General features: G+C 39.3%; 36 protein-coding genes and 5 pseudogenes. 39 read left to right on the top strand and 2 right to left on the bottom strand.

Going from position 1 to position 45398, the window contains the following annotated elements; genetic code table 11:
- Positions 1 to 35: 35 nt before the first annotated feature.
- From HT688_RS02590 to pheT, 24 genes and pseudogenes are all read left to right on the top strand, one after another.
- A complete protein-coding gene (locus HT688_RS02590) occupies positions 36 to 269 on the top strand; it encodes a DUF1858 domain-containing protein (protein ID WP_000368739.1) in 234 nt (77 codons plus the stop codon).
- Entirely contained in the window at positions 269 to 1603 is a 1335-nt protein-coding gene (locus HT688_RS02595; RefSeq protein WP_050971556.1) for a DUF438 domain-containing protein, read from the top strand. The genes HT688_RS02590 and HT688_RS02595 overlap by 1 nt, the downstream gene beginning before the upstream one ends.
- A gap of 9 nt (positions 1604 to 1612) precedes the next feature.
- Positions 1613 to 1867, top strand: a complete 255-nt coding sequence (locus HT688_RS02600) for a DUF1912 family protein (RefSeq protein WP_023933271.1) — start codon at positions 1613 to 1615, stop codon at positions 1865 to 1867.
- 95 nt (positions 1868 to 1962) lie between these two features.
- Complete coding sequence (locus HT688_RS02605) at positions 1963 to 2358, top strand: helix-hairpin-helix domain-containing protein (RefSeq protein ID WP_138703250.1); 396 nt, start codon at positions 1963 to 1965, stop codon at positions 2356 to 2358.
- Positions 2359 to 2640: 282 nt separating this feature from the next.
- Positions 2641 to 3218 (top strand): annotated as a pseudogene (locus tag HT688_RS02610) (flavin reductase family protein).
- On the top strand, positions 3205 to 3765 hold the full coding sequence (locus tag HT688_RS02615) for a GNAT family N-acetyltransferase (RefSeq protein ID WP_023933266.1): 561 nt from the start codon (positions 3205 to 3207) through the stop codon (positions 3763 to 3765). The pseudogene HT688_RS02610 and the gene HT688_RS02615 overlap by 14 nt, the downstream one beginning before the upstream one ends.
- Positions 3765 to 4343, top strand: coding sequence for an ATP-binding protein (locus HT688_RS02620; protein WP_031222973.1), 579 nt, complete (start codon positions 3765 to 3767; stop codon positions 4341 to 4343). The genes HT688_RS02615 and HT688_RS02620 overlap by 1 nt, the downstream gene beginning before the upstream one ends.
- A 296-nt stretch (positions 4344 to 4639) precedes the next feature.
- On the top strand, positions 4640 to 4837 hold the full coding sequence (locus HT688_RS02625; RefSeq protein WP_007284866.1) for a hypothetical protein: 198 nt from the start codon (positions 4640 to 4642) through the stop codon (positions 4835 to 4837).
- A gap of 30 nt (positions 4838 to 4867) precedes the next feature.
- Entirely contained in the window at positions 4868 to 5023 is a 156-nt protein-coding gene (locus tag HT688_RS02630) for a hypothetical protein (RefSeq protein ID WP_004237269.1), read from the top strand.
- A 5-nt stretch (positions 5024 to 5028) separates the two neighbouring features.
- The gene (locus HT688_RS02635; protein ID WP_119947207.1) at positions 5029 to 6261 is read left to right on the top strand and encodes a beta-carotene 15,15'-monooxygenase; all 1233 of its coding nucleotides are present in this window, start codon (positions 5029 to 5031) and stop codon (positions 6259 to 6261) included.
- A pseudogene (locus HT688_RS02640) lies at positions 6254 to 6443 on the top strand (hypothetical protein); the annotation flags it as partial. The gene HT688_RS02635 and the pseudogene HT688_RS02640, both read left to right, overlap by 8 nt.
- Positions 6444 to 6558: 115 nt before the next feature.
- Positions 6559 to 7800: a helix-hairpin-helix domain-containing protein gene (locus HT688_RS02645; RefSeq protein WP_172922321.1), complete on the top strand. Its 1242-nt coding sequence runs from the start codon at positions 6559 to 6561 to the stop codon at positions 7798 to 7800.
- A 31-nt stretch (positions 7801 to 7831) separates the two neighbouring features.
- A complete protein-coding gene (locus HT688_RS02650) occupies positions 7832 to 8833 on the top strand; it encodes a virulence RhuM family protein (RefSeq protein WP_001002884.1) in 1002 nt (333 codons plus the stop codon).
- 126 nt (positions 8834 to 8959) lie between these two features.
- A complete protein-coding gene (locus HT688_RS02655) occupies positions 8960 to 11611 on the top strand; it encodes a valine--tRNA ligase (RefSeq protein ID WP_166731068.1) in 2652 nt (883 codons plus the stop codon).
- A 106-nt stretch (positions 11612 to 11717) separates the two neighbouring features.
- Entirely contained in the window at positions 11718 to 13061 is a 1344-nt protein-coding gene (locus tag HT688_RS02660) for an AAA family ATPase (RefSeq protein WP_000778677.1), read from the top strand.
- Positions 13051 to 13617, top strand: a complete 567-nt coding sequence (locus HT688_RS02665; RefSeq protein ID WP_000253751.1) for a hypothetical protein — start codon at positions 13051 to 13053, stop codon at positions 13615 to 13617. The genes HT688_RS02660 and HT688_RS02665 overlap by 11 nt, the downstream gene beginning before the upstream one ends.
- A gap of 356 nt (positions 13618 to 13973) precedes the next feature.
- On the top strand, positions 13974 to 14777 hold the full coding sequence (locus tag HT688_RS02670) for a Fic/DOC family protein (protein ID WP_023936623.1): 804 nt from the start codon (positions 13974 to 13976) through the stop codon (positions 14775 to 14777).
- Between the two features lie 271 nt (positions 14778 to 15048).
- The gene (locus HT688_RS11645; RefSeq protein WP_054392953.1) at positions 15049 to 17832 is read left to right on the top strand and encodes a TOTE conflict system archaeo-eukaryotic primase domain-containing protein; all 2784 of its coding nucleotides are present in this window, start codon (positions 15049 to 15051) and stop codon (positions 17830 to 17832) included.
- A gap of 299 nt (positions 17833 to 18131) precedes the next feature.
- A complete protein-coding gene (gene licT / locus HT688_RS02685) occupies positions 18132 to 18971 on the top strand; it encodes a BglG family transcription antiterminator LicT (RefSeq protein WP_000584530.1) in 840 nt (279 codons plus the stop codon).
- Positions 18972 to 18988: 17 nt separating this feature from the next.
- Positions 18989 to 20827, top strand: a complete 1839-nt coding sequence (locus tag HT688_RS02690) for a beta-glucoside-specific PTS transporter subunit IIABC (RefSeq protein ID WP_172923542.1) — start codon at positions 18989 to 18991, stop codon at positions 20825 to 20827.
- 12 nt (positions 20828 to 20839) lie between these two features.
- A complete protein-coding gene (locus HT688_RS02695; protein ID WP_000151847.1) occupies positions 20840 to 22255 on the top strand; it encodes a glycoside hydrolase family 1 protein in 1416 nt (471 codons plus the stop codon).
- Between the two features lie 591 nt (positions 22256 to 22846).
- On the top strand, positions 22847 to 23893 hold the full coding sequence (gene pheS / locus HT688_RS02700; protein WP_050265989.1) for a phenylalanine--tRNA ligase subunit alpha: 1047 nt from the start codon (positions 22847 to 22849) through the stop codon (positions 23891 to 23893).
- The gene (locus tag HT688_RS02705) at positions 23893 to 24402 is read left to right on the top strand and encodes a GNAT family N-acetyltransferase (RefSeq protein WP_000619957.1); all 510 of its coding nucleotides are present in this window, start codon (positions 23893 to 23895) and stop codon (positions 24400 to 24402) included. The genes pheS and HT688_RS02705 overlap by 1 nt, the downstream gene beginning before the upstream one ends.
- Before the next feature lie 76 nt (positions 24403 to 24478).
- Complete coding sequence (gene pheT / locus HT688_RS02710; protein WP_050265977.1) at positions 24479 to 26884, top strand: phenylalanine--tRNA ligase subunit beta; 2406 nt, start codon at positions 24479 to 24481, stop codon at positions 26882 to 26884.
- A gap of 201 nt (positions 26885 to 27085) precedes the next feature.
- Here pheT and HT688_RS02715 read toward each other — a convergent pair whose 3' ends face one another.
- Entirely contained in the window at positions 27086 to 28087 is a 1002-nt protein-coding gene (locus HT688_RS02715) for an endonuclease/exonuclease/phosphatase family protein (protein ID WP_050207961.1), read from the bottom strand.
- Positions 28088 to 28430: 343 nt separating this feature from the next.
- On the opposite strand from HT688_RS02715, the gene HT688_RS02725 reads away from it, so the two are divergent.
- The 11 genes and pseudogenes from HT688_RS02725 to HT688_RS02775 all read left to right on the top strand — a co-directional run bounded on the left by HT688_RS02725 (position 28431) and on the right by HT688_RS02775 (position 41115).
- A complete protein-coding gene (locus HT688_RS02725) occupies positions 28431 to 29597 on the top strand; it encodes an IS30 family transposase (protein ID WP_166727949.1) in 1167 nt (388 codons plus the stop codon).
- A 252-nt stretch (positions 29598 to 29849) separates the two neighbouring features.
- Positions 29850 to 30274 (top strand): annotated as a pseudogene (locus HT688_RS02730) (helix-turn-helix domain-containing protein); the annotation flags it as partial.
- 58 nt (positions 30275 to 30332) lie between these two features.
- On the top strand, positions 30333 to 30626 hold the full coding sequence (gene relB, locus HT688_RS02735) for a type II toxin-antitoxin system RelB family anti-toxin (protein ID WP_172922116.1): 294 nt from the start codon (positions 30333 to 30335) through the stop codon (positions 30624 to 30626).
- 366 nt (positions 30627 to 30992) lie between these two features.
- The gene (gene metE / locus HT688_RS02740) at positions 30993 to 33242 is read left to right on the top strand and encodes a 5-methyltetrahydropteroyltriglutamate--homocysteine S-methyltransferase (RefSeq protein WP_172923543.1); all 2250 of its coding nucleotides are present in this window, start codon (positions 30993 to 30995) and stop codon (positions 33240 to 33242) included.
- Between the two features lie 63 nt (positions 33243 to 33305).
- A complete protein-coding gene (metF, locus tag HT688_RS02745; RefSeq protein ID WP_050265982.1) occupies positions 33306 to 34172 on the top strand; it encodes a methylenetetrahydrofolate reductase [NAD(P)H] in 867 nt (288 codons plus the stop codon).
- Between the two features lie 498 nt (positions 34173 to 34670).
- Positions 34671 to 36884 carry a polyribonucleotide nucleotidyltransferase gene (gene pnp / locus HT688_RS02750; protein ID WP_054393154.1) on the top strand — a complete coding sequence of 738 codons (2214 nt, stop codon included), beginning with the start codon at positions 34671 to 34673 and terminating at the stop codon, positions 36882 to 36884.
- A 15-nt stretch (positions 36885 to 36899) separates the two neighbouring features.
- Entirely contained in the window at positions 36900 to 37517 is a 618-nt protein-coding gene (gene cysE, locus HT688_RS02755; RefSeq protein WP_000539991.1) for a serine O-acetyltransferase, read from the top strand.
- A gap of 11 nt (positions 37518 to 37528) precedes the next feature.
- Positions 37529 to 38422, top strand: a complete 894-nt coding sequence (locus HT688_RS02760) for a GNAT family N-acetyltransferase (protein WP_050267722.1) — start codon at positions 37529 to 37531, stop codon at positions 38420 to 38422.
- A gap of 82 nt (positions 38423 to 38504) precedes the next feature.
- Positions 38505 to 39848 (top strand): cysteine--tRNA ligase, encoded by a 1344-nt coding sequence (cysS, locus tag HT688_RS02765; RefSeq protein WP_050259796.1) that lies wholly within the window; start codon positions 38505 to 38507, stop codon positions 39846 to 39848.
- Positions 39841 to 40227: a Mini-ribonuclease 3 gene (locus HT688_RS02770; RefSeq protein ID WP_000567930.1), complete on the top strand. Its 387-nt coding sequence runs from the start codon at positions 39841 to 39843 to the stop codon at positions 40225 to 40227. The genes cysS and HT688_RS02770 overlap by 8 nt, the downstream gene beginning before the upstream one ends.
- A gap of 3 nt (positions 40228 to 40230) precedes the next feature.
- Complete coding sequence (locus HT688_RS02775) at positions 40231 to 41115, top strand: helix-turn-helix domain-containing protein (protein WP_000988346.1); 885 nt, start codon at positions 40231 to 40233, stop codon at positions 41113 to 41115.
- Between the two features lie 125 nt (positions 41116 to 41240).
- Here the strand turns inward: HT688_RS02775 and HT688_RS02780 are convergent.
- A pseudogene (locus tag HT688_RS02780) lies at positions 41241 to 41441 on the bottom strand (helix-turn-helix domain-containing protein); the annotation flags it as partial.
- A 254-nt stretch (positions 41442 to 41695) separates the two neighbouring features.
- On the opposite strand from HT688_RS02780, the gene HT688_RS02785 reads away from it, so the two are divergent.
- From HT688_RS02785 to HT688_RS02800, 4 genes and pseudogenes are all read left to right on the top strand, one after another.
- Positions 41696 to 42498, top strand: a protein-coding gene (locus tag HT688_RS02785) for an IS5 family transposase (RefSeq protein WP_172923544.1) whose coding sequence is annotated in 2 segments (ribosomal slippage) — positions 41696 to 41789 and positions 41789 to 42498 — 804 coding nt in all. Because the reading frame shifts where the segments join, the coding sequence is not laid out codon by codon here.
- A gap of 128 nt (positions 42499 to 42626) precedes the next feature.
- Positions 42627 to 43104, top strand: a pseudogene (locus HT688_RS02790) (DUF4231 domain-containing protein).
- Positions 43105 to 43378: 274 nt separating this feature from the next.
- Entirely contained in the window at positions 43379 to 43621 is a 243-nt protein-coding gene (locus HT688_RS02795; protein WP_000851052.1) for a hypothetical protein, read from the top strand.
- A 107-nt stretch (positions 43622 to 43728) separates the two neighbouring features.
- Positions 43729 to 45398, top strand: a 1670-nt coding sequence (locus HT688_RS02800) for a YSIRK-type signal peptide-containing protein (RefSeq protein ID WP_188112442.1), incomplete at its 3' end; no start/stop codon positions are given.

Raw genomic sequence — 45398 nt, forward strand, 5'->3', positions numbered from 1 at the left:
TTCATTGAGTATTAGAACATACAAAGGAGGTCGTCATGGACAATATCATCGATGTGTCAATTCCCGTTGCAGAAGTGGTGGACAAGCATCCAGAAGTCTTGGAAATTCTAGTGGAGTTGGGTTTTAAACCCCTTGCCAATCCCTTAATGCGCAACACAGTTGGTCGTAAAGTATCGCTCAAACAAGGTTCTAAGCTTGAAGGAACTCCTATGGACAAGATTGTCCGCACGCTGGAAGCAAACGGTTACGAAGTGATTGGGTTAGACTAATGGCAGATGAACGAATTCATGTCCTGCGGGATATTTTGTTAGAATTGCATAATGGCTCCTCTCCTGAGTCGGTTCAGGAGCGCTTTGATGCGACCTTTACAGGTGTTTCAGCCATCGAGATTTCCCTTATGGAGCACGAGCTGATGAACTCAGACTCAGGTGTCACCTTTGAAGATGTCATGGAACTCTGTGATGTTCATGCCAATCTTTTTAAAAATGCTGTTAAGGATGTCGAAGTTGCAGATACCGAGCACCCAGGTCACCCAGTTCGGATTTTCAAAGAAGAAAATCTAGCCCTCCGTGCGGCCTTGATTCGTATTCGGAGATTGTTGGATACCTATGAGTCTATGGAAGATGAAGAAATGCTGGCGGAGATGCGCAAGGGCTTGGTGCGTCAGATGGGTCTTTTGGGGCAATTTGACATCCATTACCAACGTAAGGAAGAGCTCTTCTTCCCCATCATGGAGCGCTATGGACACGATTCACCTCCAAAAGTTATGTGGGGAGTGGATGATCAGATCAGGGAACTCTTTCAAACAGCTTTAGCGACAGCCAAGTCACTACCAGAAGTGTCAATTAGCAGCGTAAAAGAAGCTTTTGAAGCTTTTGCGACAGAGTTTGAAAGTATGATTTTCAAGGAAGAATCTATCCTTCTCATGATTCTCCTTGAGTCCTTTACTCAGGATGACTGGCTTCAGATTGCGGAGGAGAGCGATGCCTATGGCTATGCTATTATCCGTCCGTCTGAGAAATGGGTGCCAGAACGCCAGAGTTTTGTTGAGGAAAAGAGTGAAGAGGAGCCTGTACAGCTAGATACGGCAGAGGGTCAAGTTCAGCAGGTTATTGATACGCCAGAAGGACAGTTTACCATTACCTTTACCCCTAAGGAAAAGGAAGCAGTGCTGGACCGCCATAGTCAGCAGTCTTTTGGTAATGGCTATCTTTCAGTCGAGCAGGCTAATCTCATCCTCAATCACCTCCCCATGGAAATTACCTTTGTCAATAAAGACGATATTTTCCAGTATTACAATGACAATACGCCAGCTGATGAGATGATTTTCAAACGAACGCCGTCCCAAGTCGGGCGCAATGTCGAACTCTGTCATCCGCCTAAGTATTTGGACAAGGTCAAGGCTATCATGAAGGGACTTCGTGAGGGGACCAAGGACAAGTATGAAATGTGGTTCAAGTCTGAGTCGCGAGGTAAGTTTGTCCACATCACCTATGCTGCAGTACACGATGAAAACGGAGAATTCCAAGGTGTACTGGAATACGTTCAGGATATCCATCCCTACCGTGAGATTGATACGGACTATTTCCGTGGATTAGAATAAGGAGAAAAAATGAGTTACGAACAAGAATTTATGAAGGAATTTGAAGCTTGGGTCAATACCCAAATCATGATTAACGACATGGCGCACAAGGAAAGCCAAAAAGTTTACGAAGAAGACCAGGACGAGCGTGCCAAAGATGCCATGATTCGCTACGAGAGTCGCTTGGATGCTTATCTGTTCTTGCTTGGTAAGTTTGAAAACTTCAAAGTAGGCAAGGGATTCCATGATTTGCCAGAAGGCTTGTTTGGTGAGCGAAATTATTAAACGAGAAAGATTCTTGATTTTTCACTAAAATCTTGATAGAATGTTTATGTTAAATCCTTGTCAGAGCAGGGATTTTTTATTGAAAGGATTTTATCATGTCAAAGAAACTCAATCGTAAAAAACAATTGCGAAATGGCCTCCGTCGCGCAGGTGCCTTTTCAAGTACTGTGACTAAGGTTGTAGATGAGACAAAAAAAGTCGTGAAGCGTGCAGAACAGTCAGCAAGCGCAGCTGGTAAGGCTGTTTCTAAAAAAGTTGAACAAGCAGTAGAAGCTACCAAAGAGCAAGCTCAAAAAGTAGTTAATTCTGTAGAAGATTTTGCAGCAAATTTGGGTGGACTTCCACTTGATCGTGCCAAGACTTTCTATGATGAAGGAATCAAGTCTGCTTCAGATTTCAAAAACTGGACTGAAAAAGAACTCCTTGCCTTGAAAGGAATCGGCCCAGCTACCATCAAGAAATTGAAAGAAAATAGCATCAAGTTCAAGTAATTTTTCTTTAGTCTTGCATTTCCGAGAAAAACTTGCTACAATAGAGCCATTAGAGGTGTTTTGAATCCCACATTTTACAGAAAGTGGCGGCGCTGAGAAGTCCACAAATGTGTCAAAACTGGTTGCTAATGACTGAAAAAATGAAATATTTCTGTCTTTTTATTTTAAAGACTAAAGATGCGGGCTTGGCCCGAAATTGGGTGGTACCGCGGATAAACACATTCGTCCCTGTCATGTAGATGGCAGGGATTTTCTTTTGCGTCTTAGTCAAAGGAGCTTGTTATGAAGCAATCTTTTAAAACAAGTAAACTCTATTATGGTTTTCCTATCTTCATTTTGGGGTATCAGGATCAGAATTTTGGACACAATATTACGACCTGTAGCTCCTCTTATAGCTTGGGAGATTGGCTAGCCATTGGTGTCGGAGCTGAGGAAAATGCGGCTGAGCAAATCAAGCATTACCAGAAGTTTACTGTGAATATTCCTGATGAAAATCTCATGCTCGAGATGGAGCAGGCTGGTTTTATCAGTCATAGAGAGAAATTGAAACACCTGGGGCTAGACTACGAGATTTCTGAACGGACTCAGGCACCGATTTTAGAGGTTTGTCCAGTCGTGTTAGAATGTCAGGTAGATAGGATTGATGAGGAAGAGGGAATTTGTCATATTTTCGCTAAGATTGTTGAGCGATTTGTTGACCCAGAACTTTTGGATGAAAAGGGACATTTTAGAAATGACCGTTTTGCACCTACTTACTTTATGGGGATGGCCACCAGCGCGTTTATCGCTATTTAGATGACCGAGTAGACCCTATGGGGAGCTTCATTAAGAAAGCGAGGATGAAGGATGTCAAGAGCTGAATTACCAGAACGATTAGAAACCGAACGACTCGTCCTACGAGTTCGTACAGTGGCAGATGCTGAGGATATCCATACCTACGCTAGTTTGCCAGAGGTCGCCTATCCAGCAGGTTTTCCTCCAGTCAAGACCTTGGAAGATGAGATTTATTATCTGGAGCACATTCTTCCGGAGCGTAATCAAAAGGAAAATCTCCCAGCAGGCTACGGGATTGTCGTCAAAGGAACGGATAAGATCGTTGGCTCTGTCGATTTCAACCATCGCCATGAAGATGATGTGCTGGAAATCGGTTATACCTTACACCCAGACTATTGGGGGCGAGGTTATGTGCCAGAAGCAGCGCTTGCCTTGATTGACTTAGCCTTTAAAGATTTGGGTCTTCACAAGATTGAACTAACTTGCTTTGGATATAACCTTCAAAGTAAACGAGTCGCGGAAAAGCTTGGCTTTACCCTCGAAGCTCGCATAAGAGACCGAAAGGATGTTCAAGGAAACCGCTGTGACAGTCTGATATATGGCTTGCTGAAGAGCGAGTGGGAGGTGATTTGATGCATCTTTTCATCATTGGTGCTCCAGCATCAGGAAAAATGACCATTGGTCAAGAATTATCTCGACTGACGGATGCTACCCTATTTTATAACCATCAAGCCATTGATTTTGCACTAGAAATCTATCAGGACTATACAGAGGAAATGTGGGAATTTGTTCGTGGAATCACTTTTTCATTCCTTGGAGCAAGTGCAAGAAATCAGCGATCAGTAATTTTAACAGATGTAATTGATTTTTCAAATCAGTATCAGCTGATGTATTTAAAGCAAATTCAGAATTTGTTGGATGATTATCATCAAGAGATTCTTTTTGTTGAGTTGGAAACAAGTCTTGAAGAGTGCATACGTCGAAATCGAACGGAGAATCGATTAAAGCACAAACCCTTAAAACGGCATATTGAGGTATCTGAAAGAGAAATTTTAGAGACCGCTGAAACACTTCAATTAAATTCCCAATATCAACCGAATGAGTTGCACCACTACTTTAAAATAAATAATACGAATTTGTCTGCAGAAGAAGCTGCTAAGCAAATTCAAAATAAAATGAATACAATAGAGAAAGGACACACACATATCTAAACAACTTCATGAAGACGTTCTCAAGACTCAAGAAGTTCAAAAGTCTCAATCTTTTTCGTTCGTGATTCCTACCACCAAATGTAACTGGAAAACTCTACCTTAATCGCGCTTGGAGTACACCCTTCAAAGTAAACGAATCACAAAGAAACTGGGATTTCCCATTTAAGCCTGTATCCGAGGTCGTAAGAATATCCAATACAGCAGAGGTAGAGTTTGATTTATTGAAGAATGAGTTAGAGGAGAAAATAGATGGCTAAAAAGAAAAATAGAAAAAAGAATTAAACCGCCAGCAAAAGTTGGATATCAAAGTCGTTTCTGAAGAAGAGGTTGTCTGGACAGAACTACTGGCTAAAAAACCAACTTTTGTAGAACGTCGGACCATTCAAAATTTCGATGAACTACATACAACAGTGATGCAATATGCTGATGAACATGGAGAGTATCCAGATGTTCAGCTAATCAATTACCAACTGAAAAATAGGATTTTTGATTAGAATCAGGATCATGCTTTATTTAGAGAAGCTATGCATACTCCAAATACACAGAAGCGAAATGAACTGTTAAAACAAGTTTTAAAGATCAATCCAGATTATTTTGCTGCTGATTTTCACCCATTCTTATCAGAGGTTGAAGATTTTGATTTACCAACCTTTAGATTAGATTTAGGAGGCAAAGATTGAAATTAATGTATTATTTTAATACTGACAATAGATTGAAGAATCTTTTTGCTCAAACTTGGAAAATACTTATGTATGCGCTAACGTATTTTCCAATAATATCTCTAATTGTATTCTGTCTTACCGATTTTAAATTAGTTATAATTTTACAATTTGCCTTGATACTAATATATGTGTTTAACTATAAAAATCGATTTAATAAGTTTAGAGTTTTTCTTACTAAAAGTACTAAATCTTTAGCTTTTATGAACGCATGGGATGGAATATTTTGCGGAATCTTGACTTACATTCTTTATAACCTAAATCTAGTTGAATCAACTTTAATCAACTTATCTCAATATTTTTTTATTAATTATGGCATAAGTAAAAATCACATAAATAACTGGATTATCATTGTAATACTTTTAATATTACCATTTGTATTATCTGTTATAAAAACTGTAGGATCAATCAAGATATTTCAAAAAGTTAATAAAATAGATATCGTAAAGGGAAAGACACTGTGGAATGTATATGCCACGATGCTTATTATTTCGTTTTTATGGTATTATATCTATATTTATTACTTTATTTCTAATGTTATTGATTTTCATTCTGATTTAATAACTGACATTCTTATGTTCAGTTCACTTATTGCACTTTATTTAATATGCTGGTGGATGATTTATAATCTAATTAGACATGGTGCAAAAGATACCAAAGAAGTAATAGCATCATGGTTAATTGGTTCAATCTGTATATTACTGTTAGCAGTATTTAATCAAGTTGAAAATGAATTAATAAATGCTTTAACATGGTTTTTGCCAATTTTAATTCCTAGTCTAATTGGAGAAATAAATTCTCAATTCGATACAAAAAAACATAAGAAAAAACCAATAAGAACTGAGAAAATGGATAGACACCTCTATCGAACTCAACTATATGGTTTTCTTACTCTATTAATGTTGAGTATTATTCCAAAGTTAACCGAAATTATTTGGGGTTTAAAGATTAAGAAGAAATTGGTCGAATTTATAACTCCCGAAGCTGATTGGATGTCTGAATTATTTGCCTCAACTATAATTATTTTCGTTTGTTTCATATTATCATTAGTTATTGGGAAGATTATAATTTGGTTATTACAATATTTCTATTTAAACACCTATAATGGATATTACGTGTATCGTGACAATATGCATAGTATATTAATAAATCGTAGATATAAAATAAATATTCATAAAAGGAGAAAAAATAATGTCTAAAGAACTTTCACCTAAATACAATCCAGCCGAGGTTGAGGCTGGTCGTTACCAAAAATGCCTTGATACGGATGGTTTCAAGCCGTTAGGAGATCAAAAGGCTAAGCCTTATTCAATTGTGATTACCACCACCAAACGTAACTAGAAAACTCTACCTTAATCACACCTGGGGTACAACCTTCAAAGTAAACGAATCACAAAGAAGCTTAGATTTCCCGTTCAAGCCTGTAGCTGAGTCCCGAAGGATATCTAAGTCAGTTGAGTCGAATCTATTGCAGGATGAATTAAAGGGGAAAATAGATGCCTAAAAAGAAAAATAGAAAAAAAGAATTAAAACGCCAGCAAAAGTTGGATATCAAAGTTATTTCTGAAGAAGAGGCTGCTTGGACAGAAATCATGGTCAAAAATCCAACTTTTGTAGAACGTCGTACCATTCAAAATTTCGATGAACTACATACAGCAGTGATGCAATATGCTGATGAACACGGAGAGTATCCAGATGTTCAGCTAATCAATTACCAACTGAAAAATAGGACTTTTGATTGGAATCAGGATCATGCTTTATTTAGAGAAGCTATGCATACTCCGAATACACAGAAGCGAAATAAATTGTTAAAGCAAGTTTTAAAAATAAATCCAGATTATTTTGCTGCTGATTTTCATTTATTCTTATCAGAAGTTGAAGATTTTGATTTGTCAACTTTTAAAAAAGTATTGGATTTTGAAATTCTAGTTTTAGAAAAATGGAAAGTGAATGGATACAATAGTTGGAATTATTTTGAAGCACGCTCTATCCTGTCTGCTCTGATGTTTCTGATTGAGTATTATATGATGGAGAACTTCAATTCTAAGGCTATAGAATTGATTGACCTATATTTGAGTAAGCGACCAGAACGGTTTCCTCCTAATTTTGTCTTCTGTATGCTTTCCTTGTATCATATCACCGGTCAGGAGCTAAAGGTTGAGCGTTTCTATCGTGAAGAATTGAATAAAGGGAAACGGGATGATACCATTCTTATTCATGCCATCATCTCTGCTTTTTCTCAAGGAAAAATTGAAGAAGCAAGTCAGCTATTTGCAAAATTAGTGGAAATAAATGATGAAGCTGTTGAATTCTTTATAGAGGAAGATTGGCAATTCAAAGTTATAGATATAGAAGACCAAGAATGCTATTGTTCAAATTCAGTTGAATCGCTACAAGCTAGTTTGTATCCTCTGTTTGATTATTTACTAGAAAATATTATTTTAACGAAATTTTTAACAAACGAATCCAAGAAGTTCCGTCGTAAACCAGTATTTTCGAATCATTCCAGTATGATAAGAAGTTTATCCAAGGTAAACGACTGGTACTCCTTTATGAGCGAGGAAAAAATGAAGGGAATTCGGATGGATTTTGTTCACATCTTTGTTGAAAATGGGATTCGTACGTCTTCAGATTTCAAAAAATGGACTGAAAAAGAAGTTCTCGCTTTGAAGGGAATTGGTCCCGTAACCGTTAAAAAGCTGAAAGAAAACGGCATAAAGTTTAAGAAAGAGAAGTAATTGTTTATGGAAGGGGGGAGGTGAAATTGTCTTGAATGAAATTTCTAATTTCATCCTGTATACTACACCAAATGGCGACGTTCAGCTAGATATCCTTTTACAAGATGAAAATCTTTGGTTGACTCAAAAAGGTCTTGCAGAGCTCTTTGGAGTTGAACGAAGTGTCATTACAAAGCACTTAAAAAACATTTATGATAGTGGTGAGTTGGATAAGGTGTCAACTTGTGCAAAATTTGCACAGGTTCAACAAGAGGGAAATAGAACTGTCCGACGTGAACTTGAATATTACAATCTGGATGCTATCATTTCAGTTGGCTATCGCGTAAATTCCAGCAAGGCTACTCAATTTAGAATTTGGGCAACCAAGACCTTGAAAGAATTTATCATCAAAGGTTTTGTTTTGAATGATGAACGCTTGAAACAAGGACAGACAGTTTTCGGACAAGATTATTTCCGTGAACTTTTAGAACGAATTCGCTCTATTCGTTCTAGCGAGCGCCGAATCTATCAACAAATTACGGATATCTTTGCCGAATGTGCCATAGATTATGATCGAAACTCGGATATTACTAAAAACTTCTATGCTATGGTGCAAAATAAATTTCATTATGCAATTACTGGAAGTACGGCTGCAGAAATTATCTATCAGCAAGCTGATGCTAGTAAAGAAAAAATGGGATTAACTACTTGGAAACATGCACCTGATGGACGAGTGCTCAAATCAGATGTAACGGTAGCCAAAAATTATTTGCAAGAAAAAGAAATTCGACAACTAGAGCGAACTGTTACAGCCTATTTTGATTATATCGAGGGTTTAGTTGAGCGCCGTAATACGTTTACAATGCGAGGATTGGCAGATAGTATTGATCGCTTTCTATCCTTTAATGAATATGAAATCTTAGAAGGAAAAGGAAGCATTTCCAAGAAACAAGCAGACTCAAAAGCCATCCAAGAGTATGAAAAATTTAACCGAACTCAAAAAATTATATCGGACTTTGATAAACATATTCTGAAGATAATGAGAGAAAGTTAATGTAAAATTTTTATACAGTTTCTTTTTTACTAATAGAAGATACTGAAAAAATCAGATGTGCTGAATCAAGGCATATCTTCTACATACTAATTTTATTTAAAGATATTAACTAGAAAGGACAAACACATGTCTAAAGAACTTTCACCTAAATACAATCCAGCCGAGGTTGAGGCTGGTCGTTACCAAAAATGGCTTGATGCCGATGTTTTCAAGCCTTCAGGAGACCAAAAGGCTAAGCCTTATTCAATCGTGATTCCACCACCAAATGTAACTGGGAAGCTTCACCTTGGTCACGCTTGGGATACGACTTTGCAAGATATCATCATCCGTCAAAAACGCATGCAAGGTTTTGATACCCTTTGGCTTCCAGGGATGGACCACGCGGGGATTGCCACTCAGGCTAAGGTTGAGGAGCGCTTGCGTGGCGAGGGTATTTCCCGCTATGACTTGGGTCGTGAGTCTTTCTTGACGAAAGTCTGGGAATGGAAAGACGAATATGCCACTACTATCAAGGAACAATGGGGTAAGATGGGGCTCTCTGTAGACTACTCTCGTGAGCGTTTCACTCTTGACGAAGGTTTGTCAAAAGCTGTTCGTAAGGTCTTTGTGGACCTTTACAAGAAAGGGTGGATCTATCGTGGTGAATTCATCATCAACTGGGACCCAGCTGCACGCACAGCCCTTTCTGATATTGAAGTTATCCACAAGGATGTCGAAGGTGCCTTCTACCACATGAACTACATGCTGGAAGACGGATCTCGCGCCCTTGAAGTTGCGACCACTCGTCCTGAGACCATGTTTGGGGACGTTGCGGTTGCGGTCAATCCAGAAGACCCACGCTACAAGGACTTGATTGGTAAAAACGTCATCCTTCCAATCGCTAATAAACTAATCCCAATCGTTGCAGACGAACATGCCGATCCCGAGTTTGGTACTGGTGTTGTTAAAATCACGCCTGCCCACGATCCAAACGACTTCTTGGTTGGTCAACGACACAACTTGCCACAAGTCAATGTTATGAACGACGACGGAACTATGAATGAGCTTGCCTTCGAATTTGCAGGCATGGACCGTTTTGAAGCTCGTAAGGCAGTCGTGGCTAAGTTGGAAGAAATCGGTGCCCTCGTTAAAATCGAAAAACGTGTCCACAGTGTTGGTCACTCAGAGCGTACAGGTGTAGTGGTGGAGCCACGCTTATCTACGCAATGGTTCGTTAAGATGGACCAATTGGCCAAAAATGCCATTGCCAACCAAGACACAGATGATAAGGTAGAATTCTACCCACCTCGTTTCAACGATACCTTCCTCCAATGGATGGAAAATGTCCACGACTGGGTCATCTCACGTCAGCTCTGGTGGGGTCACCAAATCCCTGCTTGGTACAATGCTGAGGGTGAAATGTACGTCGGTGAAGAAGCTCCAGAAGGAGACGGATGGACTCAGGACGAAGACGTTTTGGATACTTGGTTCAGTTCTGCCCTTTGGCCATTCTCAACCATGGGCTGGCCTGATGTCGACTCAGCAGACTTCAAACGATACTTCCCAACTTCAACCTTGGTTACAGGTTACGACATCATCTTCTTCTGGGTGTCTCGTATGATCTTCCAATCTTTGGAATTCACTGGCCGTCAGCCATTCCAAAACGTGTTGATCCACGGTCTTATTCGTGACGAGCAAGGACGCAAGATGTCTAAATCTCTCGGTAACGGGATTGACCCAATGGATGTCATTGAGAAATACGGTGCGGATGCCCTTCGTTGGTTCCTTTCAAACGGTTCTGCACCAGGTCAAGACGTGCGCTTCTCATACGAGAAAATGGATGCTTCATGGAACTTCATTAACAAGATTTGGAACATCTCTCGCTACATCCTCATGAACAATGAAGGCTTGACCCTTGAGCAAGCAACTGCCAATGTGGAAAAAGTTGCCAACAAGGAAGCTGGAAATGTCACAGATCGCTGGATTCTCCACAACCTCAATGAAACCATCGGAAAAGCAACTGCCAACTTTGACAAGTTTGAGTTTGGTGTGGCTGGACACATCCTCTACAACTTCATCTGGGATGAGTTTGCGGACTGGTATGTTGAGTTGACCAAGGAAGTCCTTTATAGTGACAACGAAGAAGAGAAAGTCATCACGCGTTCTGTTCTCCTTTATACTTTGGATAAGATTCTTCGTCTCCTTCACCCGATCATGCCATTCGTGACAGAGGAAATCTTTGGACAAATCTCAGAAGGCTCTATCGTGACAGCTGCATACCCAACTGTTAATCTAGCCTTTGAAGACCTTGCGGCTCACACTGGTGTGGAAAGTCTCAAAGACTTGATCCGTGCCGTTCGTAATGCGCGTGCGGAAGTAAACGTAGCACCAAGTAAGCCAATCACAATCCTTGTTAAGACTAGCGATAGTGACTTGGAAGCCTTCTTTAACAGCAATGTCAACTACATCAAACGTTTCACAAATCCAGAACACTTGGAAATTGCATCAAACATCCCTGCACCTGAACTCGCAATGTCAAGCGTCATCACAGGAGCAGAAATCTACTTGCCACTGGCAGACCTCCTCAATGTCGAAGAAGAACTGACTCGTCTCGACAAGGAACTGGCTAAATGGCAAAAAGAACTAGATATGGTGGGCAAGAAACTCTCTAACGAACGCTTCGTCGCCAATGCTAAACCAGAAGTCGTCCAAAAAGAACGCGACAAACAAGCCGACTACCAAGCCAAATACGACGCGACAGTTGCACGTATTGATGATATGAAGAAGTTGGTGAAGTAGTGTGAAGTGAGATATACTTGGAAGATGATTTACACCTCACACCTGCTTTTTTATGTAGTTTGTGTTAAACTGATAGTACTGCCTCCATGGTGAAAGGAGAATATATATGAAACTAACAATAGAAAATATAGGTAATGTAAAGAATGCAGAAATTGAAATAAATGGAATTTCAGTTATTGCAGGTCAAAATGGCACTGGAAAAAGTACAATAAGTCGTTCTTTATTTTCAATATTTAGTGCCAATTATGATGTTATAAAAAAAATTTCTAACGATCGAACTAAAGCAATTAATGATTTTTTAGAAGACTATCTCTCTGATATCGAAATGAATCGTAAAAATAATTCTGAAATAGGGATTGCTAGAAGAATCGTTCCGAGTTTCCTTTATACAGAATTGACAAAAATCATTTCAAAAAATTTATTGATATTTCTTGATAAAAATTATAGTGAACATAATAATGAATCCCTTAAGAAGAGTATCATTGAATCAATTAATGAATTCAATAAACGAAATTCAAAATACTTTGTATTAAATATTAAGGATTTGGACCTAAATGTTTTATCTGAAAATATAAAAGAAATTTTATCTCAGTCAGACCAATCTATCTTTAACCAAATTTTAACTGCTCATTTAACTGATGAATTTCATAATCAAATAAATAATATATACGACCCATTGACAGGACTAATTTCTTTAAGAATAAAAGATGAACAAATAAATGTTGAAGTTAACAAAAATAGAGCTACTGCAGATAAATTGATAAATTTTAAAACAGATGTAGTATACATAGATGATGCTGCTGCAATAGTTGAAAATTTATTTTCAACTAAATTTTTAAATAAATTTTCAACTAAATTTTTAAATGAATTTTTAAATAAAATTGATTTAAAATTGGATCATAATGCTCATTTAATGGAGCAGCTTAGAGATGAAAGAAACAACACTTACACATTACGAGCTAAGATAACTGACAGATTAAATTTGGTGTTTAATGAAATAAATCATATATTGAAGACTGATATTGTTAATAGTTCAGAAGATGAGGAAGATGAAAAAAAACTTAATATAATCAATTATTCTTCAGGTATGAAAACGTTCTATTTAATTAAATCTCTTTTAGAAAATGGTGTGATTAGAGAAAATGGGACACTCATTTTAGATGAACCAGAAGTCCATTTACATCCAGAATGGCAATTGAAATTTGCTGAAATTATAGTATTACTTCAGAAAGAATTTGGATTACATATCTTAATCAATTCCCATAGTCCTTATTTAGTTGAAGCGATTGATATATTTAGCAAAAAAAATGATACAAATGATTCTGTTAAGTATTATCTTGCTAATAGTTCTATTGAAGATGTTACTGACTCGATTGATAAGATTTATGAGCAAATGTATGTTCCTTTAAATCGCCTTGAGGAGCTAGCGGAGGATTTTGATGGTGAGTAAAATAATTTTCTCTATATTACATGATTTTAATATTAGATTTTCTGAATGTCGTAGCGATATTAAAACCTGCTCATATGATTCTGATTCTAACTATAATTTGGTAAACTCTAAATATACTTGTTATAATTTTGATAAGATTTCAGAAATTATTTTTAAAAAACATAGCTTTGATAAATGGCAATCTGTAGATACAATTCTGCCTCTTCTTCCTGTAGATGCTGATAGTAAATTATATTTAATAGAGTTTAAGAATTCAAAAAATATTCCATATGCTAACGTTAGAGCTAAAATATTATCGAGTTTGTTCCTACTAGAAAATTTTTATGGATTGCAAAAAACTGATTATAAAAAAATAGTGACAGTTACTGTAGTTAAATCACAAAAAGGTAAAAGACATTTAAATGAAATTAGACAACATCAGGCAAAAATAAGTGGTAAGTCACCTTATAAAGTTGAAAATTTTAGGGCTTTAGAAGATTTTTATGGAATTGAATCTTTTAAATATCCCCCTGAAAAATTTATAGAATTTATAGAGAATAATAATTTAGTCAGTTAAAATTAAAATACTAAAATTTTATAGCTTTGATTAAAAACCAGCTCACTACACAACAACCCCTCTAAGTTCGAACCGCTCTGAGAAGTACAACATTGCAGTTTCTTCTCAGGTGTTGGGGGATTTGAACAAACCAACGAGTTCAGAGTGGTGTATCCTATGAGTTTGATAAGTATGCAAGCTAGAATTATTCATTTAATCAAACCATTCATCCAAAAGGCATTACAAATGAGTGCATGGGATGTTGAGTATAACTCTTTTATTACTTCTTCATAGAACTTATTATGAATGTTTTTTATAGTTCACCCCAATTTCACCATTTACCGATGACACAGAAAAACAATTGAAAGGATATTTCTATGCAACCAACTTACAACATTGACAACCCAAACTTGTCTTATGAAGCTAAGCGTGACTTATGGCGGATAGGTTTTGGTCTGCAGAAAGTTGACAATCTAGTGCCATCAGCGTATATGGAATCTTTGGCTGAGAAACAGTCCCGGGGTGAACTGACTTACGAGCAGGTTTATGAGGATGCAACGGCTTATCACCATACTATTGATGCAAGTACGGAAGAGGCAGACTTGGTTTCTCTACGTATTGTAGAACTATTGTCTCGAAGAGGCTTTAGCTTTAGTCCTGCGACCTTACTTGCTATTCATAAGGAGTTGTTTCAAGATATATTTGAACCCTCTATTCCGGTGGGGCAATTTCGTCAGACCAATATCACAAAGAATGAACCTGTTTTGAATGGTGAAAGTGTTGTGTACTCTGATTACTCCATGATTCAAATGACCTTGGATTATGATTTTAATCAGGAAAAACAAGTTGCATATGCGACACTAACTCAGGCGGATGTGGTTAAACAAATCCAGCATTTTATTTCAGGAATCTGGCAGATTCATCCATTTCGCGAAGGAAACACTCGGACAGTAACGGTCTTTTTGATTCAGTATCTTCGTGAGTTTGGTTTTGATATTGATAATACACCATTTCAGCAACATGCCAAGTATTTTCGTGATGCCTTGGTATTAGATAATGCAAAGATTTTACAGCGACGTCCTGAGTTTTTAACAGCTTTTTTTGAAAATCTCTTGCTCGGTGGTCAAAATGATTTGTCTTCAGAAAAAATGTATCTAGATTTAGACCTCGATTTTTCATAATCCTAATACTGAGTAAACATTGAATTTTAGGAAAAAATGAAGTAAATATTCTCACAAGAAAACGTATATCATCAAAGTTTTAGGCCACTTGATAATATGCGTTTTTTGAATTTTATAGACTGCTCGTTTAAACTCTATTTACCTCGTACATTCCGGAGCGAGACGGAATATTAGCCACATACAAAATGAGTACTATTCGGATTTTATTTTCGTGTACAATTTCAGCTATTCTTGTTATAATCAGCCTATAGGAATCAAGGAGGTGATTGTTATGGCTGTTTTTGTGTCTTTGGATGGAATTGTGGTAGAAGTACTTGATGTCTTTTCTTCTTTTAATGGGGATAGTGAGTTTTTCTTGTGTAAACGTCTTAAAGACAAGAGTCAGTTTGTTATGGAACGCTCTCGGTTCGAGGAGATGTTCCAACTTCAAAGTAGTCACTTGACGACGCAAGAAAAATTACAATTGTTTACCTCCGTGTTTGCTGGCCGTTTTGATGTTTATGCTAAGAGTTTTATCAATGATCAAGGGAAAATTCAGTATTTTCCATCCTATGATTATGGTTGGAAGCAGTTGTCACCTGAAAAACGGAGTTTCCAGACATTGACGGATTCCGTTTTGAAATCTCATTTTCGTGGGGAGACAGCTATCGGTATCTTTCCTATGCACTTAGATGATAGCTGTTATTTTTTGGTACTTGATTTGGATGAAGGAGATTGGAAAGAAGCTGGTTTAACCATTCGAAGAATAGCCAGGGAACGCCAGATGGAAGCCCATTTAGAGATTTCTCGTTCGGGTCACGGACTCCATATTTGGTTCTTCTTTGAGGAAGCGATTCCGAGTCGAGAGGCTCGCTTGTTTGGAAAGAAACTGTTAGAACTGGCAATGCAGGAAAGTATGCAACTGTCCTTTGATTCTTTTGATCGCATGTTTCCAAATCAGGATGTTCTTCCTAAAGGTGGATTTGGTAATTTGATTGCCCTTCCTTTTCAAGGAGAAGCTTATCATCAAGGGCGAACGGTCTTTGTGGATGAACATTTTCAGCCTTATGAAGACCAATGGAGGTATCTACAAGAAATTCAGAGGGTTTCAACTGCTAAAGTGGCACTGTTAATCCAAGAGGAGTTAGGTAAGGAAGAATTGGATAAGGAGTTGAAGGTCGTCTTATCCAATATGATCCAACTTGAAAAATCGTCTGTGACACCCAAGACGCTGTTTTTCTTGAAAAATATGGCTTCATTTTCTAATCCCGAATTTTATTTAAAGCAGGCTATGCGACAGCCAACCTATCAAATTCCTGAGCGAATGTATTTATTTGGAGAATCCGATCATTATTTATGGCTGCCAAGAGGTTTGCTGTATCCATTGCAAGATAAATTTAATACTCTTCGAAAATCTCTTCAAACCACGTCAGCTTCGCCTTGCCGTACTCAAGTACTGCCTACGGCTAGCTTCCTAGTTTGCTCTTTGATTTTCATTGAGTATGAGCAGGGATCTGTGGAAGATAGGAGAAAGGTACAAAGGTCTATTAGAGTGGAATTTAAGGGAGAACTCACTTTTGAGCAAGAGTTAGCCCTGTCAGATATGACTTCTAAAGAAAATGGTTTACTTCATGCGGAGACCGGTTTTGGAAAGACCGTTTTAGGTGCTGCTCTTATCTCTGAACGGAAAACAAAAACAATTATCCTAGTTCATAATAGGCAACTCTTAGACCAGTGGCTGGATCGCCTAAAGTGTTTTTTGACTTTCGAAGAGGAAGAAGCTACCCGTTATACGCCATCAGGTCGTGAAAGGGTAATAGGCTATGTCGGGCAGTACGGTGGGACTAAGAAATGGTTGAGTGGACTGGTTGATGTCGTTATGATCCAATCTCTATTTAAGTTGGAAAATAGTCAAAGTCTTTTGGATGAGTATGAGATGATGATTGTGGATGAGTGTCATCATGTCTCTGCCTTGATGTTTGAAAAAGTTGTTGCTCAGTTTAGAGGGAAGTATCTTTACGGTTTGACGGCTACGCCTGAGCGTAAGAATGGTCATGAGCCTATTGTTTTTCAGAGAATTGGTGAGATACTCCATACTGCTGATAAGAGGGAAACGGATTTTAAACGGCAATTGCAATTAAGATTCACTTCTTTTGGTCATTTGGAGATTGAAAAGACCAAAGCAAGTAATTTTATACAGCTTAGTGATTGGATTGCTACTGACTCAGTGAGGAATCAGTTGATTATCAAGGATATTCTAGACCAAGTGGCAGAAGGGCGGAATATCTTGGTTCTAGTCAATCGAATTCAACAGATAGATGTCTTTGAAAAGTTATTGAAAGAGAAAGAGGTTGATGACTGTTATATTATTAGCGGAAAAACCAAAGTCCGAGATAGAACAAGTTTAATGGAGACGTTAGAACAGTTAGATAAAGGGTTTGTTTTATTGTCTACTGGAAAATACATTGGCGAAGGTTTTGACTTGCCTCAGCTAGACACGCTTATATTGGCAGCACCCTTTTCTTGGAAAAATAATTTAATTCAGTATGCAGGTCGGATTCATAGAAACTACAAGGATAAGTCTTTGGTGCGGATTTTCGATTATGTGGATATTCATGTTCCTTATTTAGAAAAGATGTTTCAGAAACGACAAGTAGCTTATCGAAAGATGGATTATCGTGTCATCGAGGGTGAGGAGAAACAATTCGTTTATGTTGATAGTAGATATGAGAAGGTGTTGAGAGAGGACTTGGCAGGGGAAAGACAGGAATGTCTGCTTATTTTACCTTATGTGCACCAGACAAAACTGATGAATTTTCTAAAAGAATTTAGGATTAGTCAAATTGAGATATGTATACCAGAGACGGTTGCAAATAAAGCATGGCTAGACCAGTTGAAGAGCCAGAAAATTAAAGTATCTTTTACTCAATCAAAAATAGTCACGCCTATTCTTTTGGTAAACAAGACCATTGTTTGGTATGGCGCAATGCCATTATTAGGGAAGGTAGATGAAATGACCATATTACGTTTGGAATCAGCTAGTATAGCTTCTGAACTAGTGGCAGGTTTACGATAGAGAAAACTTTTAAAAATTTCTATGTATGATTTTCATTTCTTTAGTGAGGCTGTTGACATTTTCACATTCGAATCACACAAAATAAAAAAATTTCTACAAGTACTTGACAAATAGATTGAAATATCATAAAATAAAAACGGTTACAGAGTTATTAATTATTTAAGCTTCATGTCACCATTAAAAATTGAAATAAAAGGATGTTATCACTAATACAAGTGAGCAGGAACCTATTTAATCACATCAGAAGAAGTTTCTTGATGTTTTTAAGTAGGTTCCTTTTATTTTAAAAGGGAAATTTTATGATCATAAAACGAATACTAAACCACAATGCCGTAATTGCGCAAAGTAAAAAAGATATCGATATTCTTCTTTTTGGAAGGGGAATAGCTTTTGGAAGAAAAATTGGAGATAAAGTAAATCCAATTGATATTGAGAAAAGTTTTTTTCTCAAAAATAGAGATAATATGACCCGTTTTACAGAGATGTTTATTAACGTTCCTTTGGAGTTGGTGTACATTACCGAAAAAATAATTAACCTAGGTAAAATAACATTGGGTAATAATTTTGATGAAATTATCTATATTAATTTAACGGATCATATTTCTTCGAGCATAGAACGTTATAAAGAAGGGATTATTATTTCGAATCCCCTACGCTGGGAAATCTCGAAATATTATAAAGAAGAATTTGAGCTTGGGAAAAGGGCTTTACAAATAATAAAAAAAGAGTTAGGTATTGAACTTCCAATTGACGAAGCTGCATTCATAGCGCTACATTTTGTTAATGCTAATTTAGAAAATAATTTTCAAGAGTCGTATAAAATCACTGAAATAATTATGGGAATTGAGAAAATCATTCAAGATTTCTATTGTACTGAGTTTAACCAAGATTCTATTGATTATTATAGATTCATAACTCATATAAAATTATTTGCCCATCGCTTGGTTGAAAATACAACTTATTGTGACGATGATGATGAAGACTTGTTAGCATTAATGAAAAATAAATATCCTAGAGAATATGAATGTGGTGAACAGGTGGCAATGTTTATACAAACTGAGTACAATTATTTGCTGACTTCTAGTGAATTAGTTTATTTGATGGCTCATATTCGTCGTTTAACAAAAAATTTAGATTAATAGAATAGGAGAATACCATGAGTTATAAAGATACAGTACAAAAAATCCTCGATGTAATTGGAGGCGAAAAAAATGTCAATAGAGTTACCCATTGTGTAACACGTTTAAGATTAGAATTAAAAGATGAAAATTTAGTCAATGATGATGATGTGAAGAAGATACCAGGTGTAATAGGTATTATGAAAAAGAATGGGCAATATCAAATTATACTTGGTAATGATGTAGCCAATTATTATAAAGAATTCATTAAACTTGGCAATTTTGAAACAGATTCAGTTGATCAAGGGCACAAAGGGAATATTTTAGAAAGAATCATTGAATATATCGCTGGTTCCATGACTCCAATCATTCCAGCAATGTTAGGGGGAGGTATGCTGAAAGTCTTGGTAATTATTTCACCAATGCTTGGTATATTGCAATCAGATTCTCAGACTATTGCTTTTTTGACATTTTTTGGGGATGCTCCATATTATTTCTTACCGCTGTTATTAGCTTATTCTGCATCACAAAAATTAAAAGTAACATCTACATTAGCTATGTCTGTAGCAGGTGTACTTCTCCATCCAAATTTTGTTCAAATGGTGCAATCAGGGAATCCTCTTAGTTTATTTGGTGTACCTGTGACACCAGCTAGTTATGGTTCGTCAGTCGTTCCAATTCTTATTATGGTTTGGTTGATGAAATATATTGAAAAAATGATTGCTAAATTAACACCAGCTGTTACTAAGAGTTTTTTGCAACCTACGCTAGTATTATTAGTATCAAGCTGTATTGCCTTAGTTGTAGTCGGACCTATTGGAGTAATTGTTGGTGAAGGATTATCAAATCTAGTTGGGCAAATGTATGGTGTAGCTGGATGGCTTACATTAGCTATTCTTGGCGCTATTATGCCATTTATTGTTATGACTGGAATGCATTGGGCTTTTGCACCTATTTTTTTGGCGGCATCTATTGCTACTCCAGACGTATTAATTCTTCCAGCAATGTTAGGGTCAAACTTAGCTCAAGGGGCTGCTTCGATGGCTGTTGCATTAAAGAGTAAAAATAATAATACAAAACAAATTGCTTTTGCAGCAGGTTTCTCAGCCTTACTTGCAGGGATTACCGAACCTGCATTATATGGTGTGACTTTAAAATATAAAAAACCGCTTTATGCAGCTATGATTGGTGGTGGATTAGCGGGATTGTTTGCAGGTCTTACTAGTGTTAAAGCATATCTATTTGCTGTCCCAGCTTTGATAGCGTTGCCTCAATTTATTTATTCTGATGTGCCATCAAATATTGTAAATGCTTTAATTGTGGCAGTCATTTCGGTTGTTATTACCTTTGTATTAGCTTATATATTTGGAATCGATGAAGAAGGGAGTTCTAGCAATTTAGAAGTTGAAGTTGGAGTTTCAAATAAAAAAATGATATTTTCTCCTATATCAGGAGAAATCATTCCGTTAAGCGATGTCCAGGATAAAACATTTTCAGATAAACTAATTGGAGACGGAGTAGCGATTATCCCAAGTGAGGGTAAGGTTTATGCACCATTTGATGGGAAAATTACAAATATTTTTCCGACTAAGCACGCAATTGGATTGAAGAGTGATGAGGGTGTTGAGTTACTAATTCATATTGGATTAGATACTGTTGAGCTAAAAGGTCAAGGTTTTATTAGTCATGTAGAAGAAGGAGACAGAGTTTTCAAAAATCAGTTGATTTTTGAAATGGACTTAAATTTAATCAAGAGTAAAGGCTACGAAACAGTTACACCAGTAATTGTAACGAATACCAACGATTTTCTAGATGTATTAGTATTACCTAATAATCAGACAATCGAGCATTCTAAGGAATTACTGGTAATATTATAATGGAGGAAAGTTATGACCATTTTTCCAGATGATTTTCTTTGGGGTGGAGCTGTTGCAGCTAATCAAGTAGAGGGAGCATATAATGAAGATGGTAAGGGATTATCAGTTCAGGATGTGTTACCCAAAGGTGGATTAGGAGAAGCAACAGAAAATCCTACAGAAGATAACTTAAAATTATTAGGTATTGATTTTTATCATAAATATAAGGAAGATATATCCTTGTTTTCTGAAATGGGCTTTAATGTTTTTCGCACTTCTATTGCATGGAGTAGAATTTTTCCAAAAGGAGATGAGGAAGAACCTAACGAAGCTGGTTTGAAATATTATGATGAATTGTTTGATGAACTACATGCTCACGAGATAGAACCACTTGTAACTCTTTCACACTATGAGACTCCATTATATTTAGCAAGAAAATATCATGGATGGATTGATAGGAGAATGATTCATTTTTATGAAAAATTTGCTCGAACAGTTTTAGAAAGGTATAAAGATAAAGTTAAATATTGGCTTACATTTAACGAAGTAAACTCTGTTTTGGAATTACCGTTTACTAGTGGAGGAATAGATATACCTAAGGAGAATCTTTCGAAACAAGAATTATATCAAGCTATACATCATGAGTTAGTCGCTTCGAGTTTGGTTACAAAAATTGCTCGAGAGATTCATTCAGAGTTTAAGGTGGGATGTATGGTATTAGCTATGCCAGCTTATCCAATGACTCCAAATCCAAAAGATGTATGGGCGACTCATGAGTATGAGAATCTAAATTATCTATTTTCAGATGTGCATGTTAGAGGTTATTATCCGAATTATGCAAAAAGATATTTTAAGGAACATGACATTAACATAGAGTTTGCAGCTGAAGATGCAGAGTTATTAAAAAATTATACCGTAGATTTTTTATCCTTTAGCTATTACATGAGTGTGACTCAATCTGCTCTTCCAACACAGTATAATTCAGGACAAGGGAATATTATTGGTGGTTTAGTAAATCCTTATTTAGAGTCTTCTGAGTGGGGATGGCAAATTGATCCAATTGGACTACGTATAATTTTAAATAGATATTATGACCGTTATCAAATCCCATTATTTATAGTAGAAAACGGATTAGGTGCTAAAGATCAACTAATAAAAGATGAATTTAATAACTTAACAGTCCAAGATGATTATAGAATTCAGTATATGAAAGAACATTTATTGCAAGTAGCTGAAGCTCTACAAGATGGTGTGGAAATTATGGGCTATACGTCTTGGGGATGTATTGACTGCGTTTCTATGTCCACTGCACAGCTTTCTAAGAGGTACGGTCTCATTTATGTTGATCGAAACGATGATGGAAGTGGTACATTCAATCGATATAAGAAAATGTCCTTTACTTGGTATAAAGGAGTGATTGAATCAAATGGAGAATCCTTATTCAAATAGTTTGTTTATTGATGATTAGATATTATCACGGTTAAGGCAGCATCTCATTAAATATGAAATAAAGAGGTTTGGAAGACATCAAATTCTAAACCTCTTTATTTTATAGGGGGATTAATTAATTTAATTTTGTTACAGAGAGCCGATTATAAATAGTTAACTTAGGATAGATTGGTTATATATAGTAGACTGAATCTAAAATAGTACGAAACAATTGCTAAAACGTTTATAGAAATTAATTTTACTTTCCCAATCGATTTGTTTTCATCTTATTTCAATCCGCTATAAAGTTAGATAAGAATAAGCTAACAAGCAGAAGTAAGATAGGTCTTGCAAGAATGGTAAAAATCTGATAAACTAAGTAGTAATTGAATAGGAATCTGAAAGACTAGTAGCCCAAGGGAAGTATATCAGGGAGGAGAGCCGTGACTGCAAGCTCTCTATATGAAAGCTGGGTGAATTCACTTGCGCATGGATTTAGAAATGAAGGTCTGACTTGTCAGATGAAAACGGATGGTACCGCGTGTCAACGCTCCGAGTGGAGTTTTTGGCATGTGGTTTTCTTTTTATCTACGAGCGACTGATGGAGGAATTATGTCAACTATTGAAGAACAATTAAAAGCGCTTCGTGAAGAAACGCTGGCTAGCTTGAAGCAGATTACTGCTGAAAATGAAAAAGAGATGCAAGATTTGCGTGTCTCTGTCCTTGGTAAAAAGGGTTCGCTCACTGAAATCCTCAAAGGGATGAAAGATGTTTCTGCTGAGATGCGTCCAATCATTGGGAAACACGTCAATGAAGCTCGTGATGTCTTGACAGCAGCTTTTGAAGAAACTGCTAAGCTCTTGGAAGAAAAGAAAGTTGCAGCTCAATTAGCAAGCGAGAGTATCGATGTGACCCTTCCAGGTCATCCAGTTGCGACTGGTCACCGTCACGTTTTGACACAAACTAGTGAAGAAATCGAAGATATCTTCATTGGGATGGGTTACCAAGTCGTGGATGGTTTTGAAGTGGAGCAAGACTACTATAACTTTGAACGTATGAACCTTCCCAAAGACCACCCAGCCCGTGATATGCAGGACACATTCTATATCACAGAAGAAATCTTACTCCGTACTCACACGTCTCCAGTTCAAGCGCGTGCTATGGATGCCCATGATTTCTCTAAAGGTCCTTTGAAAATGATCTCACCAGGGCGTGTGTTCCGTCGCGATACGGACGATGCGACCCACAGTCACCAATTCCACCAAATCGAAGGCTTGGTAGTTGGGAAAAATATCTCTATGGCTGACCTTCAAGGAACCCTTCAGTTGATTGTGCAAAAAATGTTCGGTGAAGAGCGTCAAATCCGTCTGCGTCCATCTTACTTCCCATTCACAGAGCCATCTGTTGAGGTGGATGTTTCTTGCTTCAAGTGTGGTGGAGAAGGCTGTAACGTATGTAAGAAAACAGGTTGGATCGAAATTATGGGGGCCGGTATGGTTCACCCACGTGTCCTTGAAATGAGTGGTATCGATGCGACTGTTTACTCTGGATTTGCCTTTGGTCTTGGACAAGAGCGTGTAGCCATGCTCCGTTACGGAATCAACGATATCCGTGGATTCTACCAAGGAGATGTCCGCTTCTCAGAGCAGTTTAAATAATGATTAGAAAAGTAGAAATGGTAGATGTTGAGGTGTTGGCTAAAATTGCCAAACAAACCTTTCGTGAAACATTTGCTCATGATAATACGGAAGAGCAGTTACAGGAATACTTTGAAGAGGCTTATAGTCTGAGAGTTTTATCAACTGAGTTGGAAAATCCTGACTCCGAAACCTATTTCATTATGCATGAAGAGGAGATAGCTGGTTTTCTCAAAGTCAACTGGGGAAGTGCTCAAACTGAGAGAGAATTAGAGGACGCTTTTGAAATTCAACGCCTCTATGTGCTACAAAAATTCCAAGGATTTGGATTCGGTAAGCAACTGTTTGAATTTGCTCTTGAACTTGCTACAAAAAATAGTTTTTCTTGGGCTTGGTTAGGTGTTTGGGAGCATAATACAAAAGCTCAAGCGTTTTATAATCGATATGGTTTTGAAAAATTTAGCCAACATCATTTTATGGTTGGTCAAAAAGTAGATACGGATTGGTTACTGCGAAAGAAATTAAGGTAAGAAGAGGATTCTTCTATTGAAATGATAGGAAAGGAAAAGAACCAGTGTGGCAATGGTCATTCTGGAGAACTAAATTATGCTTGTATCTTATAAATGGTTAAAAGAATTGGTGGACATTGATGTGCCATCACAGGAGTTGGCTGAAAAAATGTCAACCACAGGGATCGAGGTAGAAGGTGTCGAATCACCGGCTGCTGGTCTCTCAAAAATTGTCGTCGGTGAGGTCTTGTCCTGCGAAGATGTGCCAGAAACTCACCTTCATGTTTGTCAGGTTAACGTTGGCGAAGAAGAAGCCCGTCAAATCGTCTGTGGTGCCCCAAATGTGCGTGCTGGTATCAAGGTTATGGTGGCTCTTCCAGGAGCTCGCATCGCTGACAACTACAAAATCAAAAAAGGAAAAATCCGTGGTTTAGAGTCACTTGGAATGATCTGTTCGCTTGGCGAATTGGGAATTTCTGACTCAGTTGTGCCTAAGGAATTCGCAGATGGCATCCAAATTTTGCCAGAAAATGCCGTTCCAGGTGAGGAAGTCTTCTCATACCTAGACTTGGATGATGAAATCATCGAACTGTCTATCACACCAAACCGTGCAGATGCCCTTTCTATGCGTGGAGTGGCTCACGAAGTGGCAGCTATCTATGACAAGGCAGTCAACTTTAAAGAATTTACTCTTTCAGAAACTGACCAAGCTGCAGCAGATGTTCTTTCTGTGGGCATTGATACAGACAAGGCGCCTTACTATGCAGCTCGTATCTTGGATAATGTGACGATTGCACCAAGTCCACAATGGTTGCAAAACCTTCTCATGAACGAAGGAATCCGTCCTATTAACAACGTAGTGGACGTGACAAACTACATCCTGCTCTACTTTGGTCAACCAATGCACGCCTTTGACTTGGATACCTTTGAAGGGACTGACATCCGTGTGCGTGAAGCGCGTGCTGGTGAAAAATTAGTGACTTTAGATGGTGAAGAACGTGACTTAGAGGTGAATGACTTAGTTATCACTGTCGCAGACAAACCAGTAGCCCTTGCAGGTGTTATGGGTGGTCAAGCAACAGAAATCTCTGAAAAGTCTAGTCGTGTCGTCCTTGAAGTTGCTGTTTTCAATGGCAAATCTATCCGCAAGACAAGTGGTCGCCTGAACCTTCGTTCAGAATCGTCTTCTCGATTTGAAAAAGGCATCAATGTGGCAACAGTTAATGAAGCCCTTGATGCGGCAGCTAGCCTGATTGCGGAACTTGCAGGTGCGACTGTGCGTAAAGGTATTGTTTCAGCTGGGGAACTTGACACATCAGACGTAGAAGTTTCTTCAACTCTTGCTGATGTTAACCGTGTCCTCGGAACTGATCTTTCTTATGCTGATGTAGAAGACGTCTTCCGTCGTCTTGGCTTTGGTCTTTCTGGAAATGCAGACAGCTTTACAGTCAGCGTCCCACGTCGTCGCTGGGATATCACTATCGAGGCAGACCTCTTTGAAGAAATCGCTCGTATCTATGGCTATGATCGCTTGCCAACCAGCCTTCCAAAAGACGATGGTACAGCAGGTGAATTGACAGCCACACAGAAACTCCGCCGTCAAGTTCGTACCATTGCTGAAGGAGCAGGTTTGACAGAAATCATCACCTACGCTCTGACTACTCCTGAAAAAGCAGTTGAGTTTACGGCTCAACCAAGTAACCTTACTGAACTCATGTGGCCAATGACAGTGGACCGTTCAGTCCTCCGCCAAAATATGATCTCAGGTATCCTAGATACAGTTGCCTACAATGTGGCTCGTAAGAACAAAAATTTGGCCCTTTACGAGATTGGAAAAGTCTTTGAACAAACAGGTAATCCAAAAGAAGAACTTCCAAATGAAATCAACAGTTTTGCCTTTGCCTTGACAGGCTTGGTTGCTGAAAAAGATTTCCAAACAGCAGCAGTTCCAGTTGATTTCTTCTATGCTAAAGGAATCCTAGAGGCGCTCTTTACTCGCTTGGGACTTGCAGTGACTTATACAGCAACAGCTGAAATTGCTAGCCTTCATCCAGGTCGAACAGCCGTGATTTCACTCGGTGACCAAGTTCTTGGTTTCCTTGGTCAAGTGCATCCAGTCACTGCTAAGGCTTATGATATTCCAGAAACGTATGTAGCTGAGCTTAACCTTTCAGCTATCGAAGCTGCGCTTCAGCTAGCGACTCCATTTGTAGAAATCACCAAATTCCCGGCAGTCAGCCGTGACGTTGCCCTTCTCCTCAAGGCAGAAGTGACTCATCAAGAAGTTGTAGATGCTATCCAAGCTGCCGGCGTGAAACGTTTGACAGATATCAAACTCTTTGACGTCTTCTCAGGTGAGAAATTGGGACTTGGTATGAAGTCCATGGCTTATAGCTTGACCTTCCAAAATCCAGAAGACAGCTTAACGGACGAAGAAGTCGCACGATATATGGAAAAAATCCAAGCGTCTCTCGAAGAAAAAATCAATGCAGAAGTGCGTTAAACGATAGTATGATACAAATTCCCCCTCTAGTTTATGAACACTAGAGGGGTGATTTTATATAATACTCAATGAAAATCAAAAAGCAAACTAGGAAGCTAGCCGTAGGTTGCTCAAAACACTGTTTTGNNAGTCAGTAACCATATGTCTAAGGTAAGGCGATGCTGATGTGGTTTGAAGAGATTGTCGAAGAGTATAAAATAATTAAAATGTGATTTCTGTAAAAATACATCTATGATCAGAGTTTTGAAAACTTACAATGTCTAAATCTTTAACATAGTAGTGGTTTTTAGGCAATAAAATATGATCTATTGTTGCATTAAAAAGTTTTGGACTTTGGCTATTCCAAGTTCCTCTTTCAAAAGGTGGTAGTGCATTTAATGCGTCCCTATGAGAGCTTATTTTTGCAAGTGCTCCATGACGCATAGTTGCATTAAAATCACCTGCAATAATAGCCTTTGGATATTTTGAAGCCAATTGATTATGAATGATGTTTAAGTCTTGCTTCCAGATTTCCATTAAACCTGGCAGAGGAGGAGCAGTATGCAAAGCAATGATATCTGGTATATTTTGTTTTCTCGAATGTAATACAATTGTCCCGAACCGTGTTGTATGGAAAGTTTTAGCTTCTGTATAGAAACCATAACTTTTCTTGACAATCACAGTCACAGGAGCTATTCCACTGTCAGTAGGTGGAGAAGTAAAAATATCATAGTTGGCTATAGAAAGTCCAACTTGATGAAACAATAGTTTGATTCTCTGGTTTTCTTGCTCACCTCTGATATTGGTAGCTAGTTCAGGGAATATAGCCATATCGGCATCAAAATGGCTAAAAATTCGCTCAATATGTTGTGCTTCTATTTGATTAGCGACGTTCCAAGTTACTAATTTTAAGGTTTTAGTCTTATTTGATACGGAAGAAAGGGTTTTATCTGTTCCGAATAATAGTAATATGAACGATAGTAAGAGAAAGATGCTAGAATAAAACCGTATTTGTTTATTTTTCTTGTAAAAAGATAGGGAAAAAAATACGAAACTTAAAATAGAAACCATAGTTGCAGTAGCTAAGGGGAAGGCATAAATCTGTGCCAAGATAGGTCTGGTAGATAGCCAAATATTAAGATTAGAAGATGGAAAAAAAGAATAAGCTATGATAGGGATAGCAAAGAGAATGACAGAAAAGGCAGAGAGAAATATTTTAATCATTGTATGAGTACCTCGATTTGCAATGGTTGCTCGGAGCTAATGTGACTTTGTGACTTTACTTGATTGATACTCTTTTTCTTGTCTTCCTTATAGATTAAGTACAACCCAAGTAAAAAAAAGTCCAATTTAAGATTGAAATGATTAAAAGTCACGGAGATGCAAGACAATTATACTACAAAAGGCAAACATTTGACAATCGATAGTCGTCGCTTAATCGAACGATGGAAAAAGGGTAACTTCTCAAAGTAACTTCCACTTGGCTAGCCGAAGTGGAAATTAGTCTAAAACGGATTTTTATGGTGGAATTAAGTGTGAGACGTTTGAGTTAGAAATGAGGTCTACTATGACAAAACATAAACACCTTACCCTTTCAGACCGTAATGATATCCAATTAGGCTTAGAGCGCGGTGAAACCTTCAAAGCTATTGGACAACTTATTCTAAAAGACCCGACTACTGTTTCTAAAGAAGTCAAACGAAATAAACAAATTAGAGACTCTACCTCTAACAACCTTCCTTGCCCTCTACTCGACAAAGCTCCCTTTGTCTGTAACGGCTGCCCTAAAAGAAGACAAAACTGTGGCTATCAGAAAATCTTCTACCTCGCTAAGCAAGCTCAAAAACAGTACGAACAAACTCTTGTTGAAGCTCGTGAAGGAACTCCTCTCAATTCCAAGACCTTCTGGGAAATGGACAAAGTCATTTCTGATGGGGTTAAAAAGGGACAACACATCTATCATATCCTCAAAACTCATAACCTTGATGTCAGCTCCTCAACTGTCTATCGACACATCCGAAAAGGATACCTATCTATCGCTCCTATTGACCTAGCCAGAGCCGTTAATTTCAAAGAAAGACGGAAAAATAAGCTACCTTCCATCCCTAAAGAAGCTAAAAAAGGCCGTTCCTATGAGGATTTCCAAAACTATTTAGCCCTTAATCAACTAGACTCTTGGCTAGAAATGGATACAGTTCTGGGGAGGATGGGAGGGAAAGTCTTACTCACCTTCAACCTGTCTTTCTGTAACTTTATCTTCGCTAGACTTCTGGATAATAAAACTGCCCTTGAGGTTACCAAACACCTCTATGATATCAAGAACACTCTTCACCAAGCTGACAAAGATTTCTTCCAACTCTTCCCTGTCATTCTTACCGATAATGGTGGAGAGTTTGCAAGGGTTGATGACATCGAAATGGATGTGCGAGGAGAGAGTAAACTCTTCTTTTGTGACCCTAATCGCTCTGACCAGAAAGGGAGAATTGAGAAAAATCACACGCTGATTCGAGACATTCTACCTAAGGGAACTTCTTTTGACAATTTAACTCAAGAGGACATCAATCTCGTTTGTTCGCATGTCAACAGTGTCAAACGCGCTGCTTTGAATGGAAAGTCAGCCTATGAACTCTTTGCATTTACCTATGGAGAAGAGATTCCTAAGCTTCTAGGCATTTCTAAAATATCTGCAGAAGACGTCTGTCAGTCTTCTAAATTACTCCAACATACGTTCTAAAAACTAATCTTCAACCCCATTCAAACGTCTCACACTAACTTCCACCATAGTGGAACTTAATCTGAAACGCTTTCAGATGAGGGGATTTTGTGCGCTCTTTTTTTCTATTTCTTTCAGCTATAAAAGCAATGAAATCAAGCATTAGTAAAACCAGTGGAACTTACCCTGACACGGATTTCCACTGGTTTTTAGGATTTTTATCAGACTAACTTCCACTTGGATTAGCAGTGGAACTTAGTTTGGGAATTTACCCGATGGAAAAAAGAAGGGAAATCAAATAGAGAAATCGCCTCTTTACTTGGAAAAGCTCCTCAAACTATCCATACTGAAACAAGCGTGGGACAGTCCGACAATGTCTTGGAAAAGGACGCTTTAAAGAGGTTTATTCTGCCGACTATGCTCAACAGTCTTATGAAAATAATCGCAAGCGCTCGGTCAAGAAATCAAGATTGACCAAGGAACTAAAGGAAAAGATTCTCCACTATCATAACCAAAAATTTTCGCCTGAAATGATGGTCAAGGCTAAGGGCGTTAACGTGGGAATTTCTACCATCTACTACTGGATCCATCATGGAAAATTAGGATGGTCAAAACAGGATCTGCTCTATCCTAGAAAAGGAAAAGCGCTTAAGAAACAAGCTAGCACCAATTTTAAACCCCCTGGTCAATCTATCGAATTATAATTCGCTCATTTTTTCAAAAAATACATAGACGTAAAAGAAAGAGGGTTAAGAGATGAAGAAGAGTGCTATTGGGAGTAATTGGAAGGATGTCCGGTCTCAACTCTTTACCAAGGAGGAAATCCTTGAAAGTGATATGCGAGTGGCTATCATGAGTGAGCTGATTGAAGCCAGGCATGAGCAAGGAATCAGTCAGAAAAAGCTAGAAGAAGTCAGTGGAATAAGCCAGCCTGTCATAGCTAGGATGGAAACAGGCAAGACTAGTCCTCAGTTGGACACAGTCTTAAAAGTCCTAGCCAGTTTAGGAAAGACACTAGTAGTCGTCCCACTCGAACAGGAAAAGAGTTGATTAGAGTAGACTCATACTCAATGAAAATCAAAGAGCAAACTAGGAAACTAGCCGTAGGCTGTACTTGAGTACGGCAAGGCGACGTTGACGCGGTTTGAAGAGATTTTCGAAGAGTATTATAGTCTTTTCTAATAACAAGCCATAGTCACTTATAAGAATTACTAATAAAGCGTTTGAAGAGCATAACTGAAATAAAGCTATAAAACACGCTATACAAAGGATTTGAGGCATTTGTCTCAGGTCTTTTTCTTTTGTTTAAAACAGATATATAGTTTCAAACTATATCAAAGCCTAATTTTTTACAATTATACAGATGATTTCTTTTCTGTTAAGATAGTTTCAACAACAAATTTTGGAGGACACATCATGTCAACTACAATCATCGGTTTCCCTCGTTTGGGTGAATTCCGCGAATTAAAATTTACAACTGAAAAATACTTTAGAAAAGAAATCTCAGAGGAAGAACTTTTAGCAGCAGCAAAAGACTTGCGTGCTAAACACTGGAACATTGTCAAAGAAAAAGGCATCACTGAAATCCCATCAAATGACTTTTCTCACTATGACAACTTCCTAGATGCAGCTTTCCTTTTCAACGTAGTACCTGCATCCGTTCAAAACTTGGACTTGTCTGACCTTGAGCGCTACTTCGCTTTGGGACGTGGTTACCAAGGAGAAAAAGGGGACGTTCGCGCCCTCCCAATGAAGAAATGGTTTAACACTAACTACCACTACATCGTTCCTAAATTTGAAAAAGACACTCAAGTCAAACTTGCAGGTCACAAGATTTTTGATGAGTTTCAAGAAGCCAAAGAACTTGGATTGAACACTCGTCCTGTTCTTGTAGGTCCCTTCACTTTCCTTCAATTGTCAGACTTTGAAGAAGGTGTGAAAGCAGAAGACTTCGTAGACAGCTTAGTTGCTGCTTACCAAGAAGTTTTTGCAAAATTGGCTGAACTTGGTGCGACTCGCATCCAATTGGATGAAGCGGCTCTTGTAAAAGACTTGACAGCTGAAGAAAAAGCTCTCTTCTTGAACCTTTACAACAAACTTTTGGCTGACAAAAAAGGTCTTGAAGTATTGCTTCAAACTTACTTCGGAGATGTTCGTGACGTTTACGCTGACCTTGTGAACTTGCCAGTAGATGCTATCGGTCTTGATTTCGTTGAAGGTAAGAAAACTCTTGAATTGGTTAAAGGTGGCTTCCCAGCTGACAAGACTCTTTATGCAGGTATTGTCAATGGTAAAAACATCTGGCGTAACAACTACGAAAAGAGCTTGGCTGTTCTTGAGCAAATCCCAGCTGAAAACATTGTGTTGACAAGCTCATGCTCGCTTCTTCATGTGCCATTTACAACTGCTAATGAAGAATTTGAACCAGCAATCTTGAACCACTTTGCCTTTGCGGTTGAAAAATTAGATGAGATCCGTGATTTGGATGCTATCCGCAATGGTCAAGGTGAAGAAGCACTTGCAGCTAACAAAGAACTCTTTGCGACTGAACGTGTGGGTGAAAATGCTGAACTCCGTGCGCGCATCGCTGGTTTGACAGACGCAGACTACACTCGTTTGCCAGCATTTGCAGAACGTGAAGCTATCCAAGAAGAAGCTTTCAAACTTCCAGCTCTTCCAACAACAACTATCGGTTCATTCCCTCAAACTAAAGAAGTTCGTGCTAAACGTTTGGCTTACCGTAAAGGTGAATTGTCTCAAGAAGAGTACGATGCTTTCCTTGCTGAAACGATCGATGAATGGATCAAATGGCAAGAAGATATTGACTTTGATGTCCTTGTTCACGGTGAATTTGAGCGTAATGACATGGTTGAGTACTTCGGTCAAAACTTGTCAGGTTACCTCTTCTCTAAAAATGGTTGGGTACAATCATACGGTATGCGTGGGGTGAAACCACCAATCATCTGGGGTGATGTCACTCGTCTTAACCCTATCACTGTTAAATGGTCTAGCTATGCACAAAGCCGTACAAACAAACCTGTTAAAGGTATGTTGACTGGACCTGTTACCATCCTCAACTGGTCATTCCCACGTGAAGACATCTCTATCAAGGATTCTACTCTTCAAATCGCTCTTGCTATCAAGGATGAAGTTCTTGACCTTGAAGCTGCTGGCGTGAAGATCATCCAAATCGACGAGGCTGCTCTTCGTGAGAAATTGCCACTCCGTCGTAGCGACTGGTACGAAGACTACCTTGACTGGGCAATTCCTGCCTTCCGCTTGGTACACTCAACAGTAGCGTCAGATACACAAATCCACACTCACATGTGTTACTCAGAATTTACAGATATCATCCCAGCTATCGACAACATGGATGCAGACGTTATCTCATTTGAAGCTAGCCGTTCAAACCTTGAAATCTTGGACGAACTCAAAGCGAAAAACTTCCAAACAGAAGTGGGACCTGGGGTTTACGATATCCACTCACCTCGTGTGCCAAATGAAGGCGAAATCGACAATACAATCGAAGCTATCCTTGCTAAAGTGCCAAGCAAGAAAGTTTGGATCAACCCAGACTGTGGTTTGAAAACACGTGGTATTCCAGAAACAAAAGAAAGCTTGATCCGCCTTGTTGAAGCAGCGAAAGCTGCGCGTGAGAAATTGTAAGATTAGATTTCTCTCCATACAATGGTTGTTCAAAAAGAAATCAACTAGAAAAGGTTATTACATATGTCACGCCAAACACCGTCACTCTCATTTGAAGTGTTCCCTCCCAACCCAGCCGTGGGTAATGATAACATTATTTCTGCTCTTCAAGATATGCAGGAGTTGGCTCCCCACTTTATCAGTGTAACTGCCAGCAATAATAAATTTAATATCAAGGAAACGACGGTCCGTTTGGCTGACTTTATCCAAAATGATTTGGCGATTCCGACTATTGCTCACTTGCCAGCTATCTATTTGAACAAGGACAAGGTTGCTGAAACCATTGCAGACTTGGACAAGGTTGGGGTGCAGAAAATCTTGGCTCTTCGTGGGGATATTATTCCAGATGTGGAACCACAAAAGGATTTTCGCTACGCAACGGACTTGATTGAGTTCATCAAGGAACAAGCCCCTCACTTTGATATTGTTGGCGCTTGCTATCCAGAAGGCCATCCAGATTCACCAAATCAGATTTCAGATATTCAAAATCTTAAGAAGAAAGTAGATGCAGGTTGTTCGAGCCTCGTAACTCAGCTTTTCTTTGACAATGAGCGTTTCTATGATTTTCAAGACAAGTGCATCTTGGCTGGGATTGATGTTCCCATTCATGCAGGAATTATGCCAATTCTGAATCGAAATCAGGCTCTCCGCCTCTTGAAGACTTGTGAGAATATCCATCTTCCACGCAAATTTAAAGCCATCTTAGACAAGTATGAGCATGACCCTGAGTCGCTCAGAGCAGCAGGACTTGCCTATGCGGTGGACCAAATCGTGGACTTGGTAACTCAGGATGTTGCAGGTGTGCATCTCTACACTATGAACAATGCTGAAACAGCAAAATACATCCATCAAGCAACCCATGCCTTGTTTAATCATCAGTCTCTAGGATAATAAAAAGAAAACCATTCTTCTCAAGTGAGGGGAATGGTTCCTTTTTAATGGTAAAGACCGCACTTTTTAAGAAAAATATGATAAAATAGACTCTGTACGTACTTGATACAAAGATGAGGGTATTTGGGTTTCAAAGGCTTTGTCAATTCTCAATTTTATGACAGAAATTTTTTCATAATTTGTTCTTTTCAGTATTTAGTTTGAGCGACACGAACGAGTCAAATCGATATCATTTGACGAGAGAGTTAGTAAAGCATTTAGCTAATCGCCTGATAGCGATTAGCGTGAAAGGATTAGATGCTTTAGCATCAAACCTTTCTAATGATTTGTATCTTGAGTAATTGAACACGGGCTAAATCCCTAGTGAAAAAGATAGATTTCCTGGTGCGCATCGCACACTGCGTCAATCTCCTATTTTCATACGGGATTCTTCACGCCCTTAGTATCTTGATCTTTGTAGGCAAGGCGTATAATTTCATCAATCCAAAGGGGATTAAAATGACAAAACAAGTGTTTCAAACGACTTTTGCGGGTCGTGAGTTAATTGTAGAGACTGGTCAGGTTGCTAAGCAAGCAAATGGCTCTGTTGTTGTACGTTACGGTGAGTCAACTGTCTTGACTGCTGCCGTTATGTCTAAGAAAATGGCAACTGGGGATTTCTTCCCACTCCAAGTCAACTACGAAGAAAAAATGTATGCGGCTGGGAAGTTTCCTGGTGGCTTTATGAAACGTGAAGGACGTCCTTCAACAGATGCGACCTTGACAGCGCGTTTGATTGACCGTCCGATTCGTCCTATGTTTGCGGAAGGTTTCCGTAATGAAGTCCAAGTCATCAATACAGTGCTTTCTTATGATGAAAATGCATCTGCACCAATGGCTGCTATGTTTGGTTCATCTTTGGCACTGTCTATTTCAGATATTCCATTTGACGGACCAATTGCTGGGGTACAAGTGGGATATGTAGATGGCCAAATCATCATCAACCCAAGTCAAGAACAAGCAGAGCAATCTCTTCTTGAATTGACAGTAGCTGGAACCAAGCACGCTATCAACATGGTAGAGTCTGGTGCCAAAGAATTGTCAGAAGAAATCATGTTGGAAGCGCTTCTTAAAGGGCACGAAGCTGTCAAAGAATTGATTGCCTTCCAAGAAGAAATCGTTGCTGCTGTCGGTAAAGAAAAAGCAGAAGTGGAATTGCTTCACGTGGATGCTGAATTGCAAGCTGAAATCATTGCAGCCTACAACAGTGACCTCCAAAAGGCAGTTCAAGTAGAAGAGAAATTGGCCCGTGAAGCTGCGACTCAAGTAGTGAAAGACCAAGTGACTGCCGTTTACGAAGAAAAATATGCGGACCACGAAGAATTTGACCGTATTATGCGTGATGTGGCTGAAATCTTGGAACAAATGGAACACGCAGAAGTGCGACGTTTAATTACAGAAGACAAGGTGCGTCCTGATGGTCGTAAGGTCGATGAAATCCGTCCTTTGGATGCGGTTGTCGACTTCCTTCCTCGTGTACATGGTTCAGGTCTCTTTACTCGTGGGCAAACTCAAGCTCTTTCAGTCTTGACCTTGGCTCCGATGGGAGAAACTCAAATCATTGATGGTTTGGATCCAGAGTACAAGAAACGCTTTATGCACCACTATAACTTCCCTCAATATTCTGTAGGGGAAACAGGTCGTTACGGTGCGCCAGGTCGTCGTGAAATCGGTCACGGTGCCCTTGGTGAGCGTGCTCTTGCTCAAGTCTTGCCAAGCTTGGAAGAATTCCCATACGCTATCCGTCTAGTAGCAGAAGTTTTGGAATCAAACGGTTCTTCATCTCAAGCTTCTATCTGTGCGGGAACTCTTGCCCTTATGGCTGGTGGTGTGCCAATCAAGGCGCCAGTAGCTGGTATTGCTATGGGACTTATCTCAGATGGAAATAACTACACAGTATTGACAGATATCCAAGGTTTGGAAGATCACTTTGGAGATATGGACTTCAAGGTTGCAGGTACTCGTGATGGGATTACAGCCCTTCAAATGGATATCAAGATTCAAGGGATTACTGCAGAAATCTTGACGGAGGCTCTTGCTCAAGCCAAGAAAGCGCGTTTTGAAATCCTTGATGTCATTGAAGCAACCATTCCAGAAGTTCGTCCAGAATTGGCTCCAACTGCTCCGAAAATTGATACGATCAAGATTGATGTGGACAAGATTAAGATTGTCATCGGTAAGGGTGGAGAAACCATCGACAAGATTATCGCTGAAACAGGTGTTAAGATTGATATAGACGAAGAAGGAAATGTGTCTATCTACTCTAGTGACCAAGATGCTATTAACCGTGCCAAAGAAATTATTGCTGGTTTGGTTCGTGAAGCCAAAGTGGATGAAGTTTACCGTGCTAAAGTCGTTCGTATCGAGAAATTTGGTGCCTTTGTTAACCTCTTTGATAAGACAGATGCCCTTGTTCATATCTCTGAGATGGCTTGGACTCGTACCAATCGTGTAGAGGATTTGGTAGAAATCGGGGATGAAGTTGATGTTAAGGTTATCAAAATTGATGAAAAAGGCCGTATCGATGCCTCTATGAAGGCTCTTCTACCTCGTCCGCCAAAACCTGAGCATGATGAAAAAGGTGAAAAGTCTGAGCGCCCTCACCGCCCACGTCATCAAAAGGATTACAAACCTAAGAAAGAATTTACAGAAACACCAAAAGATTCAGAATAAGAAAAGGAGAAATGTATGGGGTGGTGGCGCGAAACCATTGATATTGTAAAAGAAAATGATCCAGCGGCCCGCACCACTTTGGAGGTTTTGCTGACTTATCCAGGTGTCAAGGCCTTGGCGGCCCACCGTCTCTCGCATTTTCTCTGGAAGCACGGCTTCAAACTATTAGCTCGTATGTACAGTCAGTTTTGGCGCTTTTGGACTCAGATTGAGATTCATCCAGGAGCCCAGATTGATTCAGGTGTTTTTATTGACCATGGTTCTGGTCTGGTGATTGGAGAGACAGCGATTGTTGAAAAAGGCGTTCTTCTCTATCACGGAGTGACTCTCGGGGGAACAGGGAAAGACTGTGGCAAACGCCATCCGACTGTACGAAAGGGAGCCCTCATATCAGCCCATGCCCAAGTTATCGGGCCTGTGGAAATTGGTGAAAATGCCAAGGTCGGTGCTGCAGCAGTTGTCGTAGCAGATGTACCTAGTGACGTGACGGTTGTCGGTATTCCGGCTAAGATTGTCCGTCTTCATGGTAAGAAAGATGAGCCTGTCATTCACGAAGTCGAAGAAAAACGAGAGTATTATGTCAATAAACTCGAGCAGGCTAAAGATGCCAGTCATAGATCGTCTGGTTTGTAGAGGATACCTATATGATTCAAGCAAGAAACAAGTTAAGCCAAGAGGAGTTATCTGAGGCGAAAAAACTAATTAACTGTTGCCAAAACTATGACGGTACCTATCGTGATCCCTATCTCTCTAACATGCTTAATTTTGACCCAAACATGCCCGCCTTTTTCCTTTATTATGAAAAAGGCGAACTTGTTGGTCTCTTAACTGTTTATGCAGATGATCAAGATGTGGAAGTGACGATACTGGTTCATCCAGATCATCGCCGTCAGGGAATTGCGCGTGCTTTGTTTGCGAGTTTTGAGAAAGAAACAGCTTCTTTCTCTATTTGTTCAGTCACTTTTCAGACAGAGCGTATTTTTCTAGAGCGTCATCCTGATTTTGTCAATAATTGGGGATTGGTCGAGGATGAAGAGACAGAAACCTGGTTAGGTAAGGATAGAAGACCATATCAGTTAGGAAATGTTTCCAATCTTTCCAATCTTGAAGTTTTGTTAGCAGATAGTTCGTATCAGGATCAAATTAGTCAGTTAAAATTTCAGGCATTTTCAGAGGAACATGAATCTAGAGAAGTTGTGGATAGATATGTCGCTGAAGCTCTGAAGGATCCAGAAAGTCGCTTGTATATTTTGTTAAAAGACGGTCAGGTTATTGGAACTTGCACGGTAGATTTATCGACTAATACGAATTACTTCTACGGTTTAGCAATATTGGAACCTGAACGTGGGAAAGGCTATGGAAGCTACTTAGCAAAATCCCTTGTCAACCAACTAATTGAGCAAAATGATAAGGAGTTCCAAATTGCAGTAGAGGATAGCAATGTAGGTGCCAAACGTTTGTATGAAAAAATTGGCTTTGTCAAACAGACTCAGGTGGTTTATCTGAATGAGAAAGGAGCAAGGGATTCCGAAGTGTAGAGATATTCGGACTGAAATTCAATTGAACTCTTAGTGATGAAACTAAGTGTTCTTGGATTTTGGTTTTCCTGACTATTATTTTATGATTAAAATCTATGACACCATGTCTCGTGATTTGCGAGAATTTGTCCCGATTGAGGACGGCAAAGTCAAGATGTATGTTTGTGGGCCAACCGTGTATAACTATATTCACGTGGGGAATGCCCGTTCGACGGTAGCTTTTGATACCATTCGTCGCTATTTTGAGTACCGTGGGTATGAGGTTGCCTATATTTCCAATTTTACGGATGTGGATGATAAGATTATCAACCGTGCCAAGGAAGAAGGCATTACGCCACAGGAGGTTGCGGACAAGTACATCGCTGCCTTTCGTGAGGATGTGACAGCCTTGGGCGTCAAACCTGCGACCCGACATCCGCGTGTAGTGGAGTTTATGGCTGACATCATCCGCTTTGTGGAAGATTTGATTGAAAAAGGCTTTGCCTACGAGAGCCAAGGGGATGTTTACTTCCGTGTGGAAAAATCCCACAACTATGCTAAATTAGCCAATAAAACCTTGGAAGATTTGGAGCTAGGTGCTTCAGGTCGTATCGATGAAGAAACGGCACGTAAGGAAAATCCTGTAGACTTTGCTCTATGGAAAGCTGCTAAACCAGGCGAGATTTCTTGGGACAGTCCTTGGGGACCTGGTCGTCCGGGCTGGCACATCGAGTGTTCAGTCATGTCGACAGAGATTTTGGGCGACACCATTGATATTCACGGTGGTGGAGCTGACCTAGAGTTTCCTCACCATACTAATGAAATTGCCCAGTCTGAAGCTAAAACAGGCAAGACTTTTGCCAACTACTGGATGCACAATGGCTTTGTCAATATTGACAATGTCAAGATGTCCAAGTCTTTGGGGAACTTTATCACCGTACACGATGCCCTTAAAACTCTTGATGGGCAAGTGCTTCGTTTCTTCTTTGCGACTCAACATTATCGCAAGCCTATCAACTTTACAGAAAAGGCAGTGCGTGATGCAGAGACTAATCTCAAGTATCTGAAGAATACTTACGAGCAACTATTTACAGGAAACGTGGATACCCAAGAATTACAAGCATTTAAAGATAAGTTTGTGGCGGCTATGGATGAAGATTTTAACGCTGCCAACGGTATCACAGTTGTTTTTGAAATGGCCAAGTGGATTAACTCAGGTAACTATGATGCAAGTGTCAAGCAAGCTCTTGCAGATATGTTAGAAATTTTTGGAATTGTCTTTGTTGAGGAAGCTTTGGATGCAGAGATTGAAGACTTGATTCAAAAACGCCAAGAGGCGCGTGCCAATCGTGACTTTGCGACAGCAGACCAAATCCGTGATCAATTGGCTGCTCAGGGAATTAAGCTCCTTGACACCAAGGATGGAGTGAGGTGGACACGTGATTGATGTCAATCTCATTAATGGGATTGCGCTAGCCTTTGAAGGAGATGCGGTTTATTCCATGTATATTCGTCGTCACCTCATCCTCAAAGGCATGACCAAACCCAATAAACTCCATCAAGAAGCGACCAAGTATGTGTCGGCCAAGGCTCAGGCTCGCCTGATTTCCCTCATGTTAGAGGAGCAAGTCCTAACGGAAAGAGAAAAAGAAATCTACAAACGTGGCCGCAATACCAATAGCCACACAAAGGCTAAAAATGCCGATGTGGTGACTTACCGCATGTCCACAGGTTTTGAAGCTGTGATGGGCTATCTCCATATGACTGAAAATTTGGAACGTCTTGAGAGCTTGATTTGGTGGTGCATCCAAAAAGTGGAGGGCTAGGACATGATGACAAAAGAACTACAAGACTGGTTTCCTGAGGCTCAGATTTCAGACCAACCAGTAGAGAAAGAGGGCTATCTCACTCTCCCTTTAGCTTCTCAGCAGTGGATTTTGCTGGAGAAAGCTGGGCTCAGTGAGCGTGAAAAGCAGTTGATTTCCCTTTTGACCCAGCAGGAGCAGGCTCGTTCGCTCAATCCTTGGTATTCCTATCTGATTGAGGGGAAGGGTCAGGCACCGCAAACTTTTAAAAAGATTCAGTTGGTGTATTGCCATCTTTCCTATTTTCAGCAGGAAAATCTGGCTTCTTGGCTAGATATGATGCGGACTCTTTTTCCGAATTGTCAGACGGTGCTTCAGGTCGGAGCTCAGGATTATGTTTTCGTGCTGCAACAAGATAAGTACACCTCTGTACGTTCAATCTTATCTGATACGATTGAAGCGGTTGAATATGACTTTGGACTTCGTCTCTCTATCATGTTAGGCCAGGTTTGGTCTCAGGCAAGACATCAAGCCCTATCAGACTTGATTAAAGCAGAGAGAGATTTATTTAAGACTTGGTGGCGTCAGGGTCACCAAGGTGTTCATACTTTTTCTCAGCTCTATCTTTGGAGTATGGGAGAAAGACTCGTGGACTTGAGAGTAATCAAGGAATGTCTACACCAGATGATTTTGGATCAAGATCAGATTCAGGAAATCATTCTCTCCCTTTGGGAAAATAGTGCTGTCCTAACAAAAACAGCCCAGCAACTCTATCTGCACCGCAATTCTCTCCAATACAAAATTGATAAATGGGAAGAATTGACAGGGCTACAGTTGAAGGAATTGACCGACCTGACCCTGTGTTATCAATTGATTTTAGGTTCTTTGTCAACTATAGTTGGTTTGTAAAGAAGTTAATATTTGGAGAAGAGGATTGCATCTTCTCCATTTTTATGTGCAGAGTTATAGTGGATTGATGCTGTCAATCGAAAGTGATGATGTCCCAAAAAAATGGTGAGATTGAGGGCAATTATTTTGCTTTCATCAGGGATTGCATGTTTTGGTTTTCGATTTCTGTTTCCGTGTCTGAAGGCTTCTTTTCCTTTCTGTTGATAGGCTAGTAGCAGACGATTGATTTGTCTTTCAGAAAGATTCAGTTCGACACAGGCTCGATTCTTTGTTTTCTTTCCTTGGTCTATAGCTTTTATCACAAGATATTTTTTCGTTTTATTCATATTCAGTTGGATACTTTTCATACGACTATTTTATCAAATGGGACATTTTCACGTTCGATTTACTAAAGACATTCTCACATTCGAATTACAAAACCGAAAAAATAAAATGTTTTTCCTTGCAAAATTCGGGGGGGGGTGGTATAATTATCACTAGACTGTATATTCTTCATAGGAGGTACAGTGGGGTAAATAGTCGTAAGTTGCTATTTATATATTAGACTTTCCTGCGAAACAAAATATGGTACAATAGTTCTATGAATTATGAAGCAAGTAAACAACTAACTGATGCACGATTCAAGCGTCTTGTTGGTGTTCAGCGCACGACTTTTAAAGAGATGTTAGCTGTATTAAAACAGCTTATCAACTTAAACACGCAAAAGGTGGAAGAAAACCTAAACTAAGCCTAGAAGACCTTCTTATGGTCACTCTTCAATATGTGCGAGAATATCGAACTTATGAACAAATTGCGGCTGATTTTGGTATCCACGAAAGCAACTTACTCCGTCGGAGCCAATGGGTTGAAGTAACTCTTGTTCAAAGTGGTTTTACGATTTCAAGAACTCCTCTCAGTTCTGAGGACACGGTAATGATTGATGCGACGGAAGTAAAAATCAATCGCCCTAAAAAACAATTAGCGAATGATTCTGGTAAAAAGAAATGCCACGCTATGAAGGCTCAAGCGATTGTCACAAGTCAAGGGAGAATTGTTTCTTTGGAGATCGCTGTGAACTATTGTCATGATATGAAGTTGTTCAAAATGAGTCGCAGAAATATCGGACAAGCTGGTAAAATCTTGGCTGACAGTGGTTATCAAGGGCTCATGAAGATATATCCTCAAGCACAAACTCCACGTAAATCCAGCAAACTCAAGCCGCTAACAGCTGAAGATAAAGCCTGTAACCATGCGCTATCTAAGGAGAGAAGCAAGGTTGAGAACATCTTTGCCAAAGTAAAAACGTTTAAAATGTTTTCAACAACCTATCGAAATCATCGTAAACGCTTCGGCTTACGAATGAACTCGATTGCTGGCATTATCAACCGTGAACTAGGATTCTAGTTTTGCAGGAAGTCTAGTTTTACAATCTACAAGTTGATTCACTTTCTATTATGTATTATTATGATAGTGGTAAACAAAACAGAGAGGAGTTCTATATGACACCAGAAGAAGTCTATATGACAGAGTGATTGGAAAAGCAAATCACCTGCTTTCAGGGGAAAAGTTTCCAGCATCGCAGACGCTACAAGGTCTTGGAGATTGCTGAGATTGTTTCCGGTTTTTTGATTGCGATTTTTTGTGCCATTCCCATGCCGGGCGATTACTATCGCCTTGTCTCTGTTGTGCTTTCAAGCATGGGGTTGCTTTGTGAGGGATTGCTTGGTATTTATAATAGCAAGGAACACTGGATATCCTATCAGAAGGCAGCGCAACTTTTAGAACGAGAAAAGTTTCTCTACCAGTGTCTGACTGAGAAATAAATACGCAGGTGAAAGCAAGCCTTTTACATTCTTTGTCAAGATCTGTGAAGGGATAATCTCTGACGAAATAATCAAGTGGGAAGGCATCCAGTCTAAAGAAGCGGGTGTGCCTGCGGAAACTCCACTCCAATGCAAGAAAAATCGAGGGGGTAAAAGAAAACCTATAGTCAGGGAAAGAATAGCCTGACTGGAAAGCAGTATGAAAAAATGGAATTTACAGCGTAAAACAACTCAAGGTCCGGTTTGTTTTTTGTGCTTAAAAGACAGGAACTTCCTTGAAACTTGAGTTTGTCTCGGTGCATTTGAAAGAAAACTCAGTTTAGACGGAGACTGTTAAACAAGCTTATGGTCTAACCAGTACGGATGTGGTTGAGTAGCTAGTAGATGGTTTTTTAGAAATGGAAAGAGTGCAGATTTCAATGTTTCAACACCTAAAGGAAGATAACTAGGAGGTGATTAAGGTGAAAACAAAACGGATAAATGGTGATTTATTTTCAGGTCTTATCGCTGATGTCGACGAAGAAATCATGAATAGCGATGACAATCGTTTAGCTATCGATAGGATTGTCATCCAACATAATGGCGGTTTGAGCGATGAAGGAGCACCTGGTATGTATCTACAGGCGTTGGTACCTCTGCTTATTACCAGGCTTGGACTATCCAGAGCATGTTTTTTGCCCTGTAGGAGTCTTTGCCATCATTGATACTCAGGAAGCAGACGGCTACACTTGAGGCTTTCTGAAGTCAGAAAAAAGCTGGCTGGCCTTGGAGTTCACAGAAAGAATTACTTAGAACATAAGGAGAAAAATAATTGTTGAAATTGATACAAAATAAGAAAAAAGGTGGAGAGAAAGCCTTTCGCTACTCTCTCAGAAAATTTAAATTTGGCGCGGCTTCTGTGTTGGTAGGACTCTCCTTTTTAGGCAGTGATATATCTACCGTTTCTGCTCATTTTGAAACGGTAGATAATGTGACTTATCTTGGGGATACACCTAGAGAAGTTGGGTATGCTAAGCAATCAGTACAAGTAAGAACTGAGATATCAAAAAATGGCAAGCATGTAAAATATACAATACTTTTCAATAAAAATTATGAATACTGGGCTAGGCCAGGACTTACTGCTTGGTTACCAACTGGTTTGGATCATCGGACGGTTAGGATTAGAACTTATAATTCTGATGGAAAAACAGGGGGAGGGGGATTGCCGTGGAAATTAGTGCACGATTTGGGAGTGCATGAATTTCCTGGTGCGACAAGAGAATTAGTTTTCAATCCTGATTTTGACCCTAGAAACGAAGGAAAATGGAATGAATTTTGGGAAAAAATAGGAAAGGTTGGTTCAGGTTCCGATATTCCAACTGAGTGGAAAGAAAAAAATCAGTTACTGTTTGGTATCAATTCATGGGAAAATTTTTCTCACAATGCTTACAAGTGGGAAATAGAAGCGGATGTTCAAGATGGGGTAGTGGCTTCACAATTACCTGTCGTAGCTGGAATTGTACAGCCTCGTTCAAGATATCCTCGCTATGTTGCAGTAGGACCTAATGAAACAGTAGATACAGACGGAGACGGTTTCCCTGATAAGGAAGAAGTAGAGAAAGGAACAGATCCAAACGATCCTCAGTCAAATCCAGATACCAAAGACACCGACGGAGACGGTTTCCCTGATAAGGTAGAAAAGGCAGAAGGAACGAATCCAAACGATCCTCAGTCAAATCCAGATACCAAAGACACCGACGGAGACGGTTTCCCTGATAAGGTAGAAAAGGCAGAAGGAACGAATCCAAACGATCCTAAGTCAAATCCAGATACCAAAGATACCGATGGAGACGGTTTCCCTGATGTTGTAGAAAAAGACGCAGGTTCAGATCCAAACGATAAGAACTCAACACCAGACAATGTCGACACCGACAAAGACGGCTTCCCTGATAAGGTAGAAAAGGCAGAAGGAACAAATCCAAACGATCCTCAGTCAAATCCAGATACCAAAGACACCGACGGAGACGGTTTCCCTGATAAGGTAGAAAAGGCAGAAGGAACGAATCCAAACGATCCTCAGTCAAATCCAGATACCAAAGACACCGACGGAGACGGTTTCCCTGATAAGGTAGAAAAGGCAGAAGGAACGAATCCAAACGATCCTAAGTCAAATCCAGATACCAAAGACACCGACGGAGACGGTTTCCCTGATGTTGTAGAAAAAGACGCAGGTTCAGATCCAAACGATAAGAACTCAACACCAGACAATGTCGACACCGACAAAGACGGCTTCCCTGATAAGGTAGAAAAGGCAGAAGGAACAAATCCAAACGATCCTCAGTCAAATCCAGATACCAAAGACACCGACGGAGACGGTTTCCCTGATAAGGAAGAAGTAGAGAAAGGAACAGACCCTACTAAAGCCGATACAGACGGCGATGGCTTGACTGATAAGGAAGAAGTAGAGAAAGGAACAGACCCTACTAAAGCCGATACAGATGG

This window comes from Streptococcus sp. 1559 (assembly GCF_013276735.1).
Lineage (GTDB): Bacteria > Bacillota > Bacilli > Lactobacillales > Streptococcaceae > Streptococcus > Streptococcus pseudopneumoniae.

Coding starts and splice junctions, on each gene's coding strand:
- pheT (WP_050265977.1), top strand. CDS start 24,479: ATGCTTGTATCTTATAAATGGTTAAAAGAATTGGTGGACATTGATGTG.
- HT688_RS02605 (WP_138703250.1), top strand. CDS start 1,963: ATGTCAAAGAAACTCAATCGTAAAAAACAATTGCGAAATGGCCTCCGT.
- metF (WP_050265982.1), top strand. CDS start 33,306: ATGTCACGCCAAACACCGTCACTCTCATTTGAAGTGTTCCCTCCCAAC.
- HT688_RS02595 (WP_050971556.1), top strand. CDS start 269: ATGGCAGATGAACGAATTCATGTCCTGCGGGATATTTTGTTAGAATTG.
- HT688_RS02620 (WP_031222973.1), top strand. CDS start 3,765: ATGCATCTTTTCATCATTGGTGCTCCAGCATCAGGAAAAATGACCATT.
- HT688_RS02775 (WP_000988346.1), top strand. CDS start 40,231: ATGATGACAAAAGAACTACAAGACTGGTTTCCTGAGGCTCAGATTTCA.
- cysS (WP_050259796.1), top strand. CDS start 38,505: ATGATTAAAATCTATGACACCATGTCTCGTGATTTGCGAGAATTTGTC.
- relB (WP_172922116.1), top strand. CDS start 30,333: ATGAAGAAGAGTGCTATTGGGAGTAATTGGAAGGATGTCCGGTCTCAA.
- HT688_RS02760 (WP_050267722.1), top strand. CDS start 37,529: ATGATTCAAGCAAGAAACAAGTTAAGCCAAGAGGAGTTATCTGAGGCG.
- HT688_RS02615 (WP_023933266.1), top strand. CDS start 3,205: ATGTCAAGAGCTGAATTACCAGAACGATTAGAAACCGAACGACTCGTC.
- HT688_RS02630 (WP_004237269.1), top strand. CDS start 4,868: ATGCATACTCCAAATACACAGAAGCGAAATGAACTGTTAAAACAAGTT.
- pheS (WP_050265989.1), top strand. CDS start 22,847: ATGTCAACTATTGAAGAACAATTAAAAGCGCTTCGTGAAGAAACGCTG.
- cysE (WP_000539991.1), top strand. CDS start 36,900: ATGGGGTGGTGGCGCGAAACCATTGATATTGTAAAAGAAAATGATCCA.
- HT688_RS02655 (WP_166731068.1), top strand. CDS start 8,960: ATGTCTAAAGAACTTTCACCTAAATACAATCCAGCCGAGGTTGAGGCT.
- HT688_RS02705 (WP_000619957.1), top strand. CDS start 23,893: ATGATTAGAAAAGTAGAAATGGTAGATGTTGAGGTGTTGGCTAAAATT.
- metE (WP_172923543.1), top strand. CDS start 30,993: ATGTCAACTACAATCATCGGTTTCCCTCGTTTGGGTGAATTCCGCGAA.
- HT688_RS02715 (WP_050207961.1), bottom strand. CDS start 28,087: ATGATTAAAATATTTCTCTCTGCCTTTTCTGTCATTCTCTTTGCTATC.
- HT688_RS02645 (WP_172922321.1), top strand. CDS start 6,559: ATGCCTAAAAAGAAAAATAGAAAAAAAGAATTAAAACGCCAGCAAAAG.
- HT688_RS02725 (WP_166727949.1), top strand. CDS start 28,431: ATGACAAAACATAAACACCTTACCCTTTCAGACCGTAATGATATCCAA.
- HT688_RS11645 (WP_054392953.1), top strand. CDS start 15,049: ATGGCTGTTTTTGTGTCTTTGGATGGAATTGTGGTAGAAGTACTTGAT.
- HT688_RS02665 (WP_000253751.1), top strand. CDS start 13,051: ATGGTGAGTAAAATAATTTTCTCTATATTACATGATTTTAATATTAGA.
- HT688_RS02600 (WP_023933271.1), top strand. CDS start 1,613: ATGAGTTACGAACAAGAATTTATGAAGGAATTTGAAGCTTGGGTCAAT.
- HT688_RS02690 (WP_172923542.1), top strand. CDS start 18,989: ATGAGTTATAAAGATACAGTACAAAAAATCCTCGATGTAATTGGAGGC.
- HT688_RS02635 (WP_119947207.1), top strand. CDS start 5,029: ATGTATTATTTTAATACTGACAATAGATTGAAGAATCTTTTTGCTCAA.
- licT (WP_000584530.1), top strand. CDS start 18,132: ATGATCATAAAACGAATACTAAACCACAATGCCGTAATTGCGCAAAGT.
- HT688_RS02590 (WP_000368739.1), top strand. CDS start 36: ATGGACAATATCATCGATGTGTCAATTCCCGTTGCAGAAGTGGTGGAC.
- pnp (WP_054393154.1), top strand. CDS start 34,671: ATGACAAAACAAGTGTTTCAAACGACTTTTGCGGGTCGTGAGTTAATT.
- HT688_RS02670 (WP_023936623.1), top strand. CDS start 13,974: ATGCAACCAACTTACAACATTGACAACCCAAACTTGTCTTATGAAGCT.
- HT688_RS02660 (WP_000778677.1), top strand. CDS start 11,718: ATGAAACTAACAATAGAAAATATAGGTAATGTAAAGAATGCAGAAATT.
- HT688_RS02695 (WP_000151847.1), top strand. CDS start 20,840: ATGACCATTTTTCCAGATGATTTTCTTTGGGGTGGAGCTGTTGCAGCT.